Annotated in this window: 57 protein-coding genes (1 of these 57 only partly in view); 24 read left to right on the forward strand and 33 right to left on the reverse strand. The window is 62.5% G+C overall.

Annotated elements, in window-relative coordinates; all coding sequences use genetic code 11:
* Window positions 1-204 precede the first annotated feature (204 nt).
* The 4 genes from C7I87_RS05460 to C7I87_RS05475 all read right to left on the reverse strand — a co-directional run bounded on the left by C7I87_RS05460 (window position 205) and on the right by C7I87_RS05475 (window position 2,855).
* Complete coding sequence (locus C7I87_RS05460) at window positions 205-672, reverse strand: GNAT family N-acetyltransferase (RefSeq protein ID WP_149903253.1); 468 nt, start codon at window positions 670-672, stop codon at window positions 205-207.
* A 399-nt stretch (window positions 673-1,071) separates the two neighbouring features.
* Window positions 1,072-2,061, reverse strand: coding sequence for an aldo/keto reductase (locus tag C7I87_RS05465; RefSeq protein ID WP_149903254.1), 990 nt, complete (start codon window positions 2,059-2,061; stop codon window positions 1,072-1,074).
* A gap of 2 nt (window positions 2,062-2,063) precedes the next feature.
* The gene (locus C7I87_RS05470) at window positions 2,064-2,402 is read right to left on the reverse strand and encodes a carboxymuconolactone decarboxylase family protein (protein WP_149903255.1); all 339 of its coding nucleotides are present in this window, start codon (window positions 2,400-2,402) and stop codon (window positions 2,064-2,066) included.
* A 57-nt stretch (window positions 2,403-2,459) separates the two neighbouring features.
* Entirely contained in the window at window positions 2,460-2,855 is a 396-nt protein-coding gene (locus C7I87_RS05475; RefSeq protein WP_149903256.1) for a (R)-mandelonitrile lyase, read from the reverse strand.
* A gap of 128 nt (window positions 2,856-2,983) precedes the next feature.
* On the opposite strand from C7I87_RS05475, the gene C7I87_RS05480 reads away from it, so the two are divergent.
* The 3 genes from C7I87_RS05480 (at window position 2,984) to C7I87_RS05490 (ending at window position 5,569) form a co-directional block, all read left to right on the forward strand.
* On the forward strand, window positions 2,984-3,877 hold the full coding sequence (locus tag C7I87_RS05480; protein WP_149903257.1) for a LysR family transcriptional regulator: 894 nt from the start codon (window positions 2,984-2,986) through the stop codon (window positions 3,875-3,877).
* Window positions 3,878-3,943: 66 nt separating this feature from the next.
* Window positions 3,944-4,321 (forward strand): ester cyclase, encoded by a 378-nt coding sequence (locus tag C7I87_RS05485; protein ID WP_188393738.1) that lies wholly within the window; start codon window positions 3,944-3,946, stop codon window positions 4,319-4,321.
* Between the two features lie 186 nt (window positions 4,322-4,507).
* A complete protein-coding gene (locus C7I87_RS05490) occupies window positions 4,508-5,569 on the forward strand; it encodes a YeiH family protein (protein ID WP_149903259.1) in 1,062 nt (353 codons plus the stop codon).
* Window positions 5,570-5,663: 94 nt separating this feature from the next.
* On the opposite strand, the gene C7I87_RS05495 is transcribed toward C7I87_RS05490, so the two are convergent.
* Window positions 5,664-6,161: a GAF domain-containing protein gene (locus C7I87_RS05495; protein ID WP_149903260.1), complete on the reverse strand. Its 498-nt coding sequence runs from the start codon at window positions 6,159-6,161 to the stop codon at window positions 5,664-5,666.
* Between the two features lie 326 nt (window positions 6,162-6,487).
* Here C7I87_RS05495 and C7I87_RS05500 point away from each other — a divergent pair, with 326 nt between their 5' ends.
* Window positions 6,488-6,721 carry a hypothetical protein gene (locus tag C7I87_RS05500; protein ID WP_149903261.1) on the forward strand — a complete coding sequence of 78 codons (234 nt, stop codon included), beginning with the start codon at window positions 6,488-6,490 and terminating at the stop codon, window positions 6,719-6,721.
* Between the two features lie 112 nt (window positions 6,722-6,833).
* Here the strand turns inward: C7I87_RS05500 and C7I87_RS05505 are convergent, their stop codons facing one another.
* From C7I87_RS05505 to C7I87_RS05550, 10 genes are all read right to left on the reverse strand, one after another.
* A complete protein-coding gene (locus tag C7I87_RS05505) occupies window positions 6,834-7,907 on the reverse strand; it encodes a GGDEF domain-containing protein (RefSeq protein ID WP_149903262.1) in 1,074 nt (357 codons plus the stop codon).
* A gap of 158 nt (window positions 7,908-8,065) precedes the next feature.
* Window positions 8,066-9,160 (reverse strand): acyltransferase family protein, encoded by a 1,095-nt coding sequence (locus tag C7I87_RS05510; protein WP_149903263.1) that lies wholly within the window; start codon window positions 9,158-9,160, stop codon window positions 8,066-8,068.
* A gap of 338 nt (window positions 9,161-9,498) precedes the next feature.
* Window positions 9,499-9,897, reverse strand: a complete 399-nt coding sequence (locus C7I87_RS05515) for a DUF1801 domain-containing protein (RefSeq protein WP_149903264.1) — start codon at window positions 9,895-9,897, stop codon at window positions 9,499-9,501.
* Between the two features lie 34 nt (window positions 9,898-9,931).
* A complete protein-coding gene (locus C7I87_RS05520) occupies window positions 9,932-10,375 on the reverse strand; it encodes a DUF1801 domain-containing protein (protein ID WP_149903265.1) in 444 nt (147 codons plus the stop codon).
* Complete coding sequence (locus tag C7I87_RS05525; protein WP_246696192.1) at window positions 10,332-10,610, reverse strand: hypothetical protein; 279 nt, start codon at window positions 10,608-10,610, stop codon at window positions 10,332-10,334. Before C7I87_RS05525 ends, C7I87_RS05520 begins: the two co-directional genes overlap by 44 nt.
* Window positions 10,611-10,652: 42 nt before the next feature.
* On the reverse strand, window positions 10,653-11,045 hold the full coding sequence (locus C7I87_RS05530) for a VOC family protein (protein WP_149903266.1): 393 nt from the start codon (window positions 11,043-11,045) through the stop codon (window positions 10,653-10,655).
* Between the two features lie 75 nt (window positions 11,046-11,120).
* Window positions 11,121-11,552 (reverse strand): SRPBCC family protein, encoded by a 432-nt coding sequence (locus C7I87_RS05535; RefSeq protein WP_149903267.1) that lies wholly within the window; start codon window positions 11,550-11,552, stop codon window positions 11,121-11,123.
* On the reverse strand, window positions 11,549-11,872 hold the full coding sequence (locus C7I87_RS05540) for an ArsR/SmtB family transcription factor (protein ID WP_149903268.1): 324 nt from the start codon (window positions 11,870-11,872) through the stop codon (window positions 11,549-11,551). The genes C7I87_RS05535 and C7I87_RS05540 overlap by 4 nt, the downstream gene beginning before the upstream one ends.
* Window positions 11,873-11,968: 96 nt before the next feature.
* Window positions 11,969-12,688, reverse strand: a complete 720-nt coding sequence (locus C7I87_RS05545) for a gamma-glutamylcyclotransferase (RefSeq protein ID WP_149903269.1) — start codon at window positions 12,686-12,688, stop codon at window positions 11,969-11,971.
* A 193-nt stretch (window positions 12,689-12,881) separates the two neighbouring features.
* On the reverse strand, window positions 12,882-13,403 hold the full coding sequence (locus C7I87_RS05550) for an Hsp20/alpha crystallin family protein (protein WP_149903459.1): 522 nt from the start codon (window positions 13,401-13,403) through the stop codon (window positions 12,882-12,884).
* A 445-nt stretch (window positions 13,404-13,848) separates the two neighbouring features.
* Between C7I87_RS05550 and C7I87_RS05555 the strand changes: the two genes are divergently transcribed.
* On the forward strand, window positions 13,849-14,541 hold the full coding sequence (locus C7I87_RS05555; RefSeq protein ID WP_149903270.1) for a DUF2270 domain-containing protein: 693 nt from the start codon (window positions 13,849-13,851) through the stop codon (window positions 14,539-14,541).
* 237 nt (window positions 14,542-14,778) lie between these two features.
* On the forward strand, window positions 14,779-16,992 hold the full coding sequence (locus tag C7I87_RS05560) for a cation:proton antiporter domain-containing protein (RefSeq protein ID WP_149903460.1): 2,214 nt from the start codon (window positions 14,779-14,781) through the stop codon (window positions 16,990-16,992).
* A gap of 12 nt (window positions 16,993-17,004) precedes the next feature.
* Here the strand turns inward: C7I87_RS05560 and C7I87_RS35100 are convergent, their stop codons facing one another.
* The gene (locus C7I87_RS35100) at window positions 17,005-17,148 is read right to left on the reverse strand and encodes a hypothetical protein (protein WP_188393739.1); all 144 of its coding nucleotides are present in this window, start codon (window positions 17,146-17,148) and stop codon (window positions 17,005-17,007) included.
* Window positions 17,149-17,455: 307 nt separating this feature from the next.
* On the opposite strand from C7I87_RS35100, the gene C7I87_RS05565 reads away from it, so the two are divergent.
* The gene (locus C7I87_RS05565) at window positions 17,456-17,902 is read left to right on the forward strand and encodes a DOPA 4,5-dioxygenase family protein (protein ID WP_149903271.1); all 447 of its coding nucleotides are present in this window, start codon (window positions 17,456-17,458) and stop codon (window positions 17,900-17,902) included.
* A 61-nt stretch (window positions 17,903-17,963) separates the two neighbouring features.
* The gene (locus tag C7I87_RS05570; RefSeq protein ID WP_149903272.1) at window positions 17,964-18,965 is read left to right on the forward strand and encodes an ornithine cyclodeaminase family protein; all 1,002 of its coding nucleotides are present in this window, start codon (window positions 17,964-17,966) and stop codon (window positions 18,963-18,965) included.
* A 183-nt stretch (window positions 18,966-19,148) separates the two neighbouring features.
* On the opposite strand, the gene C7I87_RS05575 is transcribed toward C7I87_RS05570, so the two are convergent.
* Window positions 19,149-20,600 (reverse strand): hypothetical protein, encoded by a 1,452-nt coding sequence (locus C7I87_RS05575; RefSeq protein WP_149903273.1) that lies wholly within the window; start codon window positions 20,598-20,600, stop codon window positions 19,149-19,151.
* Window positions 20,554-23,097 carry a hypothetical protein gene (locus C7I87_RS35105; RefSeq protein ID WP_188393740.1) on the reverse strand — a complete coding sequence of 848 codons (2,544 nt, stop codon included), beginning with the start codon at window positions 23,095-23,097 and terminating at the stop codon, window positions 20,554-20,556. The genes C7I87_RS05575 and C7I87_RS35105 overlap by 47 nt, the downstream gene beginning before the upstream one ends.
* A gap of 156 nt (window positions 23,098-23,253) precedes the next feature.
* Between C7I87_RS35105 and C7I87_RS05585 the strand changes: the two genes are divergently transcribed.
* Window positions 23,254-24,060, forward strand: a complete 807-nt coding sequence (locus C7I87_RS05585) for a hypothetical protein (RefSeq protein WP_149903274.1) — start codon at window positions 23,254-23,256, stop codon at window positions 24,058-24,060.
* Between the two features lie 6 nt (window positions 24,061-24,066).
* Window positions 24,067-25,095 carry a methylamine utilization protein MauJ gene (gene mauJ / locus C7I87_RS05590; RefSeq protein WP_149903275.1) on the forward strand — a complete coding sequence of 343 codons (1,029 nt, stop codon included), beginning with the start codon at window positions 24,067-24,069 and terminating at the stop codon, window positions 25,093-25,095.
* A 166-nt stretch (window positions 25,096-25,261) separates the two neighbouring features.
* Here the strand turns inward: mauJ and C7I87_RS05595 are convergent, their stop codons facing one another.
* From C7I87_RS05595 to C7I87_RS05610, 4 genes are read right to left on the reverse strand one after another with little or no spacing between them, the layout of a single operon-like run.
* Window positions 25,262-25,507, reverse strand: coding sequence for a MoaD/ThiS family protein (locus C7I87_RS05595; protein ID WP_140509248.1), 246 nt, complete (start codon window positions 25,505-25,507; stop codon window positions 25,262-25,264).
* 19 nt (window positions 25,508-25,526) lie between these two features.
* Window positions 25,527-27,791, reverse strand: a complete 2,265-nt coding sequence (locus C7I87_RS05600) for a xanthine dehydrogenase family protein molybdopterin-binding subunit (protein WP_149903276.1) — start codon at window positions 27,789-27,791, stop codon at window positions 25,527-25,529.
* A gap of 1 nt (window position 27,792) precedes the next feature.
* Window positions 27,793-28,269: a (2Fe-2S)-binding protein gene (locus C7I87_RS05605; protein ID WP_149903277.1), complete on the reverse strand. Its 477-nt coding sequence runs from the start codon at window positions 28,267-28,269 to the stop codon at window positions 27,793-27,795.
* Window positions 28,269-29,129, reverse strand: a complete 861-nt coding sequence (locus C7I87_RS05610) for an FAD binding domain-containing protein (protein ID WP_149903278.1) — start codon at window positions 29,127-29,129, stop codon at window positions 28,269-28,271. Before C7I87_RS05610 ends, C7I87_RS05605 begins: the two co-directional genes overlap by 1 nt.
* Before the next feature lie 212 nt (window positions 29,130-29,341).
* Here C7I87_RS05610 and C7I87_RS05615 point away from each other — a divergent pair, with 212 nt between their 5' ends.
* From C7I87_RS05615 to C7I87_RS05625, 3 genes are all read left to right on the forward strand, one after another.
* Window positions 29,342-29,797: a hypothetical protein gene (locus C7I87_RS05615; protein ID WP_149903279.1), complete on the forward strand. Its 456-nt coding sequence runs from the start codon at window positions 29,342-29,344 to the stop codon at window positions 29,795-29,797.
* Window positions 29,798-29,896: 99 nt separating this feature from the next.
* A complete protein-coding gene (locus tag C7I87_RS05620) occupies window positions 29,897-31,045 on the forward strand; it encodes an amidohydrolase (protein WP_149903280.1) in 1,149 nt (382 codons plus the stop codon).
* Between the two features lie 130 nt (window positions 31,046-31,175).
* Window positions 31,176-31,802 (forward strand): FMN-binding negative transcriptional regulator, encoded by a 627-nt coding sequence (locus tag C7I87_RS05625; protein ID WP_149903281.1) that lies wholly within the window; start codon window positions 31,176-31,178, stop codon window positions 31,800-31,802.
* A gap of 75 nt (window positions 31,803-31,877) precedes the next feature.
* Here C7I87_RS05625 and C7I87_RS05630 read toward each other — a convergent pair whose 3' ends face one another.
* Together C7I87_RS05630 and C7I87_RS05635 are read right to left on the reverse strand one after the other, a co-directional pair.
* Complete coding sequence (locus tag C7I87_RS05630; RefSeq protein ID WP_149903282.1) at window positions 31,878-32,804, reverse strand: sigma-70 family RNA polymerase sigma factor; 927 nt, start codon at window positions 32,802-32,804, stop codon at window positions 31,878-31,880.
* Window positions 32,801-33,553, reverse strand: a complete 753-nt coding sequence (locus tag C7I87_RS05635) for an SDR family NAD(P)-dependent oxidoreductase (RefSeq protein WP_149903283.1) — start codon at window positions 33,551-33,553, stop codon at window positions 32,801-32,803. The genes C7I87_RS05630 and C7I87_RS05635 overlap by 4 nt, the downstream gene beginning before the upstream one ends.
* Window positions 33,554-33,757: 204 nt before the next feature.
* Between C7I87_RS05635 and C7I87_RS05640 the strand changes: the two genes are divergently transcribed.
* Window positions 33,758-36,373, forward strand: a complete 2,616-nt coding sequence (locus tag C7I87_RS05640) for a serine protease (protein WP_188393741.1) — start codon at window positions 33,758-33,760, stop codon at window positions 36,371-36,373.
* 325 nt (window positions 36,374-36,698) lie between these two features.
* Complete coding sequence (locus tag C7I87_RS05645; protein ID WP_246696193.1) at window positions 36,699-37,757, forward strand: aminopeptidase; 1,059 nt, start codon at window positions 36,699-36,701, stop codon at window positions 37,755-37,757.
* Between the two features lie 71 nt (window positions 37,758-37,828).
* On the opposite strand, the gene C7I87_RS05650 is transcribed toward C7I87_RS05645, so the two are convergent.
* The gene (locus C7I87_RS05650; protein ID WP_246696194.1) at window positions 37,829-38,443 is read right to left on the reverse strand and encodes a GNAT family N-acetyltransferase; all 615 of its coding nucleotides are present in this window, start codon (window positions 38,441-38,443) and stop codon (window positions 37,829-37,831) included.
* Window positions 38,444-38,630: 187 nt separating this feature from the next.
* On the opposite strand from C7I87_RS05650, the gene C7I87_RS05655 reads away from it, so the two are divergent.
* Window positions 38,631-38,936 carry a hypothetical protein gene (locus C7I87_RS05655; protein ID WP_149903285.1) on the forward strand — a complete coding sequence of 102 codons (306 nt, stop codon included), beginning with the start codon at window positions 38,631-38,633 and terminating at the stop codon, window positions 38,934-38,936.
* 552 nt (window positions 38,937-39,488) lie between these two features.
* Window positions 39,489-40,694, forward strand: a complete 1,206-nt coding sequence (locus tag C7I87_RS05660) for an alpha-D-ribose 1-methylphosphonate 5-triphosphate diphosphatase (protein ID WP_149903286.1) — start codon at window positions 39,489-39,491, stop codon at window positions 40,692-40,694.
* Window positions 40,695-40,980: 286 nt separating this feature from the next.
* On the opposite strand, the gene C7I87_RS05670 is transcribed toward C7I87_RS05660, so the two are convergent.
* The 3 genes from C7I87_RS05670 to C7I87_RS05680 form a co-directional block, all read right to left on the reverse strand.
* Window positions 40,981-41,211, reverse strand: a complete 231-nt coding sequence (locus tag C7I87_RS05670) for a hypothetical protein (protein ID WP_149903287.1) — start codon at window positions 41,209-41,211, stop codon at window positions 40,981-40,983.
* 90 nt (window positions 41,212-41,301) lie between these two features.
* Window positions 41,302-41,811 carry a hypothetical protein gene (locus C7I87_RS05675; protein ID WP_149903288.1) on the reverse strand — a complete coding sequence of 170 codons (510 nt, stop codon included), beginning with the start codon at window positions 41,809-41,811 and terminating at the stop codon, window positions 41,302-41,304.
* A 12-nt stretch (window positions 41,812-41,823) separates the two neighbouring features.
* Window positions 41,824-42,654 (reverse strand): class I SAM-dependent methyltransferase, encoded by an 831-nt coding sequence (locus C7I87_RS05680; protein ID WP_149903289.1) that lies wholly within the window; start codon window positions 42,652-42,654, stop codon window positions 41,824-41,826.
* 82 nt (window positions 42,655-42,736) lie between these two features.
* On the opposite strand from C7I87_RS05680, the gene C7I87_RS05685 reads away from it, so the two are divergent.
* The 3 genes from C7I87_RS05685 to C7I87_RS05695 all read left to right on the forward strand — a co-directional run bounded on the left by C7I87_RS05685 (window position 42,737) and on the right by C7I87_RS05695 (window position 46,245).
* A complete protein-coding gene (locus C7I87_RS05685; RefSeq protein ID WP_149903290.1) occupies window positions 42,737-43,663 on the forward strand; it encodes a LysR substrate-binding domain-containing protein in 927 nt (308 codons plus the stop codon).
* 88 nt (window positions 43,664-43,751) lie between these two features.
* Window positions 43,752-45,767, forward strand: coding sequence for an amidase (locus C7I87_RS05690; RefSeq protein ID WP_149903291.1), 2,016 nt, complete (start codon window positions 43,752-43,754; stop codon window positions 45,765-45,767).
* Window positions 45,768-45,825: 58 nt separating this feature from the next.
* Complete coding sequence (locus C7I87_RS05695; RefSeq protein ID WP_149903292.1) at window positions 45,826-46,245, forward strand: VOC family protein; 420 nt, start codon at window positions 45,826-45,828, stop codon at window positions 46,243-46,245.
* 103 nt (window positions 46,246-46,348) lie between these two features.
* On the opposite strand, the gene C7I87_RS05700 is transcribed toward C7I87_RS05695, so the two are convergent.
* Together C7I87_RS05700 and C7I87_RS05705 are read right to left on the reverse strand one after the other, a co-directional pair.
* Window positions 46,349-46,996 carry a ThuA domain-containing protein gene (locus C7I87_RS05700; RefSeq protein ID WP_149903293.1) on the reverse strand — a complete coding sequence of 216 codons (648 nt, stop codon included), beginning with the start codon at window positions 46,994-46,996 and terminating at the stop codon, window positions 46,349-46,351.
* Window positions 46,997-47,050: 54 nt separating this feature from the next.
* The gene (locus C7I87_RS05705) at window positions 47,051-48,073 is read right to left on the reverse strand and encodes an LLM class flavin-dependent oxidoreductase (protein WP_149903294.1); all 1,023 of its coding nucleotides are present in this window, start codon (window positions 48,071-48,073) and stop codon (window positions 47,051-47,053) included.
* A 127-nt stretch (window positions 48,074-48,200) separates the two neighbouring features.
* On the opposite strand from C7I87_RS05705, the gene C7I87_RS05710 reads away from it, so the two are divergent.
* Both C7I87_RS05710 and C7I87_RS05715 read left to right on the forward strand, forming a co-directional pair.
* A complete protein-coding gene (locus tag C7I87_RS05710) occupies window positions 48,201-49,286 on the forward strand; it encodes a CaiB/BaiF CoA transferase family protein (protein ID WP_149903295.1) in 1,086 nt (361 codons plus the stop codon).
* A gap of 80 nt (window positions 49,287-49,366) precedes the next feature.
* Window positions 49,367-49,867, forward strand: coding sequence for a peptide deformylase (locus C7I87_RS05715; protein WP_149903296.1), 501 nt, complete (start codon window positions 49,367-49,369; stop codon window positions 49,865-49,867).
* A 137-nt stretch (window positions 49,868-50,004) separates the two neighbouring features.
* On the opposite strand, the gene C7I87_RS05720 is transcribed toward C7I87_RS05715, so the two are convergent.
* Both C7I87_RS05720 and C7I87_RS05725 read right to left on the reverse strand, forming a co-directional pair.
* A complete protein-coding gene (locus C7I87_RS05720) occupies window positions 50,005-50,280 on the reverse strand; it encodes a hypothetical protein (protein ID WP_149903297.1) in 276 nt (91 codons plus the stop codon).
* A gap of 114 nt (window positions 50,281-50,394) precedes the next feature.
* Window positions 50,395-51,891, reverse strand: coding sequence for an aldehyde dehydrogenase family protein (locus C7I87_RS05725; RefSeq protein ID WP_149903298.1), 1,497 nt, complete (start codon window positions 51,889-51,891; stop codon window positions 50,395-50,397).
* A gap of 494 nt (window positions 51,892-52,385) precedes the next feature.
* On the opposite strand from C7I87_RS05725, the gene C7I87_RS05730 reads away from it, so the two are divergent.
* Both C7I87_RS05730 and galE read left to right on the forward strand, forming a co-directional pair.
* Complete coding sequence (locus C7I87_RS05730; protein WP_149903299.1) at window positions 52,386-53,360, forward strand: UDP-glucuronic acid decarboxylase family protein; 975 nt, start codon at window positions 52,386-52,388, stop codon at window positions 53,358-53,360.
* Window positions 53,357-54,331, forward strand: coding sequence for a UDP-glucose 4-epimerase GalE (gene galE, locus C7I87_RS05735; RefSeq protein WP_149903300.1), 975 nt, complete (start codon window positions 53,357-53,359; stop codon window positions 54,329-54,331). Before C7I87_RS05730 ends, galE begins: the two co-directional genes overlap by 4 nt.
* Window positions 54,332-54,369: 38 nt before the next feature.
* Here galE and C7I87_RS05740 read toward each other — a convergent pair whose 3' ends face one another.
* Window positions 54,370-55,614: the 3' portion of an ABC transporter ATP-binding protein gene (locus C7I87_RS05740; protein ID WP_149903301.1), read on the reverse strand. It continues 570 nt past the right edge of the window; 1,245 of the gene's 1,815 nt are visible here — the last part of the coding sequence; its start codon lies off the right edge, out of view; its stop codon occupies window positions 54,370-54,372.

A 55,614-nucleotide genomic window follows, 5' to 3' on the forward strand; every position in this document is an offset into this window, starting at 1 on the left:
CAGAATTGTGCAACAGGCCCACTTGGGGGGAGATTGGCCATAACCCCGGCCTTCGCCAATCTCAACGTTGCAGGAGGAGAGCCGGCGCCAAAGCTGCCAATCTCCCTCCTTGTGGGGGAGATGTCCGGCAGGACAGAGGGGGGCGCCGTAGAGCGCTACTTTGGAGCCGTTTGCGCCCTAACGAAGCAACAACGGCCGCCCGCGTCAGCCCGCGAGCCGCTTGCTCATATAGACCGTCGTTCCGTTCATGAACGGCTCCTCCCGGTCGATGATATAGCCAAGCTTGCGATAGAGCGACACATTGGCTTCGAAGGCGCCGTTGGTCAACAGGCGGAACTCCGGACGTCCTGCTTCAACCGCCTGCCGCTCGGCCCGCTCCAGCAACAGCCGGCCGACGCCCCTGCCCTGCGCCTCCGGTGCGACGCAGACATTCTCGATCCAGAGGTGATCTTCGGCCAGCATGGTCTCGATCATGCCGACAATGCGGCCGTCCTCGACGGCGAGCTCGAACGGATGCTCGGCAACGGCCTTGTCGTAATCGGCGCGCATCGGCAGCGGCTCGCGGCCGATCACCGGCACCCATCTGGCATAGGCGGCACGCACGATGTCGCGGATCGCTGCGGCGTCGGCAGGCTCGGCTGGGCGAAACTGGATGGAAGAACTGGCAATCATCAAAGGCTCCAGGCATCAAAAAACCCGCCGGCGTTTTTCGCGGGCGGGCTGTGGAAACGAAGCGGATCTATAAAGCCGATCTTCCTCGTCGCGCAATCAGCGTGCCCTTCCGCACGGTGCGGAGGCGGCGTCGCTTTGTGTCGGCGGGCGCGGGAATGGACATGGCGGCAAGCTGGAGCAGGACGTGTGGAGCTGTCAAGGCCGGGCCAACTTGTGGCGGAGACCACCAACACCGAAGTTGGCGCCGCCCCTCATCGCCCTGCCGGGCAGGCAGGTGAGGGGCAGCGCCAGCGCTCGAAAAAATGGCAAACTCGAAATCCGAAACGATTGCCCTGTTTCAGTGCTCCTGCGCCGTCGGGCCGGACGGCGAGATCGCCGAGGGCCTGACCCGGTTGTGTCTCAGCGATCGATCCTCGCCGCCTGTTGCGGGGAGTATCGCTCTCCCTGGACGGCAATCGCCGAGACCGCGTTCTCGATGTCGGCAAGATCGTCCGCCGTCAGCGTAACGCTGGCGGATCCGATGTTTTCCTCGAGGCGATGGAGCTTCGTCGTCCCCGGGATCGGAACGATCCAGGGTTTTTGCGCCAGCAGCCAGGCAAGCGCGACCTGTGCCGATGTCACCTTCTTCTGCGCCGCGATCGCAACGATCGCGTCGACCAGCGCCTGGTTTGCCTTCCGAGCCTCTTCCGCGAAACGCGGGACGGTGTTGCGGAAGTCGCTGCTGTCGAACCTCGTCTTGGCGTCGATGGTGCCGGTCAGGAAACCCTTGCCCAGCGGGCTGAAGGGCACGAAGCCGATCCCCAGTTCTTCGAGGACCGGCAGGATCGCATTCTCGGGCTCACGCCACCAGAGCGAGTATTCGCTTTGAAGCGCGGTGACCGGCTGCACGGCATGAGCGCGCCGGATGGTGCGCACGCCCGCTTCGGAGAGGCCGAAATGCTTCACCTTGCCCTGGCTGATTAGGTCCTTCACCGTGCCGGCCACCTCTTCGATCGGCACGACCGGATCGACGCGGTGCTGGTAGAGAAGATCGATGTAATCGGTCCTCAGCCGCTTGAGAGAGGCCTCGACGACGTCGCGAATATGCTTTGGCCGGCTGTCCATGCCGTCATGTCCCGCCGTGCCGGCGATGTCGATGCCGAATTTGGTGGCGATCACCACCTGCTCCCGGATTGGCTGCAGCGCCTCGCCGACGACTTCCTCGTTCGTGTACGGCCCGTAGACCTCCGCGGTGTCGAAGAAAGTGACGCCGCGCTCGAACGCCGACCGGATCAGACGGACTGCGTCCGGCGTCTCCATCGGCTGCCCATAGGAATGGCTCATGCCCATGCAGCCCAGGCCGATGGCCGAAACTTCGAGGCCGCTGTTTCCAAGTGTGCGCTTTTGCATTGTCATTGTCCCTTCTTCTCGGCACCGGCCTGTTCGAAGACCTTGCGGGCAATGCCCACGGCCGTGCTTGCCGCCGGCCACCCGACGTAGAAAGCCAGATGCGTGATGGTTTCGATGAGTTCATCTGGGGTGACGCCGTTCTCGAGCGCACGCTTGATGTGGAAGGGCATCTCATTGACCCGATATCCTGAAATCAGGCTGGCGACGGTGACGAGGCTGCGGTCGCGTGGCGAGAGGCCGGGCCGCTTCCATACGTCACCGAACAGCACCTCGTCGGTGTATTTGCCGAGCGCTGGCGCTATATCGGAGAACGGACTTTTGGGGGTCGATGTGTCGGTCATGACAGTTTTCCTTCGTTGAGAGACATTGATCCCGAAATGGTACCGGGCACCCCAGGGTCAAATGCCGTATTGCGCTTCGGTGACCTTCTCCATCCAGTCGACGACCTTGCCGTCGAGCGCTTCGGCAATGGCGATGTGGCTCATCGCCGTGGCCGGCGCCGCGCCATGCCAGTGCTTCTCGCCGGGCTCGAACCAGACGATGTCGCCGGGGCGGATCTGTTCGATCGGCGCGCCTTCGCGCTGCACCAGCCCGGCGCCCGAAAGGACGATCAGCGTCTGGCCGAGCGGGTGCGTGTGCCAGGCGGTACGCGCGCCGGGCTCGAAGGTCACCGTGGCGCCGCTGACGCGGGCGGCATCGCTGCCCTTGAAGGGCGCATCGACGCGCACCGATCCGGTGAAATAGTCGGCCGACCCCTTCGCCGAGGGTTGCGAGCCGCTTCGCTTGATATCCATGGGCTTTTCCCTTCCTTGCCGGGCAGGATCCGCGACCGGCCGCCGATTTTGATGAGGCCTATTTAGGGCCTGCGATCGGTCGCGATTAGCTGCTATATCAGGCATGTACTTATGAGAGAGGCTCATGAATGCGCCGTGACAACCTCAACGAGCTGACCGCCTTCCTTGCCGTCGCGCGCGAACAGAGCTTCACCAAAGCGGCGGCTCGGCTAGGGGTTTCGCAGTCGGCGCTGAGCCACACCATCCGCGCGCTGGAGGAACGGCTGGGCCTTCGGTTACTCACCCGCACCACCCGCAGCGTGTCGCCGACCGAGGCGGGCGAGCGCCTGCTGCGGACGGTGGGACCGAGGCTCGACGAGATCGAGACCGAGCTGACGGCGCTGGGCGAATTGCGCGAAAAACCCGCCGGCACCATCCGCATCACCGCCGGCGAGCATTCAGCCAACACGATCCTGTGGCCGGCGATCGCCAGGCTGCTGCCGGACTATCCCGATATCAGGATGGAGATCATTGTCGACTATGGCCTGACCGACATCGTCGCCGAGCGCTACGACGCCGGGGTGCGGCTTGGCGAACAGGTGGCGCGCGACATGATCGCCGTGCGCATCGGGCCCGACATGCGCATGGCGGTGGTCGCATCGCCGGCCTATTTCGCCAGGAAGCCAAAGCCGCGCACGCCGCAGGACCTGACCGACCACAACTGCATCAATCTACGCCTCCCGACCTATGGCGGGCTCTATGCCTGGGAATTCGAGAAGGCCGGACGCGAGCTGAAGGTGCGCGTTGAGGGCCAGTTGATCTTCAACATGGCAGCGCTGCGCATGAATGCGGTGCTGGCTGGCCTCGGCCTTGCCTACCTGCCCGAGGACCAGGTGACGGCGCGGTTGGCCGACGGCCAACTGGTGCGGGTGCTGGCCGACTGGTGCCCGCCCTTCCCTGGTTACCACCTCTATTATCCCAGCCGCCGGCAGGCGACGCCGGCCTTCTCGCTGCTGGTCGAGGCCTTGCGATATCGCGGGTAAGCGCTGGATTATATCCATGGCCGTTCTATCTTCCCGGTCGGCCGTTCTAGCACTGGAGCCATCGCCGTGACCGAGACCGACCTCTATCGAGGCTATATCGACTGTCTCAACAACCAGGATTGGGAACGGCTGCATCGCTTCGTCCATGACGAGGTGCATTACAATGGCGACCGGGTCGGGCTGTCGGGATACCGCGACATGCTGGAGCGGGATTTTCGCGAAATCCCGGACCTCTATTTCGATGTCCAGCTTCTGATCTCCGACCCGCCATTCATAGCCAGCCGCCTCCAGTTCAACTGCACGCCGAAGGGAAATTTCTTCGGCCTGCCCATCAACGGCAAGAAAGTCTCCTTCAGCGAGAACGTCTTCTATGAATTCCTGAACGACCGGATCAGGAACGTCTGGTCCGTGATCGACAAGGCGGCCATCGAAGCGCAGCTCTGACGCAGTCGCCGCAAGCCCAAGGCAGGCTGTCGCCCTTGCGTCCGGTAGCACCCCCTCCCAGTTCGGCGCCCGACCTCGCCGGACTAGCAATCGTTCGGAAAAATCGATCATTATAAACAAAACAATTCGTTGGAAAGATTGATTATGAAATGGCATTTCTCCGGCATACACGCCCGGAGAATTGCATTGTCTTCCTTGACCCGCATCGCGAACGATATTCCGAAAAGCACGATTTCCGCCGATCTGGCCGCAGGTCGCAAGCGTCTCGATTCCCTATGGAACGGGATCATTCCCGGCATCGTGCTGGTGGCGATGATCACAGCCGTCGCCTTCTCGGCCCACAATGTCTCCGGCTTCGCTTTGTTCAGCCCGATGATCCTGGCCGTCGTCGCCGGCATGATCTATTCCAACGTGCTCGGCACGCCCGCACACGCCAAGGCCGGCATCGCCTTCTCGCAAAAGCGCCTGCTGCGCTTCGCCATCGTACTGCTCGGCTTCCAGCTGACGCTCGGCCAGGTCGTCTCCATCGGCGCCAGCGGCGTCGGCATCGTGGCGCTGACCCTTGGCGCCACCTTCGTCTTCACCATCACGCTCGGCCGGCTGATCGGCGTCGACGCCAAGCTGGCGCAACTGATCGCCGCCGGCACCTCGATCTGCGGCGCCTCGGCGATCGTGGCCACCAACATCGTCACCGACGCGCGCGACGAGGACGTCACCTATGCCGTCGCCTCGATCACCTTGTTCGGCACCGTAGCCATGCTCGGCTTCCCGCTGCTGGCGCCGCTGCTCGGCCTCGACCAGCACGCTTTCGGCCTGTGGGCGGGCGCTTCGATCCATGAGGTGGCGCAGGTCATCGGCGCCGGCTTCCAGAACGGCACCCAGTCCGGCGAGATCGCCACGGTGGCCAAGCTGACGCGCGTCGCCATGCTGGCGCCGATGGTCATTGCGCTCGGCCTGATGGCGCGCCGCAGGAGCGGCGACCCGTCGGCGGCACGCCCGCCCATGCCGTGGTTCGTCGCCGCCTTCGTCGCCGTCGTGGCGCTGAACAGCCTGGTCGCGATACCGGCCGAAGTGAAGCAGGCAATGGCGCTCGCCACCACCCTCATGCTCACCATGGGACTGGCCGCCATGGGCCTGCAGGCCGACATCTCGCAGCTGCGCTCGCGCGGCCTGCGCCCGCTGGCGCTCGCCTTCTGCGCCTTCCTGTTCATCGGCGGCTTCAGCCTGATGCTGGTGAAGCTCGCCTAGTCACCTATCCCTGCGCGCGAAGGCGCCCGGGCAGATGAAATGCGTCAAAACAAGGGCTTAGAAGGCCTTTCCTGAATCTGTTTGTGAGCCGGCTTCAATCCACAAACGAACTCGCCGCGACATAGATCGCCGCCAGCGCCTCGATGCCGGCCTGGTCGGCACTGTCGAAACGGCCGGGCGTCGGGCTGTCGAGATCGAGCACGCCGAAGACGCCCTCTTCGTCTTCCAGCAGCACCACCAGCTCGGAGCGCGAGGCGGCGTCGCAGGCGATATGGCCGGGGAAATCATGCACGTCCTTGATCAGCATCGAGGTGCCGAGCTCGACCGCCGTTCCGAATACGCCCTTGCCGACAGCGATGCGCACGCAGGCCGGCTTGCCCTGGAAGGGCCCGAGCACCAGTTCCTCGTCCGATGCCAGGAAGTAGAAGCCGGCCCAGTTGAGGTCGGGCACCATCTGGAAGATCAGCGCCGAGGTGTTGGCGGCGTTGGCGATGGAATCGCCCTCGCCCTCCAGCAATGCCTTCAGTTGCGCGGCGAGATCGCGGTAGAACGCGGCCTTGTCCGAGGTATCGATGGCCTTGGCGGCAAACATGCTTGTCTCCGTATTGAGGATCGCGGTTCCGTTTTCCGCAAACGCCCTGCACCAAACGACCACCGGACCATCCTAGGCAATTTCAGGGAGGTGCGAAACGGATTTCGGTTCGAAACGCCGTCTGTTGGCACCTTGGCACGATCTCCCTTTCCCGGCAGCAAGGATAATCTCGCCCGGAGGAAAATATTCAAAAGTATTATTTCAGCGCCCGGCTTCCCGACGGCCGCAAGGGGTCAAACAATTCGAAAGATTGAATTTTTCCTGCCGAGCGCCTATTTATCGAACAAGTTCGTTTTCACGATTTCAGCATGAAGGAGATTTGTTCGATGGCCGATGGCAATCAGACTCTGATGGAAAAAGCCCAAGCCCGCTTTGCCGACAAGCAGAAGAAGACGGCGGACCACAACAAGGCAACCGCTGAATACATCTCCGAGGCGCGGGCCAGGGAGATCAAGACAAGACGGCTGAGAGAATTGCGGCTGGCCAAGGAAGAAGCCGACCGTGCGGCGGAGGCCCAGAACCCGGCACCGAAGAAAAAACGGGTTGCGAAGAAGGCCTAGAAAACCAGGAAAAGTTTGCGGCGGTTTTCCGCTCGCGATTGCGTCAGGTCAAATTCCACAACGGCTTCTATGACGCACCGATCCTGCGGATCAGGGCCAAGAGCGCCGAGCCTCACGCTGCGGCGCTTTGCCCTTTCACCTGCCCGTCGGCCTTGAAGATGCGGAACGTGTTGCGGCCTGCTGCCTTGGCGGCATAGAGCGCGGTGTCGGCCTGTGCGAACAGGTCGCAGGGCCGGTCCGCCCCGGCGAAGGCGATGCCGATCGAGGCGCCGAGCCTGAGCGACTGGCCACGGACGGGAAGCGGCCTGGCCATCGCCTCGATGAGGTGGCGCGCCATGCCGGAGATGGCGGCTCGATCGAGATGCGAGCCAAGCAGCACCGCGAATTCGTCGCCGCCGACGCGCGCCACCAGTTCCGCTTCGCCGCAACCGCCGGCAAGGCGTTCGGCCGCCGCCTTCAGGCACTCGTCGCCAATGACATGGCCGAACGTGTCGTTGACGGCCTTGAAGCCATCGAGGTCGATCAAAAGCAGCGCGCCGAGCGGGCGGCCATCCTCCACATGCCCGAGCCGCGCCTGGAAGTTGGCGCGGTTGGCAAGCCCGGTCATGGCGTCGAATTCGGCTAGGTAGCGCATCCGGTCCGAGAGGATTTTTTCCTCGGTAATGTCCTGCTTCATGCCGAAGATGCGCACGGGCACGTCCGCCTCGCACTCGACGGTGGCGGTGATGCGGATCCAGCGGCGATGGCCGGCCAGGCTGGTGATCTCGGCATCGAGGGTGAAGCCGCTGCGCTCGGCGATTGCACGGCCGCGCAGGCTGTCCAGCGCCTTGCGCGATTCAGCCGGATAGCACTTGATGATCTCGCCGCGGTCTACCACCGAGCCGCGCGGCAGGTCGAACAGGTCGTAGACCACATCGGTCCAGCTAAGCCGCTCGTCGGGCAGGCTGCACTCCCACACGCCGATGCGCGCGGCGGCCGACGCGCGGTCGAAGATCTTGCGGCTGTGGGCCAGCGAAACATCCTGCCTGGCGATCGGCGCGGCTTGAGCGGCGAGTTCCGCCTCGAGCCCGGCGATGGTCGCGGCCTCGCGGTGGCGGCCGTCGGCGCTGCCTTGCTCATCTCCCCTGCCGCGTGCCGAAGCGTTGGGCCGTACCGTGCCTTGAGGGGTGTAGGATGTATCGGCCATGCGGGAGCTCTGCGGGTCTTGGCTGATGATCAGCATGGCGTGCAAGCGATTAACACTTCGCTGACAGCCGGTCTGGTTTTGCCGAAAATGATTGTCGAAGTCAGCGCCGCGGCCTGCCACTTCTCCGGCCCTTATCCGGGGAGAAGTGCCAGGCGCTGTTACGTCCGGCTTGACTCGGTGGCTGCGGTCAGCGGCGTTTTCGGCGCCGTCTGGGCGGCGCTGCCGTCGACATGTGCCCAGGCCGGCCGCTCGAACAGGAACATGCCGAAACCGATGCGCTGGACGATGAAATAGAGCACGACGGGGCTTATGATCGAGACCAGCAGCACCGCCAGGCTGAGCATGCCCGTGTCGGTCAACAGGCCGCTTGCCAACGCAGCGCCGCGAAACAGCGACATCGGGATGGTGAAGGCGACATAGACGACCAGCGAATGCTCGCCCAGCCAGCGCAGCCATTCCATGGCGGGAAATTTCGACAGGAAGCCGCCAAGCACGCAAAGCGCCACCGCTCCAGCGACGGCCAGCACCAGATGCAGCGGCGGCCATGCCGCCAGACCCATCTGCATGCCGACCGGCTGCATCGCATAACCCGGCGAATAGACGAGCAGGCCGTTGATAGCAGCCCACAGCAGCAGACCGGCGACGGCCAGCGCCGGGCGGGCCTGCGTCCATTCGACGAGCCGGAACACCAGCGGGGCCATTACGAAGCCGACGTAGAAGAAGACGAAATAGGCCGCGAATTGTTCGACCGCATAGCTGTCGGGATGCGGCGCCCACATTTGCAGGCAGGCGGCGATCGGGATGACGATCCAGGCGGGCACCGCAAACTGCCGCAGCAGCTTCGCGGCAAGGCCGAACACCGCCAGCATGTAGATAAACCACAAGACGCCATAGGGCTGGACGACGGCCATCGCCAGGTCGTGCAGCATGCCGCCGGGATCCCTGCTGAAGATGCCGATCTTCAGCCCGATCGAGATGATAGCCCACAGCACGTAGAAATAGAGGTAATGGACGACGCGCCGGTCGACATAGCGCCGCCACGGCCGGTCGATTACCTGCGACAGGAACAGACCCGAGATGAGGAAGAATTCGGGCATCCGAAACGGTGTCGCGAAGCCGATGACATAGTGGAGGAAGCCGACGCCGCCCGTGTACTCGCCGGTGTTGTAGGCCGAATACATCATGACCACGAGGATGATCGAGAGGCCTTTGGCCGTGTCCACCCACGGCATGCGCATCGGGCTGCTGTTCATGGCGGCGAATCCAAACCGGGCCGGCCCGGCTGGCCAGCCATCATCCGGTGCTATCTAGCACCATCAAGCTTCCCAGATCGTAAACGCGCTGCGACGGAAATGATGATTGCAATTTCCATCGTCGGCGCTGCCCCTCACCTGCCTGCCGGCATCCTCTCCCCGTAAACGGGGCGAGGGACGCTGTCGCGGCTGCTTTCGACAATTGTCAGCGTTGCAAGAAAGGCGCCGGCGTTGCGGCCAGCCCTCTCGCCCCGTTTACGGGGAGAGATGTCCGGCAGGACAGTGAGGGGCAGCGCCGACGGCGACCGCCAAACAACAGGGACTGTGACGCAGCGGATTTAACGTCTGGCCTTCGACTTGTTCAACGCCACGGCGGCGCGCACCAGTGCCTTGAAGGCCTCCTCGTTGATCTCTTCGCCTTTCTGGAAGTCGATGGCGCGGCGCGTATTGCCTTCGAGGCTGGAGTTGAACAGGCGTGCGGGATCGGGCAGCGCCGCACCCTTGGCGAAGGTCAGCTTGACGACGGCCTTGTAGGTCTCGCCCGTGCAGATCATGCCGGCATCTTCCCACACCGGCACGCCGCGCCATTTCCACGTCTCGACCACATCGGGATCGGCTTGATGGATCAGCGCGCGCAACCGCCCCAGCATCTCGCCGCGCCAGTCGCCCAATTCCTTGATCCTGCCGTCGATCAGCTCGGAGGGAGATTTGCTGTCCTGCAGTCCGGTGGTCGTCATGCCGTTTCTCCTTCGATCTCTAGAAATAGCGCACTCACATGCGCTCGCCAGGCAAATGGCTGGCCTGCTTCACCCAGGCGCTGAACTGCGCCTCGTCGAGTTGACCGTCCTCGCGGATGTCGAGATAGCGCGTATACGCGCTCTTGGATTCGCCGGGCGGCACCGGGTCCAGCGACTGGCCGCGGAAGAAAGCGACCTTGATGTACTTGGTGAAGCAATGGATGCCGAGAAACCAGCCCTCGCCTTCGAGGCCATAGAGCGGCGAGTTCCATTTCACCGCCTTCCGCACGCCGGGCACGGCGCGCTCGATCAGCGCGTCGAGGCGTTGGCCGACCTCGCGCTTCCAGCCCGGCATGGCCGCGATATAGGCCTGCACCGGCGCATCGCCATAGCCCTTGGCGATCCGCGGGTTGCCGCCGGAAAGCAGCTTCGGTTCAGCCTTGGTGGGCTTGCTCGATTTCGGCTCGCTCTTGGCCATGCGGCTCCCTTCCTATCCGTTGGCCCCGCTGCACGCTGCGTCCCTTGGAAACATAGGGCAGCACGAACATATAGAGGCCGCTGAACAGCAAAAGAAAGAGCGGCAGGAGTGGCGAATAGACCACCCAGGCGGGCGGCTGCTCGAACGCCATGGTGACGAAGTTCGCCGCGACGGTGATCGTGAAAATGATCGACAGCCAGCGATGCGCCTGCCTGATCCATTTGCTCCAGTCCAATGCTACCTCCCGTGAAATGTGCGTGAAACAGACCAGGCGCCGCTACCAGCGCGCCAGCTCCGTGATCTGGACGAGATTGCCGCAGCCATCATTCACCTGCGCGATGGTCGAGCCGGTCACCTCGGTCGGCGCCATGGCGAAGGCACCGCCATTCGCCTTGATGCGCTCATGGTCGCCCTTGATGTCGTCGGTGAAGAGCATCAGCGCCGGCTGGCCCTGCTTGAAGATCGCCTGCTGGTAGGCCTTGGCCGCCGGGTTGTCGTTCAGCGCCAGCTGCAATTCGGTTCCGTCGGGTTCTTCGGCCGAGACGACCGTCAGCCAGCGGAACGGACCGTTGCTGAAATCGGCTTTCTTGGTGAAGCCCAGTACGCCGGTGTAGAAGGCGAGCGCCTTTTCCTGATCGTCGACATAGATGCTGGTCAGTTTGAGTTTCATCGCTGTTTCTCCATGGGTTTTCTGGCGGAGAACCGCCCTGTAAAATTGCTGTGTGGCTTGCCTGGCCGAGAGGCCTCAGTCCGTCCGCGCCAGAAGCTCTTCCAGCTTCTCCAGGAATTGCGGCCACCCCACCTTGGCGCCGCCATAGGCCCGTCTCTGGTCGGGCCGGAAACCGGCCTGCTCCATGCGCAGATGGGTTCCCGTCGGCGTCGGAGTGAGCGTGAAAGTCACCACGCTCCTGAGATCGAAGGCCGGATCCTGGTGCGCGAGGTTCCAGCTGTAGGACAGCGTCCTGTGCGGCTCGACGGCGAGCACCTCGCAGTCCAGCACGCCGCCCCAGTCGCCGCTGAGGTTGAAGCGATGGCCGACGACGGGATTGAAATCATTCTTCATCAGCCACTCCTCGATCAGATGCGGTTGCGTCAGCGCGCGCCAGAGTTTTTCAGGCGGATGGGAGATTTCCCGCTCGACCACGACAGTGCGGGTCTCCTTGGCACTATCGTTCACTGGTCCATCCTCTTGAGTAAATCCTCGAGGTCGTCGAACCGGCTCACCCAGAACCCCGCCATCTCCCGCGTCCACTCCATCAGCGGCGCCAGCGCGCCGAGCTGCGCGCTGTAATGCGTCTGGCGGCCTTCATGGCGATCACGCACCAGCCCGGCGTGCTTGAGCACGCCCAGGTGCTTCGACACCGCCGGTTGCGAGACGCCGGACTGGCTCGTCAGTGCCCCGACCGTCTGCTCTCCCTGCCGGCACAGCCGCTCGAAGATCGCCCGCCTGGTCGGGTCGGCGAGCGTCCTGAAGAGCATGTCATGAGCATCCGGCATCCGAGATCGATAACCCGTTGGCTATTGGTTGACGTATAACCGCAGGGATATATGTTTGTCAAGCGGAAGATTGGAGTGTCCTGAATCCGGTGACGGCTAGATGGTGGCGTGGCTACGCCCGATCTCCTGCGCCACCAGTTCCTGCAACTGCCACAGATTGCGGTCGCGGATGCCGCAGGCGTCGAGATGGCGGATTGTCTCGAACAGATATTCAGCGCCCGAGCCCCAATGGCCGACGGCTCTGGCCAGCGTAGCCGCGACCGCAGGCTTGTCGAGCTTGCCGGCATAGCGCGGATTGGCGGGATCGACGACGAAGCCGAGCGCCTGGCTCATCCCGCCTTCGGTGCTCACCCGCAGCCAGCGCGGCACGTTGACGGCGGGCAGGATGGTCATTTCGCGGCGCAGCAGCGCTTCCAGATTGGCGGCAACCGGTTCGGCGATTTCGAACACCATGCCCTGGCATTGGCCGCCACGGTCGAGCGCCATCATCAGCCCGGGCTGATCGAGCGTGCCGCGAAAGCGCTGCACGGTGAAGCAGAACGACCGGTGCCAGCCCCGCGCCACCGCCCGTTCGCCACCCCTCACCTCCCCTGCCGGCTTCCACAGCAGCGAGCCATAGGCGAACAGTTTCAGCGGCCCGGCTGGTGCCGAGGCCAGGATCTCGTCACGAAAACGCGCATAATCGGCGTCGCGCATATAGACCATGCCCGGCGTCGGCCCGGCATCCTCGACCGTGCGCAGCGTGCGCGTCACCAGCGCCTCGGTCAGCGCCATCGGCGCCTTGCGCGGCGGTGCGGCGGAAATGGCCTTGCTCATCCTTGCGCTCCCAGCCTTGCCGCCATCTTGCCGAAGCTGGGAGATTCTCAAGAGGGCCTCCTTGCGACCGGCGCCAAATCCGCCGGCTAGAGCATGATGCCGAAAAGTGTGAAGCGGTTTTCGGACGACATTATGCTCTATCTATCTGACTTAGAGGCGGGCGTGCGCGTCCCGCGCGCCCGGCAGCTCTGTTCTAGTGCTTGGTGCCCTTGCCGCCGATGGGGATGCGCTTGGCCTTGTTCTGCGCTTTCTCGGATTTCGGCAAGCTCACGGACAGGACGCCGTTGCGGAAATCGGCGGCGATCTTGTCCTCCACGACTTCGAAGCCGATCGGGATACGACGTTCGAAGCGGCCGTAGAACCGCTCGGAGAACTGACGGTCCTTGTCCTCGGTTTCGGCGTGTTTTTCGCCGCGCAACGTCAGGACGCCGTCATCGAGCAGCACTTCGACGTCCTTCTCCTCCATGCCAGGTATCTCGGCTGTCACGCGGAACTCCTTGTCCGTTTCGGAGATTTCCACGCTGGGCCAACCGGTGCCGGCCAAAGAGAACCTGCCCATGGAAGGAAGCCGCGAATCGAAGCCCCGGAACATGTCGTCGACCAGGCGGCTCATTTCACGATGCAGACCCATGAAGGGGTCCCGGTCGCCTTCGCGAAAGAGGGTCGCGGACTGGCTGGTGTCGCGGCTCCACGGCATGAGATCACGAATGGTCATTGCATTTCTCCTTTCTTGATCCTGTTTCTGGTACGCTTGCATACTCTGGCTGCCATGCTCCGGGGGGACAATGCGCCGTCTGACGCAGGCATCGCTGCCGACCCCGTTTGCGCTCGCTGTTTTCGCTCTGCTTTTGGTCCGATCCGCTCCACCTTTGGGACCGCCCTTGCCGGTCACGCGTCTCGCGAGGCGTCATCGCCTCCCGTGTCCGATGGTCACCAGACCATCGCCCGACGCGCCGCCATGAAGCGTGCACGCGCCTGGACCGGCCATCTGCGCCGGCATGGTCGATTTGGGCTTCATTGCGGTGGGGTCAAGACATGGTAATGCAATGTGATCGACGCCACTGTTCGAAATGGAGTGGGACTAAAAATCAAAGCTCCACGCCGCGGTCGTCATGGAACGAGATCGCTCCAGGAACGTTTCATCCAGTTGGGAGGAAGCCATGAACGATGCGCCGGCAACGCCCGTCGGCAGGACGCTTTCGCCAGGCGAACTGGTGACGGTGATGTCCCATTTCCATCGCGCCGAGATCGCACGCATGGCCGGCTGGCGCGACCGGATAGATCGAACCAGCAACTGGGCGATTACCGTTGTCGCGGCGATGCTGTCGGTGTCGTTGTCGACGGCCAGCGCCCACCACGGCGTGCTGCTTTTCGCCATGCTGCTGGTGATGCTGTTGCTGTGGATCGAGGCTCGCCGCTATCGCTTCTTCGATGTCTACCGCGCTCGCGTGCGCCAGTTCGAGCGCCACTATTTCGCACAGATCTTTTCCCCGCAGCCGGATTTTGCCTCCGACTGGCTGCTGGTCATCGGCGAAAGCCTGCGCACGCCTAAATTCCTGGTTTCGCAGCGGGTGGCGCTGGTGCGCCGTTTGCGCCGCAACTACATCCACCTGATGCTGATCCTGCTACTTGCCTGGATCCTCAAACTGTCGACTCCGAGCCTGCTTGACAAAGCCGCACCGGTCGGCTTCGTCGGTACATTGCGCGAGGCCGTCAACGCCGCAGCCTTGGGTCCCGTTCCCGGCATGGTCATCGTCGCGCTGGTCGTGCTCCTCTATGCCGGGCTGCTGGCCGCCGCTTTCCTGACACCCGGCGATGACGGCGAACTTTCCTTTGGCGACGTCCACGTCTGACATCTGGCGACGTCCACGTCTGACATTGACTTCGATTTCTTGATGACAAACGGCTGCAACGCAAACGCCAGCCGCGCGTTGTGATGGTCAGTCCGTCGCGGCGTCTTGAGGGAATCCATGAACCGGCAACCGGCAACGAGGTCACGCGCCGCTGTGGCCGCTCTTCTGCTCGCCGTCCTCGCCCTGGTTCCGGCAAGCCACGCGCTGGCCGCGCAGCCGGCCGGTCACGCCTCGGGCATGGGCGGCTCGGCGGAGGGGCTGTTCGTCGCCGAAATCGTGCTCCTGCTTCTGGTCGGGCGCGGGCTGGGCGAAATCTTCCAGCGCTACCGCCAGCCGGCGATCATGGGCCAGCTGATCGGCGGCATCCTGCTCGGACCGTCGCTGTTCGGTTGGCTCTGGCCCGACGCGCAGCACCTGATCTTTTCCACCGATCCGGCGCAGAAAAGCATGATCGATGCCGTCTCGCAGCTCGGCATCCTGCTCCTCCTCCTGCTCACCGGCATGGAGACGGACCTGCGCCTCGTTCGCCGGGTAGGTGCGGCCTGCTTCTCGATCTCGATCACTGGCGTCGTCCTGCCCTTTGCCTGCGGCTTCGCGCTGGCGCAGGTGCTGCCGGATTCCCTTCTGCCCGAGCCGACCGAGCGCATCGTCGCCGGACTGTTCCTCGGCACGGCGCTGTCGATCTCCTCGGTCAAGATCGTCGCCATGGTGGTGCGCGAAATGAACTTCATGCGCCGCAATCTCGGCCAGATCATCGTCTCCTCCGCCATCATCGAGGACACGTTCGGCTGGCTGATCATCGCCGTCACCTTCGGCATCGCCACCAATGGCAGCCTGCAGGTGCTGCCATTGGTGCTGACGGTCGCCGAAGTGGCGCTGTTCATGCTGGTCTCCTTCACCATCGGCCGCCGCCTGGTGTTCACCCTGATCCGCTGGAGCAACGATTCCTTCCGCAGCGAATACGCCGTCATATCGGTCATCCTGATCATCATGGGCGTGATGGCGCTGATCACCAACCTGATCGGCGTGCACACCGTGCTCGGCGCCTTCGTCGCCGGCATACTGGTCGGGGAATCGCCGATCTTGTCCGACCACATCGAAGGCCAGTTGCGCGGCGTCATCACGGCGCTGTTCATGCCGGTGTTCTTCGGCATGGCCGGCCTGTCCGCCGACCTCACCGTGCTTGCCGACCCGACGCTGGCGCTGCTGACGCTGGCGCTGGTGCTGATCGCCAGCATCGGCAAATTCTCGGGCGCCTTCCTCGGCGGCCGGCTGGCCGGCATGTCGCTGAAGGAGTCGATCGCCGTCGGCAGCGCCATGAACGCGCGCGGCTCGACAGAGGTCATCGTCGCCTCGATCGGCCTGTCGATGAACATCCTCTCCCACAATCTGTTCACGATGATCGTCACCATGGCCGTCATCACCACGCTGGCCATGCCGCCAATGCTGCGCTGGGCGCTCGGCCGGCTGCCGGTCGGCGATGCGGAAAAGCAGCGCGTCGACCGCGAACTGCTCGACGAGCGCGGCTTCGTCTCCAAGCTCGAGCGCCTGCTGCTGCTCGTCGACGACAGCCCGGTCGGCAAGTTCACCGCCTATCTCGCCGGTCTGGTCGGCGGCGGCAGCGGCATGCCGACCACGCTGCTCCACCTCGAAGGCGGGAAGCTGCCCGGCCCTGCCCGCGACAAAGGTTCCGAGCGGGCCTCGCAGCAGGTCAAGAAAGGGGCGGCCAGAAGCGCCAGGGCTGTCCGCAAGGCCGAGGATACGCCCGTCGACAAGGTCCACCTGACGGCCCGCACCGAGATCGAGGCCACCACGGAGACGATCGCCGCGGAAGCGCGCAAGGGCTACGGCCTGCTGCTGGTCGGGCTGGACAACGCGCTGACCGACAAGGGCACCTTCAGCGGCACGCTGAACGATATCACCAGCGGCTTCGACGGCCCGCTCTGCCTGGTGCTGAACGGTGCCAAATCCAGCGGCAAAATGCCGTTGCTGCGCACCAGTGCGACCATTCTGGTTCCCGTCAACGGCACCGAAGTCGCGCGGCGCGCGGCCGAGTTCGCGCTCGCCCTGGCGCGGCCGCACCGGGCCCGCGTGAAAGCCCTCTATGTCTCGCAGGCCCGCAAGGGCAGCCCGCCGAGCTCGGTTTCACACCGCCGCGAGGAGGCCGTGCTCAAGGATGTCGCCGATCTCGCCGATCGCTATGGCGTCGCCGTCGAGACCGCTATCAGGACGCGCGCCACGCCCGACAGGGCGATCGCCAGGGAGGTGGCCAAGGGCGCCGCCATGGTGGTGATGGGCGTCACGCAGCGGCCGGGCGAAGAGCTGTTCTTCGGCGACACGGCGACCGCGGTGCTGGCCGCCGTCGCCTGCCCGGTCGTGCTTCTGGCCAGCGACCGCGTCAGGCGAGCCGAAGCCGGCGCCGAGGAGGCGACAGCCGGGACCAGCGCCTGATGCCCCACAGTGCTACAGGCCGAAGAACTGCCGCCCGATCATGTAGCCCAGCGCCGCCGCGACCAGCGGAAACAGCGCCGGCGCGACCTTGCCGAAAAAGGAGACGCTTATGTCCTTGGGCGGCACATAGCGTCCATTGCCGAGATTCTTGGTCATTGCGTACCCCGAAAATTAGCAGATGCTTATTGACGCATGGCCGAATTAACGGATTGCAAATAAATTCGATCGAATAGCCGACCATTCCATGCGACCCACAGCCTAAAGCGCGTCGCATCGAAACGGATTCAGGCGACGCGCTTTAGGTCTTTGTTTTTATGCATGTCGTCTTCCCAAAACCGAGGTCACTTTTGGGCGACATGCATTATTTGTCGCCGATCTAGGCGCAGGCCGCACCGGCTACAGACAAGCCGCCCGGGCTTCGGCTAGAGTTTCCGCCAGACGCCACATAAGGGGGAGCATCGAGATGAGCGAAGCCAATTCAACGCCGGCCGGGCAGCCCAGCCCCGCCAATCCAAGACCGCTCGCGGAGATCGCCAGCTACCACGCCCATATCTACTATGACGGACAGGCCGAGCGGCAGCACGCCGAACGGCTGCGCCAGCGCATCGCCGAACGTTTCCGCGTGCGCCTCGGCAACTGGCACGACGGACCGGTCGGCCCGCACGGGCAGGCCATGTACCAGGTCTCCTTCGCCACCGGGATTTTCGCCACGCTGGTGCCATGGCTGATGCTGAACCACCAGGGCCTGAGCATCCTCATCCACCCCAACACCACCAACCCCAAGCGCGACCACCTGGTCGACCCGATCTGGATCGGCCGGGCGTTGGAGGTGCATGGCGAGGTGCTTGGCGAGGAGCATGAGGCGGAAGAGGCGCTGGAGGTGAATACGGAGCCGACGCTGGGGGCGTGAGTGCCCGCGCTGAGTGGCCGTTTGGCCCTCGCAGGTTTGATGAACCATGGGGAATGACAGGATGAAACCCTTGGCCGCCGAAACCTTGCCCTATCTGTCATCCGCGCTGCTCGACCGCCTGTCGATCTCGACAGTCGACATGGTCGACGAGATCGAACGCCAGATATCAGGTCAGAGGCGCGGCGAGGTCTGGTGCGCCCCGAAGGCGGTCGTGCTGCCGGGCGACGACCGCTACATCATGGCGACGCTTGGCGTTGCCTCCACGCCGCCCGTGCTGGCCACGAAGTCGCTTGTCGTCAATCCGCGCAACGCCGGGCGCGGACTGCCCACGCTCAATTCGCTGATCACGCTGCTCGACGCCGAAACGGGCCTGCCGCTTGCCCTGGTCGACGGCAATTGGGTGACCGAGAAACGCACGGCCGCCTTGAGCGCCGTCGCCGCCAGGCGCATGGCGAGCGGCGATGCATCATCCCTGGCCTTCATCGGCTGCGGCGTGCAGGCGCGCGGCCACCTCGAAGCCTTCGCCGACCTCTTCCCCTTGCGCGAAATCCGCGCCTTCGGCCGCGGCGCGGCCAATCGCGACGCGCTGTGCCAGATGGCACGCTCGCGAGGGCTGCAAGCAGTCCCATGCGACACGGCAAGGGCCGCGATCGAAGGCGCCGACATGGTGGTGACGACGGTGACCCTGGTGCCCAGGCCCGCGCCATTCCTCGATGCGAACTGGCTGAAGCCGGGAAGCTTCACCGTGATGACCGACCAGGCCCTGCCCTGGCTGCCCGAGACGATGCCCCGCTTCGACCGCATCATCGTCGACGACCTGGAGCAGGAAGCGAAAATGCCCAAGCCCATGATCGACCCCGGCCTGGTCGCCGGCGACCTGACGGGTTTGGTGTGCGGTGACTTTGTGGGGCGAGAGAGCCCGGGCGAGGCCACGGCGTTTGTTTTTCGGGGGCTGGCGGTTGGGGATCTGGCGGTGGCCGCGCTGGCGTATGAGCGGGCAAAGGTGGCTGGGGTCGTTCCCTCCTCGTGCGCAAACGCTGCTCGGGACAGCTTGTTGACATAACACCGGACGACACGACAGCAGTGGGATTCGGTTTGTTGAACACGCAGGCAGCGAGGAGAATTTTTGCCTTCTACGGAACGGCCGTAACGGAGGCTGGATGCATCATCAACCGACAGGACTTTCCAATTGATTTGGTAACCTTGCCGCACGACGACTAGCGACGAAGCCTATTCTGCAAACCTGCTACCGTGAGAACGAACTTGGCTTTGCCAAACTTCCCTGAATGAGGCAGCACACGATGTAGACGGGGCTCGTGCCGGTATCAATCGGATAAACGAACAGCCCATCCTCCACTGGAAACGGTACCTCTTTCTTCGGGCTGCAATCGAGAACACACAGCACTGCAATCCGTCGATTTGTTCCGACCGCATAGCTCACGGGCTGTGAAGCGTAGTGCTTGCAATCTTCAGGCAGCAGTTTCTTCGCCGTTTCAGATTTAAGCTCTATGCGGATGCCTCGAAAAGATAAATCCGTCCGGCCGCCCGTCGAATGGGCTTGTTCCTCTAGCGCCACGCCTATAGCCGGTTGTTGGCGAAGCCACTCGCGCACCTGTCGTTGAAACTCAGCTTCAGAAATGGCGGCGGGAAATTTGTTGTCCTGCACGGCCTGCCCCATGAGATTGGCAAGGGGAACGAGAACTGCAAGCAGGTCTTCAAGATCGTTTTCCGGAACAAGAGGTTCGAGGCGCAAAGCATCCCTCAAAGCGATGAGCTTCCTGTCGATGCCGGGATAGCCCGTAATCGGCTGCCGGCCCAGCTCGGAGCCATCCAGGCGAAGCGTTCTTTGCCCGGCAATGGAGACAGGTTTTTCCGATGGTGCCGGCTGAAATTCCGCCGAGTACATAAATTCGAATGGGCGCGCCTTGAGGTTCTGAGGTGCGTGCAAAATCATTCTGCCACGCTGCTGGAAGAAGTAGGGAGGCTCGCCAGACGGACGGGAAAATCGAAAGTTGGGAAGATCATAGCTGTCACGCGGCTCTAATGAGACCGGGCTTAATACCAAAGTGGTCGCCGTTTCTGGCCAGCGCGAGACACGCACCGCAATGTCGAGATCATGGGTCTCTCGCGGCCGAAGGGTCTGGATTCTCTCTGCGGTAGTTCCGTTGATTTTGAACTCGACGAAGGCAACCGTGAGATCAGGCTTTTGCTGCGTCGGAATCTGCTCCTGCTCGCGCGTCCAGTCGGGCCGCTCGAACGGGGGATCGGAAAAAATGGCGATTGGCAATGGAATGCCCGCAAGCTGCCGCCGCAAATGCCCAATTGCCGATATCTCGAATGCACCATTAATGGCGGATAAGACTTCGACCAAGCGCGTTACAAATGAATCAGGTTCCGACCCTTCTCGTAGTTGCTTCAACCGCAACCGTGCGGCACGCAAGAATCGGTCAGCATCAATTGCAGCGCTAAGCGATGCCTGTTCCCACTCAGTCAAAAAGCGAACGACCTCTAACGCGGTAGCAAGGGCATGCCAATGTTTTGCAGCTGGCGCGTCTCCGAACGCCTTCGCCACTCCGTTTGCGTCATGTGCGAGCGTCTCAAACGTCGTCGCATCGTCACGCGATCCCGCTGCTTGCAGGGCGAGAACCGACTTAGAGCGGACGGGAAAAACTTGATCGAGAATTGCGTTTTTGGACATCCGCCTGGAATTCCTTATATCGTTGAGCGTTTTCCTCCCATTGCCGCGCAAGGGCCTCTAAATCGCCCGTCCTACCCTCTGCGACGGCTTCTTCGAAGGCCGCAATAATTTCCACGGACTTCATCATTATTCGATGCCATTGATTGTGCACCGTCGCGTCGGGGCGGTTAACACCGGCCTCTGCGATCCTGCGCGCTTCTGCTAGGGCGCCCGCCCGGCCGAGTGCCTCAATAATGTGAAGCGCCAGCCAAGGCCGGTCCAACCCAATATCCATACCCAGCTTTGCAAGCTCGGCTTTGCGCGACAGGATAACTTCGTTCGGCAATTCTGCCAGCAAATCGAGTTCATCGCTTCGATGATCGCGGTCGTCGCTATCGGGAATGAGCTTGATTAAAAGATCAATGAACCCCTCAGTTCCGTAAAGAATCCTCCCCAGCGAGCTCAAGTGGTTTGTTAGGTAAAGCTGCTCAACACCCAGCAGCACCTTGATGAGGTACTGCCCGACCTCGCCAGCGGTGTTGCCAACCCCCCTGAGTTCATAAGCCAGGCGCTCCACGCAATCGACAAGGAAATCATCCTCGCCAGATTTTTGCGAATAGTGGCGAATCAAGTTGAGTAAAGCTTGAGCCGCCCGGTTTCGTAGGCTCTCCGGTAACTGGAAATAGCCGAGCGCACGGACTGCAGCCTTGTGGACCGCTACATATTGGTCCCACAACAACACCGAGAAAGCCTCGTAGACAAGCGGCGGGATATTCTCCTGCGGCGCTTTGCCGAGTGCCGCTGCGGCGTAGGCCCTTACCGCGACGGAATTTCCTACAAGTCCTGAATAGAGGTGAGGCAGAACCAAGTTCAGTCCTTCGACCGTGTCCCCAATATGCGCGATACAGGCAAGCATCATGCCTTTGAGATGGTCCCGGCCGTCCGGAATTTGATCGAAGAGGCCGATAACCTTTTTGACGAGCACGGGATCATCCTTGGCCGCGATGCTTGCCCATTCGACCAGTGACGTAATGAGATACGTGATGCTGCTGCGCCGATTGTTCCGCTCCATCAATTTCAGAACATTCTGCTCTTTAGGCGCGGGCGTTTCATCGTGGCGGCGCAGCCGGTCATCAAGCAGCAGGATTGCCCCTAACAATCCATCCAACTCTGCACGCGCAATATCGATCATTTCATACGGTCGCCCCCGGAAAACCTCCCGTGCGCATTGCAAGATTTCTTCGCTCTCCTCTGTTGTCGAGGCCCAAAGAAGCCGTTGAAAACATATCCGGTGAACACGCGAATCCGGGGAAATCGGCGGCTCATCATGACGATGCCCGCGCAACGGAGCTTCATAGATTTTGTAAGCTCGATCCTTGGTGTTTCGATCCGATGTGGTGATGAACTCCTGCACCAGCGTGTCGACCTCATCCGGAAAGTCAGCAAAAGCTACTGCCAAGGCATCACGCAGATGCCGAAAAGCCTTGTGGTGTTCGTCGAAATCATCGAGCAGCAACTCGGCGCGAGAGAACTTCGATATCATCGTGCGCAAAAAGCCGTGCATCGCGCGCGGGTCACTTTGCTGCAATACCAGCAAACCGCGCGCGGCCAGCTCGACCTGGTAGGTGTGCCGGGAGGAAAGCAGTCGATCCAATCCGGCCCTCACAGCCGCCTGGTGTGTTGTCCAAAGGGCGAGCAAAAGTTCGGGTTCTGGCTCCGGCATCGCTCGGCCAAAGCCATACTCGTTATAAGGCTTGGCGCGTTCGATGATGTTGGGCAGGGCCTCGGTGACAAGTGCTGCATCTGCCATTGAAAGCCTGCTCAGGAGCACGCGGCCTATCGTTTCTGTCGGCCGTGTTTGGGCCAAAGACGTAAGGGCGATCCTCACAATCCGCGCCGGATCAGCCTTCAGATGGTCAAGAACAGTGAGACCGGCTTCAGCAAACCACGTCTCCCGTTCGGCCAGGTCAAAAATGTAATCAACAATCGGTTGAGTGAAATGCTCTGGTGCGAGCCGCGCGCTTTCGCAAAGCCGGTCGCGGTGTTCCTGGTCGCGGTGTTCATCGTATTCGTCAATATGATCGACAATCGCACTGGACACAGAACCCAAGCCTACCCGCAATTGCGAGCGGGCCAGCTTTCTAGAATTCTGTATCTCCAATCGCCGCGCTTCCGCCGCGGTTGCCTCTTTTGCCTCTTCCGCGCGCCGCTCGTCCCGCTCTTTGACCAGGCTCAAAAGGTTGGGAATGCTGACTGGTTTCCGATGTTTGCAGTCGATGCAATTCCGGTCGTAGAAATCAAGCGCCGCGTCCTGCAAGTCCCACGTGAACATGCCGCCAGCGGTGGCGTAGTCGCATTTCAAACCATGGTGGCCAATTGGAAGGCCGGTGGCTTGCTCAACCAGGCCGGTGCCGCCATGTTTTTCGACTTTCGCGTGCGCGCACCAATTGCGCACAAGCTCCATCGCCGCGCGGTTTCGTTCGCCTGCCTCGATAGCCTTTTGAATTTCCTTGTCCACGGGGCGAAATCCTGACGCGAAATTCAGCGTCGACTTGAGATGGAGAAAATGGGAACATACATAGAACGAATAGTAGAATCCATAGTATCGCGTGCCAAGGACGAATGGCGATGCGTTCGATACCTTGTCCGCAGGATTTTGGAAAAAAAGTACATCATGGGCAGTAATTTCCAAATCATTCAGCTTGGTATCGAGCCAGAAGCTTTGAAGAAATTCCCGAATCGCCAGCGCAACCAGCTTGTGGGCTGCATGCACGCCCACAACGAGCTCGCCGTATTGAACCGCCTTCTGATGTTTTCACTCAACGACGTGGGAGATGGGGAGCTTCACGACGATGCTCATGGCGTTCAAATGTGGACAATTATGCAGTTACTCAGCGGCAAGCTGTTCGAGACGTGGAATATGCTGGCGGAACGTCTTCTGGCGGCAAAACCGGAAGATCCAGCCATCACGGGCCTGAGTGACCAGCACAAAATCAGCCTTGCCTGGCTTAAGGATTATTTTGGCGAACCGAGCCTCAAAGAAACAGCGCTTCGCACAATCCGCGACAAGACAGCCTTTCACTACGACAGGCTGAATTTGGATCAGGCCGTCGCCAGCCTCACCGAGCAAGAAAGCAAGGTGTATCTGGCTGAGTATCCTGCCAATAGTTGCTATTATGTCGGGGCAGCATTGGTGTTCCGCGCCGCTTTTACGCTGGTAGCAGATAAAGCAATTGATACCGCAACAATGAGCGACGGCGAGCGCATGGAGGCTGGCGCCAAGATCGCACTTGACGCCTTGAATGAGGCCAACCTTCACATTCACAATGTTCTCTATGGGCTCATCGACGGATTGTTGCAGGTGGCAATCGGAATGCCGCTTGAGCACGTTGAACAGCTTCGCATTCCGGTGGTGGACTCACCCGCGCCAACGGTCATAGGTCTGCCGATGTTTGTGGACATTGGGAACGGAGAAAGGTGAAGGAGAATGCCTGACAGGTTCATTGCTGACTTTCTTGTCGAGTCCAATATTGTCCTCACAAACGAGAGCAAAAAGCTGTCCTATCCGGCTCCAAACGGTGAGTACGAGGTTCACATATCTGATGCCAAGGCGAGCGATGATCCCGACGCCAGTTTGAATATGCAGGTCATTTTACATGCGGAAGACATTGATGAGGCCGAAGAGCAGGCCCGACCAATACTCAGGAAATTTCTACATCTTTTAAGCTTTGTCACCAATAGCCAGTTTCGGATTCATCGGCTGGTGCGGCTCGTTAATTGGACGCCTGGCGTGGAGCGCCGAGAGGCCTATTTCTATTCCTCGGCGTATAGCGAGCCACCCATTCAAGCCCTGACCAGTGGTCTTCTGAGAACCGTTGAGAACCTTCAGAAGGAAGGTCCCAATCCGCTGGCTGAGGCTGCGTTGATGTGGTTCGCCAATGGGGTCGGTGCCTCGACTATGGAGGATCAGTTCCAATATTTTTGGTTTGTGGTGGAGACGGTTGCAGTTGGCACAAAATCCGCGATGAAAGTAACTGACAAATGCCAGAAATGCGGGGGCGGTCTGGTTTGTAGTTCATGTGGCAAGGCTTCCGAACACAGGCCGTTTGGAAAACAGGTCATCCGAACATTGTTTGAACGGCTGGGTTTTGCAGAAGAGGTGATCGAGTTCTTTTTCTACATACGGAACGCGCTCATGCACGGAGAGGCCAGGGAGGTAATCGAGGAGAAACTGACAGCGAGGCAGCCGAAATTTTCTTTCGAAAAGGCCGTGGATTTCATAGGCAAAGCGGCATTCGGTGCAGCTCAAATGGCTTTTACCCACGGCCAAAGGTCCGTGAAGCCTGGACAAATGCTCTTTCCCAGCACGTACGTGTCCCGGAAAATGACCGGCAAGTTTCGGATGATTATAGGCGTCGAAGGCGACGTCAATGATCCGAAGATTGAAGACGTAATGATGCCGGAAATCTCGCTCGTTCCGATTGGTAGCGTAGGATCCAACCCGGGGAGTAATTGAATTTCGACGTTTGGCAATGCGCGGGATTCGAACCCATTCGCTGAAAGTAGTCTGTTAGCGCTCGAAAATCTCCCGGGCAAAGACCGCTTTTGGTGGTTGCCCACCGCAGTTCTAGCGACCTACATGAGGCGCCAAGCTCCCACTATATTCAACTCGTCCCTCCCCCTCACCCCCCCGCCAGCCGCGGCAGCAAAAAAATCTCCGCCCCCGGCGGCAGTTCCTTCGACCAGGTATCCCGATAGATCGTGCCGTCGATCGCGACAGCAATCCCGCGATCGATCCATGGCTCCAGGCCGGGATACTGTTCAGCCAGTTTCCTGAACAGCTCCCTTATGTCCTTGGCTTCGACCTCGACCTTGCTCTTGCCTCCGGCGGTCGTGGCGAGTGCACCCCAGAGCGTGACTTCGACCATTGCGCCGCTTGCCCCTGCCCTAGCCTTCCCGTTCCGCCTCGATCGCCGCCAGGATGCGCGGCGGCGACATCGGGATGTGGGTCATGCGCACGCCGGCGGCGTTCGACACCGCGTTGGCGATCGCCGCCAGCGGCGGCACGATCGAGGTTTCGCCGACGCCGCGCACGCCATAGGGGTGGTTGGGGTTGGGGATTTCCAGGATCTGCGTGTCGATCATCGGCAGGTCGGAGCAGACCGGGATGCGGTAGTCGAGGAAGCCGGCGTTCTGCAGCCGGCCGTCCTTGCCGTAAATATACTCCTCGTTGAGCGCCCAGCCGATGCCTTGCGCGGCACCGCCCTGGTACTGGCCCTCGACATAGGTCGGGTGCACCGCCTTGCCGGCATCCTGCACCACCGTGTAGCGGATCACCCTGGTCGAACCCGTCTCGGGGTCGACCTCGACGTCGCATATATGGGTGGCGAAGGAGACGCCGGCGCCGTCGGCGACGAGTTCGCTGTGGCCGGCGATCGGCCCGCCGGTGGTGCCGGATTTGGCCGCGATTTCCTTCAGCGACAGCTTGCCGAGATTGCCGTGCTTCTCGCCCTTGGCGACCGCGTGGCCCTGTTCCCAGACCACGTCGTCGACGGAAATATCCCACATCTGCGCGGCGCGCTCGCGCAGGATCTTGATCGCGTTGCGGGCGGCCGAGATTGTCGCCATGGACGACGAGAAGGTACCCCGGCTGCCGTCGGTCATGTCGTTATAGCCGAGGCTCGACGTGTCGGCGACGATGGCCTTCAGCTGGCTGTAGTCGATGCCGAGCTCCTCCGCCGCCACCAGCGACAGCGAGGCGCGGGAGCCGCCGACATCGACCGTGCCGACGGCGAGCGAGACCGAGCCGTCCATGCCGATGTTCAGGTCGACGCAGGTCTGGCCGCCGAAATTGAACCAGAAGCCGCAGGCCATGCCGCGTCCCTGGTTCTTCTTGAGCGGCGCCTTCATGTGCGGATGGACTTTCACCGCTTCCAGCGTCGGGCCGATGCCGATCGGGCCGTAGACCGGGCCGTAGGACGAGCGCGTGCCTTCCTGGGCGGCGTTCCTGATGCGGAACTCGACCGGATCCATGCCGAGTTCCTTGGCGAGCTCGTCGACGGTGCTTTCCACCGCGAAGGCCGCCATCGGCGCCGACGGCGCGCGGTAGGCGGCGGTCTTGGGCCGGTTGACCAGCACTTCGAAGCCCACGGTCTTGACGTTGTCTAGACGATAGCAGGCAAACGCCGTCATGGCGCCGATCTCGGCCCATGAACCGGCATAGGGACCGGCGGAATAGCGCAGCGTCGCTTCGGCCGCCGTGATGGTGCCGTCCTTGCGGGCGCCGATCTTGACGTCGATCGAGGTGGCGCTGGTCGGGCCCGAGGCGCGGAACACCTCGTCGCGGGTCATCACCAGCTTCACCGGGCGTCCGGCCTTGCGCGACAGAGCAAGCGCCACCGGCTCGGCCCAGACATGGGTCTTGCCGCCGAAACCGCCGCCGATTTCCGAGGAGGTGACGCGCAGCTTCGAGGCTTCCATGCCGAGCAGCTGCGCGCAGTGCTGGCGGTAGACGAAATGCCCCTGAGTGCAGACCCACAGGTCGGCGGTGCCGTCGGTGCTGACATTGGCCACGCAGGCATGCGGCTCGATATAGCCCTGGTGCGTCTGCTCGGTCTTGAACGAGCGCTCGACGATGAAATCGGAGTGGCCGAAACCCTGATGAACGTCGCCATGGCCGAACTGCGAGCGCTTGGTGACGTTGGACGGCTTGACCGGCTTTTCCTCCAGCCCCTCGGTGAAGACCGTGTCGTTGATCAGCGGCGCGTGGTGCTGCATCGCCTCGTCGACATCGGTGACATGCGGCAGCACTTCGTAGTCGACCTCGATCAGCTTCAGCGCTTGCCTGGCCGTGCGGGCATCGATCGCCGCGACAGCGGCCACCGCGTGGCCGTCATAGAGCGCCTTGGTGCGCGCCATGCAATTGTCGAGGATGTCGTACATGGCGGCATCGCCATCGGTCAGATCAGGCAGGTCGGCGGCGGTGATCACCGCCTTGACGCCGGCGAGCGCTTCCGCCTTCGAGGTGTCGATCTTGCGGATCTTGGCATGCGCGTGCGGGCTGCGCAGCACCCGGCCGACCAGCTGGCCGGCCATGTTGAAGTCGGCGCCGTAGCGGGCGCGGCCGGTCACCTTGTCGACGCCGTCGGGACGGATCGGGCGCGTGCCGACGGAAGCGAATTTACGCCCTGAAAAACGCGGATCGAAATTCATCTCAGGCTCCCTTCATCACGGTGGCGGCATCCTGGACGGCGCGCACGATCTTGTCGTAGCCGGTGCAGCGGCAGAGGTTGCCGGCCAGCCCGAAGCGGATTTCCTCCTCGGTCGGGTCGGGGTTTTTCGCCAGCAGGTCCTTGGCCGCGATGAGGAAGCCCGGCGTGCAGATGCCGCATTGGAGCGCCGCGTGCTCCAAAAACTTCTGCTGCAGCGGGTGCAGCTTGTCGCCATGCGCCATGCCCTCGACGGTCTCGATGCGCCGGCCTTCCGCTTCCGCGCCCAGCACCAAGCACGAACACACCAGCCGGTCGTCGATGATCACGCTGCAGGCGCCGCAGTCGCCCGTGCCGCAGCCTTCCTTGGCGCCGGTCAGTCCGAGCCGATCGCGCAGCACGTCGAGCAGTGTCTCGTCGGGCTGGCAGAGATACTCGATCGTGTCGCCGTTGATTGTCGTTGAAACCGCTACGCCAGCCATCATTTGCCTCCTGCACGTGCATAGGCGGTCTGTGCGGCCCGCCTGGCCAGCACGCCCGCAACCTTGCGCCTGAATTCGATTGTGCCTCTTTTGTCGTCGATCGGCCGGCAGGCCCCGGCGCAGACCTTGGCCAGCCGCTCGAGCGCTGCTTCGTCGAGCTTGCGGCCGATCAGGGCCTCGGCCCCTTCTTCCACCAAAAGCACGGTCGGCGCGGCGGCGCCGATCGCCACGCGGGCCGCCGTCACGACGCCAGCCTCGTCGAGCGTCAGGTTGACGCCGGCGCTGACCACGGCGATGTCCATCTCGGTGCGCGGAATGAACCTGAGATACGCATCGGCCGAACGCGGCGCGCGCTTGCCGAGCAGGATCGCCTCGATGATCTCGCCCTTGGCGAGCGATGTCCTGCCCGGCGCGGTCGGCACGGTCTCGACGGCGATCGTGCGCTTGCCCGAGGGGCCGACGACCGCCGCCCTGGCGCCCGCCGCCACCAGCGCCGGCACGCTGTCGGCCGCCGGCGAGGCGTTGCACAAATTGCCAACGATGGTGCAGCGTCCCTGCACCTGCTTGGAGCCGATCAGCTTCGCCGCTTCGACGACGCCGGGCCACGCCTTCTTCAGCGCGGCGTTCTCGCCCAGCACGGCGCAAGGCACGGCGGCACCTATGCTGAAGCCGTCGGCGGTTTCGCTGATGTCGCGCAAGCCGGCGATCGACTTGATGTCGATGATCAGTTCGGGTTCGACAAAGCCGCCCTTCATCCTCACCAGCAGGTCACTGCCCCCGGCAAGGATGGCGGCCAGGCCGGCTGAGCCGGCCAGTTGACCGACGGCGTCTTCGATTGAAAGCGGACGTATGTAGCGCATCGTCTCCCCTTGGTATCGCGATTTCAGCGACCGTTATAAACAATCGTCTCATAATGACCATCCGTTTCCCGGGCCGAGGCGATTGGGCCAGGTGCGGCAAAATGCGGTCCACCTGACCTGAAGCCCGCCCAGGAAAGCGTAGATGCTGGGCCGCATTAAGGCTTGACCGGATGATGCCGCGCGTCAATCCTTCCCCCCAGGGAGGAGTTTCCATGCGACGTCTCTTGGCTGTGCTTTGCGCCGTGATGCTGGCCTCGCCGGCGGGCGCCGCGACGCTCTATTACGGCTCCAGGGTCGGAATGGAGCTTACCATCGTCAAAAAATCGGGCATCGGCTCCACCCACGCCAGCATCCTGGCCAGACACGACAGGCGGAAGGCCCGCGTCTACTGCCGCGAATATGGCCACGATTTCACCGAGGCGTGTGTCGACGCGGAGATGACGGTGCCCCTGCACTTCGAAATCACCGCCAACTGCAAGACCGGCGAGTTCACCACCTTCTATGGCGCCAAGATGCTGTTCCAGGGCCGCAACACGGGCACCGACGTGTCGACCGATTACCGGATCACCGCCGTCGACGAGAACGTGGTGCTCGATGGCTCCGGCGCTTCCGGCTACGACTACACGCTCGATCAGTTCAAGGCGCTCTGCCCCAATCGCGTGAAATAGCGAGCGCAAACGTTCCTGGCCCGCCGAAGCCCGGAACTTGGACCGTGGCGGGCACGGCCGTTTATCGCTAGCACAGGAATGCAGTGGAGGCGAAAAAGCATGACCCTGACCAATCGCGACATTGTCGAGCTGACCGAGTGGCGGCGCAAGCTGCATCGGCAGCCGGAAATCTCGAACGAGGAGGAGAAGACGGCGAAAGAAGTCGTCTCCTTCCTCGCCGACACCGGGCCGGACAAGGTGCTGACCGGTCTTGGCGGGCATGGCGTGGCAGCCATCTACGACAGCGGCAAAAACGGACCGACCGTCCTGTTTCGTTCGGAACTCGATGCGCTGCCGATCGAGGAACTTTCCGGCGTGCCGCATGCATCGCAAGTGCCGGGCAAGTCGCATATGTGCGGCCATGACGGACACACCGCCATCCTGGCCTCGCTTGGCCGCCAGTTCGGCCGCGAGCGGCCGGCCAGCGGCCGCGTCGTGCTGATGTTCCAGCCGGCGGAGGAAACCGGCAATGGCGCGGCCGGCGTCGTCGCCGATCCGCGCTTCGGCGAGATCGCGCCCGATTTCGCCTTCTCGCTGCACAATCTGCCCGGCGTGCCGTTCGGCGAGGTCAGGCTCAAGCCCGGCGTGGTCAACTGCGCCTCGCGCGGCATGCGCATCGTACTCGAAGGCAAGACCGCGCATTCCTCCATGCCCGAGACCGGAACCTCGCCCATGCCGGCGATCTCAGAGCTGATGCCGGCTCTGCCCGCGCTCGGCCGCGCGACCTTCGCCGATGACGACTTCTCGATGGTCACCGTCACCCATGCGCGGATGGGCGAAGCCGTGTTCGGCATCGCGCCCGCCCACGCCGAGGTCTGGGCGACGCTGCGCACCCGCCGCGACGAGCGCATGGCCGACCTCTGCGCCGCGGCCGAAGCCCTGGTTAAGGAGATCGCCGGCCGGCATCGACTGTCCGCCAATTGGGATTATCACGAGATCTTCGTCGCCAGCGTCAACGCGCCGGATGCGGTCGAGCACCTGCGGCGCGCCCTCGATGAAGAGAGCGTCGCGCACGGACAGGAAGCCCTGCCGATGCGCGCCTCGGAGGATTTCGGCCTGTTCGGCCACAGCGCCTCGTCGGCGATGTTCTTCCTCGGTGCCGGCGAACGCCACCCGGCGCTGCACAATCCCGACTATGACTTTCCCGACGACCTGATCCCGATCGGCTCGAAAATCTTCATGCGCACGGCGCGCAACCTTCTCGGCTGATTTCAGCGGAACCCGGCCAACGCGGCGGCTGCGTCCCCGATCAACTGGCCACCTGGACTCTTCGAAATTGTGATATTTCCAAGGAACCAGATTGTGTGGCATCTGTTGGGGCAACGCGAGGAGTTCGAAAATGTACACGCCGCCCGCCTTCCGCGACGACGACAAGGACAGCCTCATGGCGACGATCCGCGCCGCGCGGCTGGCCAACTTCGTCACCGCCACGGCGGACGGACCGCTCGCCACTCCCCTGCCCCTCTTTCTCGACGAGACCGAGGGCGAGCACGGCGTGATCCATGGCCATCTGGCCAGGGCCAACCCGCAGTGGCGTGTTCCGGCGATTGGCGACGGGCTCGCCATCTTCATGGGGCCGGACGCCTATGTGACGCCGGTCTGGTATGCCACCAAGCAGGAAACCGGCAAGGTCGTGCCGACCTGGAACTACGCCGCCGTCCACGCCTATGGACCGGTCGAGTTCTTCGACGATGCAGACAGGCTGCTGGACGTCGTCACCCGGCTGACCAACCTGCATGAGGGCGCACGCGATGCGCCGCGCTGGGCAGTATCAGACGCGCCGCCCGACTTCATCCAGTCGCAGCTTCGCGCCATTGTCGGCCTGCGCATGCCGGTCATGAGGCTCGAAGGCAAGCGCAAGATGAGCCAGAACCGCAACGCCGCCGACCGCGCCGGCGTGGTCGCCGGGCTGGCGGCCAGCGAGCGCCCGTCCGACCGCGAGGTCTCCGCCCTCATCCCATCGTAAAGGCACGGCGCCTCGCCTTGATACGGCGGCTTGCGCAGGCGTTGATCCGGCCCGCGACCTGTGCCGGCCTGTTGCCTATCGGCGTTCACCACTGGAAGAGCCGGCTTGCCTTGCCAGCACCAGTTCCGCGTCGTCGAGAACGTACCTGGTATAACGGTAGTCGCGAATGAAGCTGATCCGGCCTTCACGCCATTCCAGCCACATGAAATGAGCTGGCTTCGGGGCGGCCCTGTCCTCGAACACCGCGATCACCTCGCGGCCCTCGACCCATGCCGGCTTGAGCCACAAGCCGTCGCTCTTGGCGTAGATCGTGAAGAACATGCCGACGTCGGCGGCTCCCGCGCGCGGCGGGTGCATGGACTGATGGAGCTTCACATCGTCGGCGAGCAGCGCGCGCAGGCCGTCCCAGTCGCGTTGGTTGAACAGATTGACGTAGCGCACGGTTGCCGCCGATGCGATGCGCGCATCCGGAAGCGGATTGGCCTCGGCATTGATCCGCCGAAGCCGGGCGCGGCCGCGCGCCAGATGCGCCTTCACCGCATCGATCGTGATGCCAAGCAGAGCGGCGATGTCGGCCAGCGGCTCGTCGAGCACATCCCTTAGGATGATCGCGCTGCGTTGCGGCACCGGAAGCTCCGCGAAGCGCGACACGGCGGTTTGCACGGCTTGCCTCCGCATCAGCATCTCCACCGGATCGGCCGCGTCGGCAATGTCAAGCGCCGCCTCGATCGGCTCCGCCGCGCGGATCGCGCGGCTGCGCAAAAGGTCCAGCGCGCGATTATGAGCAATCCGGAACAGCCAGGGCCTGAGCTGCGGCACTTCGCGCAACTCGTCGAGCGCAATGAAGGCGCGCGCGAACGTGTCCTGCACGACATCCTCGCCGTCGATCACCGAGCCCATGAGCCGCGAACAGTAGCGGTGCAGTTCCGGCCGCAAGCCGGCGGCAAGGGCAAGCAGCCCTTCCTGCCGGTCGCGCTCCACGGCTGGCTTTCCGTCGCTCAAGGGCCCTCCATGATCGTCACGCCCGCGTCGCCGCTGAGGCCGAAGACGACACCATCCGCATATTGCGGGTCTTCCAGCACGGAAACCACCATGTCGCCGAACGCCCGGGGCGGCATCGGCGCGCCGAAGCGGGTGACGAATTGTTCCGGCGTGATGCCCATCGAGCCGGCATAGGCGCCGGCCGCCGCGTCGCCGATCCCGGTGCCAAGGATCATCTGCCGGGGCACGATCGCCTGGAAGCGGATGCCGAGGCCCTTCTCCTGCGCCACGCCATTGGCGTATTTGGCCATGAACCAGAGCATCCGCTTGGCGCCGCCATAGCCGCCCGACATCTGCGACCCGGTGACGGCGGCCCCGCTCGACCCGACCAGAACCCGGCTGCCCGGCCTGAGCGGCAGGTTCAGCGCCGCCTGCAGCCAGTAGAGCCCGGCCTTGACGTCGGTCTCCCAGGCGACGGAGAAATCCTCCCACTTCAACTGGTCCAGCCGCCCCATCCGGGGCGTTGCACCGGCGTTCAGCACCACTATGTCGGGGCGGACCTCGCCAAGAATACGATAGGCCGCATCCTCGTCCGTGACATCGGCCGCGATGGTGGCGACCCCAAGCCGCGCACCGACCGCCTCCAGCGCCTCGGCGCCCCGCGCGACCACGGTCACGCTGGCCCCCTGCTCGACCAGCGCTTCGACCAATCCGAGGCCAAGCCCCCGGCTGCCGCCGGTGACCACGATTTTCCTATCCCTGAGGCTCATTTGACCCTGCTCCAGTGTTTCACCGTAGCTAAGACGTTTGAGGGTCGGGAAAAGAGTCAGGGGTGAGCGAGATTGGCGATGGTGTCTGGACATGACGCCGACGCGCAAAGCGATCGTTGAGCAGCAAGCGATTGCCAAAATGACCGCAACGGCAAAGGATACGTCGGGGCAGTTTTACGAATGCGTGTGGGTTCGGGTGAGATCATGTTCAGGCAAACAATCTTCGCCGTGGCGGCTGGCCTCTCGGTCCTGATGCTTCTTTACACGCTTCCGAGCCATGCGGAGACGCTCCGTCTGAACGGATCCATGCATTGGGTGATCCTCGCGGCTACCCCGGACCCGGACATCGCAATAGGCGTCGCCAGGAGCTACGGCGGGCTCACACAAGGGGCGCAGGTTTTTCAGGCGCGAAATGGCTCCTACACGGTGGTTACTGGTCCGATCAGTGCGCGAACCATTTCGGACGCCAAGGCACAGATTACGAAATGGGATCCATTGCCCGATGATGCCTATCTTTCGTCCGGATCCGAGTTCGAGCGAAAGATTTGGAGCTTTTCGTCGCCAGTTCTGGCAAGCGGTAACTACAAGGCCGGCGCGGCCACGAGCATCCGGTACCAGGACATTCGGGTTGATCTCAGTGTCGCGCCCCATGGCGACATGTCGGTGCCGGTGGTCAACGTCTGGGAGGGCGACAAGGCGGCCTTCAGCTTCGTCGGGTCAGACGAATATGCGATGCCTTCGGCTGTTCTCAGTGCCAATATTGTCTGGCTCGATAAAACGTCGAGCAAGCCACAGATTGTAATCACGACATTCACTGGCGGTGCCCATTGCTGCGTCAAAACGATTCTTATCGGAAAGCCCCCCTCCAATACGTGGCAATTGGCCAAGGGAGAAGATCTCGACGGAGGCGGATACGGGCTTGAGGACGTCGACGGTGATGGCAATGCCGAACTGATCAATTCCGACAATCATTTCCTCTATGCTTTCAGCTCGTATGCGGACTCTTTTTCTCCGATCCGGATCAGCAAGTTTGTTGACGGCGGATTGATCGACGTCACGGATCGGCCGGCGATGCAGCATCGCTTAGTTCAGCACGCGAACCAACTTGAGTATGCCGCCAGGCGACAACCAGATCTCTGGCATTCAAATGGCTTCCTGGCTGGATGGGTGGCTTCGAAGATTCTCGTGGAGCAGGGCGACCAGGCGTGGTCCCGCATGACGATGAGTTATACCGCTATCTCGGATCTTGGCCCTGAGACGTGCGCGAACGGTGGCGCGGTAGAAGGATGTCCGCCTGATCTGGTGCGGAAAATCCCTTTCCCCACGGCTCTGCTAAAACTTCTCAAGGAGTTGCGCTACACGCCACTCCCCAACGTCACGGATAGGCCTGGCAGCGCAGCGTCGACGCCGGCGGACTACAATGCAGCGCGGACGGCATTTGAAAGCATGCCGCTTGAAACACGCTACCAGTTCCAGATGCTGCTAGGCGTGGCCGGATACTGGCCTGCCGTGAGCAATGACAATTTTGGCAGACGCCTCTTCGAGGCGATCCAGAGCTTTCAAACGGACAATCACCTGCCTGTCACGGGTTCGCCGACGCAGGAAACGCAAGGCATTCTGGCACAGGCCGCTTCGCCATTGCTGCAGCAATGGGGGCTGAAGGAGATCTCACACCCCGCGGCTGCCTCACGGCTTTGGGTTCCGGCCGGCATTGGACTGAGTCAGATTCCGACCAAATCGGGGTACAGCTTCGCTTCCAGCTCAGGGATCGCGATCTCCTTTGACTATTACCCCGGGAGCAACCTTACAGCGAGCTATGACTCTCTCTTGAGGTATGCCGGACAGTATCAAATTGTCTACAAGGTGAAAAAATCCCGGTTCTTCGCCTTGAACTTCCTCGACAACAATCGGAACACCTATGCCAGATACGAGGCTGCGTTAGGGGGCCTCATCGGCTTCACGATCAGTTGGCAAGCCGATTCACCGCTTCACGGCGAGCGCCTTTCAACCGTGATGTCCGATCTGTTTCGAGCGAATGTCGAGCTGTTGCAAGAGCGCGTTCCGCCAAGCGCCTTGGTGGGAGCCACCACCAGCGCCTCCGCCAACCCTCCGCCAGCGCCCTCGGTTGAACCGCCTCCCGCACCACAGCAAGCTGTCTCTCCAGCTCCGCCCGAAGGAAACGACCCAGCCGAAAGCCTCACTGGCGATACCGGATCCGGCTTCTTTGTGACGCCCTCGGGCCAGTTGGTGACGAACGAGCATGTGGTTCATGAATGCAAGACCATAGCAGTGCAGTTTCACAATGTGACGTTGCCAGCAAACCTGATAGCTCGTGACCCTGCAAACGATCTGGCCGTTCTCGACACGCACAATCCAGGCATGACCGCTGTTTCGATGCGTGAAAGCGCCCGGCTGGGTGAAGGGATCGCGGTGTTTGGGTTTCCGCTCAATGGCATCCTGTCCAGTGGCGGAAATTTCACCTTGGGAAATGTGACAGCGACGTCAGGCTTGGGCGATGACAGCAGGCATTTGCAGATTTCGGCGCCGGTCCAGCCCGGCAACAGTGGCGGGCCGCTTTTGGATCTGTCCGGCAATGTTGTCGGCATTGTTCAGGCCAAATTCAACGCGATCAGGATGGCTTCAGTAACCAATGACATCGCTGAAAATATAAATTTTGCGATAAAGTCTGAGATCATAACAAGCTTTCTGAAATCGAATGGCATTTCATATTCTGTCGGCGATCAATCGAATTTGCTGAAGCCTGAAGATCTCGCAGATCGCGCCAAAGGTTTTACGGCTCTAGTTGTTTGCTTGAAGTAGATTAATAGTTATTGAGGCTGCCTGGCTAGTATTCCTAGCGTCGGCGTCAGTGACTACCTCCTCCATATCGATCCCGACGATATCTCCTTCAGGACCAGGTGAAGCCGATATCTGCGGTCGAGACTGCGCAACCGAGAGGCACAACATTGCAAACGGCGATGTCTGCTTCTAGGTGCAGGCAGAGGCTGGTTGTAGGGCCGACATCAGAGCAAAGCGGCCATATGGCTTGGGGGCCGGCGCCAGACCGGCAGCTTCAAGGGCATGCCCAGTGGACGGTCCGCGGGACATGTGCTCCATGGTGGGGTGACGAAGTGGCGGGGAAGAAGTGAAGCGCGTTTTTCGATTGTTTGCCGCGGTGGTTATGGCGTCCGCAGTGAGCGGTTGCACCAGCATTTCCTACTACGCGCAATCATTGGAGGGTCATGTCCGGATCATGGCCGCGCGCGAAGACGTCGGAAAATTGATCAAGGCCCCGTCGACCCCTGAGGCACTGCGCGCCAGGTTGACGTCGGCGAGCGCCATAAGGCGGTTCGCGACAGACGAGCTGGCATTGCCTGAAAACAGCAGCTACCACAGCTATGTCGACATCCACCGGGACGCTGTGACCTGGGCAGTCTTTGCCGCGCCGCAATTCTCGCTCACCCCAAAAACATGGTGCTTTCCGGTTTTCGGCTGCGTTCCCTACCGGGGTTACTTCGATCGGAAATCCGCGACGGAAAGCGCCGCCGAGCTTCATGGACAGGGGTTCGACGTCTACGTCACGGGCGTCACCGCCTATTCCACGCTGGGCTGGTCCAGTGACCCGCTGCTCAGCACCATGCTGCGTCAGGACGACACCTATCTCGCAAGCCTTATCTTTCATGAACTGGCGCATCAGCGCCTCTATGTGAACGGCGATTCCGCATTCAACGAGGCCTTCGCGGTTTCCGTCGAAGTCACCGGCACAAGAAAATGGCTGCGCGCGGCCGGCGATCGTGCCGGATTGCGCCGCTACGAAGCCTCCCGCAAGCGCAGCGCCGATTTTCTCGGACTGGCGTCGAAGACCCGCGACGAGTTGAGGCAGGTTTATGAAAGCTCCCGCGCCCCGGATGAGATGGCGGCTGCCAAGGCAGCCGCGCTCGACAGGCTGCGGATGCGCTACCGGCAAATGCGCGACAGAAGCTGGGCCGGATACCGGGGATACGACGCCTGGTTCGATGCCCCGATCAACAACGCAAAGCTCGCCGCGACTGCCGTCTACGGCGAACAGGTTCCCGCGTTTATTCGTTTGTTCGACCTGTGCTCCGGCGATTATCCGAGGTTCTACGCTTCCGTTCGACGGATCGCGAATTTGCACGAACCTGCCCGTGCCGAAGCGCTCAAGGCCGCGACCACCTGTGATTGACTTGAACAGAAGGACCCGGTCCCTGGAATGCTCCGATGTCGGATTGGTGCCGCGAGCGGATGCCTCAACGTTTAGCAGTCTGGCATCGCATTGCTCGCCAACGATCCGACGTCCGCGTCGAGTGCAAAACGCTCGCAGTGCTCGCCGTCGGCCTCATCGATGAAGCTCTCGATATGTTTGAAGCCGAGCTTCGCCAATATCCGCAGCGACGCGGAATTGCGCGCCACCGCCTCGGCCGTGACCTGTTCAAGCGCCAGGGTTTCGAAGGCGTAGCGAACCACTTCCCGCGCGGCCTCGCTGCCCAGTCCCTGTCCCCAATGCGCACGCGCCAGCACAAATCCCAAGGCCGCTGCCTTGGCGTCGGTTGCGAAGGACAGGGTTATCGTCCCGATCGCGTCCGAGACGCCTGCCTGGTCTAGGGACCACTGGATCGCCTTGCCGTCGGCGAACCGCTGACGCGAACGGGCTAACCATCGCTCGCCCGCACTGATGTCGTCGGGAACGGGATCGCCGGCAAGGGAGGCCGATTCGACATCGCTCGCCCGCGCAAACCATGCCGCGATATCCCGCTCGCTCGGCGCCCGAAGCACGAGCCTTGGGGTCGTGAGCCTGGGGAATCGGACTGCTTTCATCGGAGGCATTTTGATCCGGGGCGGCGCCAATGCAACGGCGGCGACAGGGCGCATGCGACTGTGGCCAAGAGGTTTGACGGCTGCGAAAAGAGCCAGGTTGCCGTGAGGCTCGGCACAGCGCGGTAACGCGGAATCTGCCGGCTCTTTATCAATACTTCACCATAGGAACAACGGTGACGGAACCTTCCTGACCGCGGCAGACTTCTGGTGGCACTCTGAATTCGAATGAAGAGGTCTCCGGATGAAAGTCACCGCAGCAGGTATCGACCGCATCAAGATCGGCAATGCGGACGCGAGCGGCCAAGGCGCGCATTTCGTCGTCTGGCTTTATCTTCAGGTTGACGAAGGCGGCACACAGACAGGTCAGGAACTTGTAGTGTCGGTGCCCTACGACGCGCAGATGACGTTCGACGATCTCGCCACCCAGGCTTTCGAGAAGGCGCACGCCATGCTTCTGGCCTGCTGCGAGATAGATGAGGCCATGTGGTGGAAGCAGTTCAACCGCAGCCTGGCGCCGCTGCCCGAATGGACGCCCGGCGCCCAGTAGCTGGCAAAACCCGAACCAATCTGGCGGGCGGGTGATAGTCCGGCCCAAGATTCGCGCCAGGTCGAACACCGACATTCATCCAGGCGGAGGGGTCAACAGGCAGGCCCGCTTTGAGGAGCCCGTTCGTGATCCAGATCCTGCGGATTCTTGAACGGCATCTGGCCGATCTTCCACGAACGATTACGCCAGCGAAATTCCCCATTCGGACGCTGATGTCGGTGCGCAGCCTTATGTAGTCCGTGCCGCCATATTCGACGAGGATGACGCTGACGCTGTGGTCCTTGCTCTCAGGACCGGCAACGTGCGTCTCGTAACCGTCACATCCACGTTCTACCCCCGGTGGCAGCATGACGGGCCGACCTGCCTACACAACTCTGTCACGAAGCCAGCTTATCCGATCATCAGGAATGAAACATCCGCATGACACGCCTTGAAACCGCCTCGCCGGAGGGCGATCCGGAAATGCGAAATGTTGTTTTCGGAGACGACCATGCTTGAACGGACGACAGCGCCGCGCCCAACAGGGATCACCCGAAGAAACAGGATCTATGGCTGAGCGAATTCGAAATTGTCCTGCGTGATCGTGTCATTCCGAACGGCGCCGTCAGGATCGAAGACGGCCGGATCGCCGAGATCCGCGACAAGCCTGTCGAGAATGCCGACTTGTCAGGCGGCGGCCGCCTGCTGCTGCCGAGCTTCATCGACATGCATGGCGACATGGTGGAGAAGGAAGTCGAGCCGCGCATCGGCGTGCACGTGCCGATGCGGATCGGCATCGCCGAGCTGGACAAGAAGCTCGCCTCGTGCGGCGTCACCACAGCCTATGCGGCGCTCTCCTTCATCGGCGCCAGCGTTACCAGCGGCGTGCTGCGCTCGGAAGACCATACCTCGGCGATCATCGACACCATTGCCGGGATGAAGGACGACCTTTTGGTCGATCATCGCATCCATGCCCGCTTCGAAGTAACCTTCGCGCCGGCCATCGCCATGCTGCAAAAACTGATGGACGCCGGCAGGCTGCACCTGATCTCGCTGATGGATCACACGCCTGGGCAGGGGCAGTACCGCGACGTCGAACTCTACATCGCCCGCATCGCCAAGGAACGCGGCATGTCTGTCGCCGCGGCGTCCGAGGTCGTCGGCAAGCGCATGGCCGGTCGCGAAGGCCAGGGCGATGTGCTCAACGCGCTGCAGGATATTTCGGCCCGCGCCAAGGCTCGCGGCATCGTGCTCGCCTCGCATGATGACGACACGCTGGAAAAGGTCGAACTCGTCCACGGCCTGGGCGCGACACTCAGCGAATTCCCGGTAACCCTGGAGGCGGCCCGGGAAGCCCGCAGGCTCGGCATGCACACCGCCATGGGCGCGCCAAACGCGCTGCGCGGAGAGTCCTATTCAGGCAACCTTTCCGCCCGGCAGGCTTATGAGGCCGGACTGCTCGACATGCTGGCCAGCGATTACCACCCGGCCTCGATCCTGCCGGCCATTCTCGGCCTGTCGGAACTGAGCGACGGCGGCCTTGTGGCGGCAACCGCGCTGACCAGCGCCAATCCGGCAACGGCGCTCGGGCTTGCCGATCGCGGCGCCATCGAGCCCGGGCTCCTGGCCGACCTCGTTGTCGCCGACCGCCAGCCGGTGCCTCGTGTGCGCGCCACCTTCCGCGCCGGCCGGATGATCTACGGCGATGGCACGCTTGAGCTGGCGCGGAAAGCGGAACGCGTTGGTCTCGCCACGGCCGAGCGGCTACCAGCCGCCTAGGATTGCGCTAAACGTCGAGCGCCACCGTCATTCCGCGCACCTCTGCCATTTCCAGCAGCAGGTCCTGCAAGCTTTCGATGGTCAGCGCCGCGCCGGCTGTCACCGGCAGTTCCGCATGCTCTCCTTCATCGAAATCACGGCGACCCCGGTTTTTTCCGAAAGCAGCCGTGCGATGGCTGCGCGCACAAGCGCATTCTGGTCAGGCATAATTCCCCCTTCATGCTGTGATAACGGCACCATTTTCTTTCATGCTCTATGCCTTGTCACAACTTATGCGAGCGTTCATTCACGCTTGCAAGTCGTCTCGTTGATATTCGTATGATTGACAGCCGCTCAACAGCGGGAGTGATGGCATCCCGCTGTCGGGCTCCATGGCGGCGGCGAGCAGGGCCAGCGGCACCTCGTGTCGATGGAGCCCGATCAAAGTCCTGCCTTCCACCGTAACCGGCAATTCGGTATATCTGTCGAAAATGGAATACGTGCCTGTCGGCTCGTACAGGATCTCGAAACGGTCCAAATCGCAAAACCTCCTCCCGGGGAGGCTGTAACGCACGCGTCCATCAGAGGTTGCATTAAAAATCGATTCTTTCCGGCCGCGTGCGGTTGATCAGGGGTGGGAGCCCTGAACCGCTTCGGACTGGCGCCGCATCAGCAGATAGAACGCGGCGACGTGCGTGATCATCAGCAGCGGCACATAGAGGATCGGGATCGCGTAGGCGGCGCCCAACTCTCCCGCCAGATCGGGAAGGCCGAGCTGGACCCCATGATAATAGTCGACGACGATATCGACGGTTCCCACGAGGTTGAAGGCGACCACGAGCGGCCAGAAGACCGAAGGAGCCCTTGCCGTCAGAAGCGCCAGCATGGCCAGCAGGCCGGTCGCGAAGTCCGCGTAGGCAGCGAAGACCGTGAAAGCAGCGGGCAGATTGGGCCCAACGACACCCGGAAGCATGAAGACAAGCCCGAAGAAGCGGAAGCTGTGCAGCGTGGCGATCGCGCGTTGCGCTTCGAAGCGGTTCATCGACTTGAGCCTCGGCCAGACATAGGCGCCGAAGCACAGCAACCATGGCACGTAGCCCAAAGCGAGATGGATATTGAAGATCATTGCCGGCGACATTCCCGCCTCCTCTCAGGCCTTGCCCGGAATGGCTTCGAAGACGGCGGTCAGGATGCCCAACCGGCCTTCCCCGAGATTGCGTCCAAGGTTGGCGGCAAGTTCCGCGAAGTCCGGCCCCATGACGACGCCAAGATTGAGCAAAGGGGGTGGTCCGGACGCCCGCAATTGTGAAAACCACGCCTTGCCTGCCTCGGTGTCGTCTTGCCACACCAACGTTTCAAAGCCTGCCTGCTCGATCCGCTCCCGCGTTTCAGCTGCGGTGAGCAAGAAACTGTCCGCCGGGCTTCGTGCCCAGGGAACGGGATAATGCGGATCGCCGCTATTCAACACGACGTCGTAGGTGGCAAACCGGCCGCCCGGCTTCAGTACCCGCCTGATCTCGCCATAGAGCCGCGCCCGCTCGGTGATGTTCATCGCCACATGCTGCAGCAACACGACGTCGAAATGGCTGTCGTCGAAGGGAAGCGCCAGCGCGCTGGCGCTCTCGAACGTCACCAGTTCGCTCAGCCCCATTCGTTCGGCCAGATAGTGCGCGGCCTCGACGAACGGCTCGCTGAGGTCTACGCCCGTCACCCGGCAGCCATGGGTAGCCGCCAGGAAACGGGCCGGCCCACCGAGTCCCGATCCGACATCCAAAACCGTCGTGTCCGGGCCAACCCCGGCCAACCCGGCAAGCTCGGCGGTCGCCGCGAGCCCGCGGGTGTGGAACTGGTCGAGCCCGGCCAACTGCTCCGGCATGAGCCGTTGGTCCTCTGGTCCTAGGGCGGCCAGCGCCACCTTGAGACGCTCGGTCAGGCCGCTGGCGCGATAGTGAGCGCGCACGCCGTCGAGATTATCGGTCATTGCAGGTTCCTCTGGTTGTGTCGTTACTGGAGACATAGGACCGCTTTCGAGCCGCGACTATCCGCGATAATGTCGATGCGTCATGAAGCAGAACTTCACAGTCAGGCAAGGAGCGCTCGACGGTGTCGAGGCTTTCCTGAGCGTCGCCCGGCACCGCAACTTCCGCAAGGCCGCGGCCGAGCTGAAGGTGACGCCATCGGCCATGAGCCAGGCGATCCGCACGCTCGAGGCGCGCATCGGCGCCGCGCTGTTCATTCGCACGACGCGCAGCGTCGGCCTGACCGAGGCCGGCGAGCGCTTTCTCGCGCGTGCCGGGCCCGCATTCGACGAACTGGTCGCCGCGAGCGAGGTTGCGCGCGATCTCGGCCAGCGACCGACCGGACTGCTGCGCCTCTCGGTGCCGCCGTCGGTGGTGCCGATCCTGCTGGAGCCGGTCATCGCATCTTTCTGTCAAGCCTATCCGGAAATCGAGCTGGAGATCGTGGCCAGTGGCGAACTCGTCGATCTTGCCGCCGAGGGCTTCGATGCAGGCATCCGGCCCGGCGAATTTGTCGCCGCCGACATGATCGCGGTGCGCTTGACGCCGCCGCTGCCATTCGTGGTCGTCGGCAGTCCCGATTATCTGCGCCAGCGAAACGTGCCGCAACGCATCGAGGATCTGCGCAGCCATGCCTGCCTGCGCATGCGCCGCTCGAACGGATCGATCGCGCCCTGGCCCTTTGTCGACGGCAACAAGTCGGTCGAGGCCATCGTCTCCGGGCCGCTGATCGCGCATGATTATCCGACGCTTCTGGGCGCGGCGATGCAAGGTGCCGGGCTTGCCCAGGTACCCCAACCACTCGCCAGAGTGCCGGTCGCTGACGGCCGGTTGCAGGAAGTGTTGAAACCGTTTGCCGTGACCTTGCCTGGCGTTTTCCTGTACTACCCGGCGAAACGTCAGGTCCTGCCCAAGCTGCGCGCGTTCATCGACCATGTCAGGCATCGAGGCGAGGCCGAGGCACGCGCCTGAGACCGCAACGAATCGCGATTGGCTCTTGCCGAAGCCGGCGCCCGCCTTCATCCATGGCGCTTAATCCAGTGACCGTCCGGGGCCAATGATGACCGATGCCAGCCTTCATCTCGTCGAAGCAACGATCGCCCAACTGCGCCGCGCGCTCGATGACGGCCTCGTCACCAGCGTCGAGCTGGTAGCGGCGTATGTCAGGCGCATCGCGCATTTTGACCGGCACGGTATAAGCCTCAACGCCGTGCCTGTGCTCAACCCTGATATGTCTTGGGAAGCCGCCGCTTCCGACCAGCGGCGCCGGCAAGGCAAGACGCTCGGGCCGCTCGACGGCATCCCCTACACCGCCAAGGACAGCTACAAGGTCAAGGGCCTGACGGTGGCCGCCGGCTCGCCGGCCTTCGAGCACCTCGTCGCCAATGAGGACGCCTTCACCATCGGCAGGTTGCGTGCCGGCGGCGCGGTGCTGATCGGCCTCACCAACATGCCGCCCATGGCCAATGGCGGCATGCAGCGTGGCGTCTATGGCCGCGCCGAAAGCCCGTACAATGCCGACTACCTGACCGCCGCCTTCGCGTCGGGCTCCTCCAATGGCTCGGGCACCGCGACGGCGGCCAGCTTCTGCGCCTTCGGTCTTGGCGAGGAAACCTGGTCGTCCGGCCGCGCGCCCGCCACCAACAATGCGCTGGTCGCCTACACGCCGTCGCGTGGCGTGATCTCGGTGCGCGGGAACTGGCCCTTGGTGCCGACCATGGACGTGGTGGTGCCGCATACGCGCAGCGTGCCCGACATGCTCGAACTGCTCGACGTCATCGTCGCCGACGATCCGGAAACGCGGGGCGATTTCTGGCGCGCGCAGCCCTGGGTCGCGCTGCCCAGGAGTTCCGAGACGCGCCCTCCCCGCTATACGGATCTGGCGCTGGAAGGGTCACTCAAGGGCAAGCGGCTCGGCGTGCCCAGCATGTATATCGGCCGAGATACAGAAAACGACCGCCCGATCGAAACCCGCGCCTCGGTGCTTGCTTTGTGGGAGCAGGCAGCGGCGGATTTGCGACGGCTCGGCGCCGAGGTGGTCGAGGTCGATTTCCCCGTCGTCTCGAACTATGAGCACGACCGGCCCGGCACGCAAACGATGGCCGAGCGCGGGCTGGTGCCGCCGGACTTCGCCGACCGCGAACTCTGGGATCTCTGCATCTGGGGCTGGGACGATTTCCTGCGCGCCAATGCCGACCCTGCCTTGCCCGATCTCGTCTCCGTCGACGGCCCGAAAATCTTTCCGCGGCCGCCGGGCACCCTGCCCGACCGCTATGAGGGCGGCTTCGATCTGGCGAAGTATGTCGAGCGGGCAAAGCTCGGCGTCGCGCCCTTGGCCGACATCCCCACGATCGCGGATGGCGTCAAGGGACTTGAGGCAACAAGGCGCATCGACTTCGAGGACTGGCTCGATGCCAACCGCCTCGACGCCGTGGTGCTGCCGGCCGCCGCCGATGTCGGCCCGGCCGATGCCGACATCAATGAGGCGTCCGCCGCGCTCGCCTGGCGCAACGGCACCTGGGTCGCCAACGGCAATCTGGTCTGGCGCCATTTCGGCATCCCGACGGTTACCGTGCCGATGGGCACCATGGCCGACATCGGCATGCCGGTCGGCCTCACCTTGGCCGGCAAGGCCTATGACGATGAAAGGCTGCTGCGCATGGCCGGCGATTACGAACGGTCGACCCAGCGCCGCACCAGCCCGCCGCGCACGCCTGAGCTGCCCGATGACGTGTTTTCGCGCCGATCCACCCAAGCTGGCAATGGCAAGGCGCCCGCGCTCAAGCTTGCGGCCGACACGATCAATTCCGGTGATCAGGATGAAATCACCATCACGATCGAAATGGTTGGCGAGGCAACTGAAGCGGCCAGCATCGTGGTGCATGTCAACGGAGAGCCCGTCGCGATGCAGCGAAGCGGCGCGCGCTTCACCGGGCGGGCGCTTGTCCCTGCCGCCGAGCATCGTCGGTTCCACAGTGTCTGGCGCGGCTCGTATGGTTCTATCGTGACAGCGACGGTGCGGCTGCAGGATGGACGCACCGCCGGCGCCTATGCGGTTGCCGGCGGAATCGAGTGATGATGCGCTTTGCGGGCCGCCTCACCATGCGCAACCGGCCAGACCACGGAACCCAGCCATGATCAAAGTGAAGCAACTCGCCCATGTCTGCATCTTCGCCAATGATCTCGAAGAGACGCGGCGCTTCTACAGCGATGTCCTGGGCATGGACATCCAGTTCAATTTCCTGCGCGACGGCGCGATTTTCGGGTTCTACCTCAATTGCGGCGGCCGCAGCCATGTCGAAGTGTTCCAGAAGGATGGGGCGCGATTTAGCGAGATGGACCAGATCAACCATTTCTGCCTGGAAGTCGAAAACATCGACGCCGCGATCGCCCACATCGCCTCCATGGGCATCGATGTCACCGCCAGGAAACTCGCCTGCGACGACACCTACCAGGCCTGGCTGCGCGACCCCAATGGCGTAAAGATCGAACTGTTCGAATACACCGGCAAAAGCGCGCAATTCACCGGCGGCGACCGGGTCGCCGACTGGTAGGCTACAGCAATTCCAGGAAAAGTGTGTACCGGTTTTCCGTCCGGAATTGCGTAAAAACAAAGAGTTAGAGCGGGTCGGCGATTCAATTAAACGCTGAACCGCTCTACTCGCGCGCGGCCCACAGCAAACCGCGTTCGACCATCAGCGCCATTTCCGGCACCGCGAACTCATCCGCGGTGTGGCCGAGGGAACTGTAGAAAACCTTGCCGGCGCCATAGCGGCGCTTCCAGACGACCGGCATGACGACGCCGCCAATGCCCGGGAAATGCGCGTCGGTGAAGGTGGTTGTCGCCAGCACCTCGTTGCTGGGATCGACATGCATGTAATATTGCTCCGACCGGTAGGCGAAATCGCTGACGCCTTTTGTGATCGGATCGTCCGGCCGGGTGATGACGACACGATAGTCGATGATGTCGCCGGGATGCGCGACCCATTGGCCGCCGGTCATGAACTGGTAGTCCGGCTCATTGCGGAAACTGTCGCCCGTCGTGCCGTGAAAGCCGCCGAGCCCGCTCCCTTGGCGAACCGCCTGCGTCAGGTTCTTCAGTTCGGCTTTTTCGATCGTCGACATGGTGATGACAGGCACGATGAGATCGAATGAAGCAAGCTCCGGATCGGCGAACATCGCCGTGCCGTGGCCGAGCGTGACCGCGAACCCGTTACGCCGGAGCATGTCGCGCACGACATTGGCGCTGCGCTCGGGTATGTGGCCTTCCCAGCCGCCCCAGGCGATCAAAGCCTTCTTCGGCATGCCGTGAACCTCCCTGGACCTGTCGCCGTGGCCGATGGTTACACGGCGCGGCCCTCAGCGCCACCCCAGCGCCGGCGCGACATGGGTCAGGATCGCCTCGATGACGTGGGCGTTGTAATCGACGCCGAGCTGGTTGGGCACCGTGAGCAGCAGCGTATCGGCCTCGGCGATCGCCTCGTCCTGCGCCAGCTCATTGATCAGCACGTCCGGTTCGGCGGCGTAGCTGCGGCCGAAGATCGCGCGCGTATTCTCCTCGATAAAGCCGATCTGGTCGCGGCTCTCGTTGCCGCGCCCGAAATAGGCACGGTCGCGGTCGTCGACCAGCGCGAAGATGCTGCGGCTGACCGAGACGCGCGGTTCGCGCTCATGCCCGGCCGCTTTCCAGGCTTCACGGTAGATCCGAATCTGCTCGGCCTGCTGGATATGGAAAGGCTTGCCGGTCTCGTCGAATTTGAGTGTCGAGCTCTGCAGGTTCATGCCGAGCTTGGCCGCCCATTCCGAGGTGGCGTTGGTGGCCGCGCCCCACCAGATGCGCTCGCGCAGGCCTTCCGAATGCGGCTCGAGCCTGAGCAGGCCGGGCGGATTGGGGAACATCGGTCGTGGATTGGGCTGCGCGAACCCCTCGCCGCGCAGCGTGTCGAGAAAAACCTCGGCGTGATGGCGCGCCATGTCGGCGTCGCTTTTACCTTCCTGCGGCACGTAGCCGAAGTAACGCCAGCCATCGATGACCTGTTCGGGCGAGCCGCGGCTGATGCCGAGCTGCAGCCGGCCGCCTGCGATGATGTCGGCCGCACCCGCGTCCTCGGCCATGTAGAGCGGATTCTCGTAGCGCATGTCGATGACGGCCGTACCGATCTCGATGCGGCTGGTCTTGGCGCCGACGGCCGCCAGCAGCGGGAATGGCGAGGCGAGCTGGCGGGCGAAGTGATGCACCCGGAAATAGGCGCCGTCCGCGCCGAGCTGCTCGGCCGCGACGGCCAGATCGATGGATTGCAGCAGCGCGTCGGATGCCGAACGCACCTGCGATTGCGACGAGGGCGTCCAGTGCCCGAATGACAGGAAACCGATTTTCTTCATCGCCGTGAAGTATATGCGGGCGGCACGTGCTTCAATGGCAAAAGAGCGGGGTTACACACCGTCGCCCCCTCGATACCAAAAGTTCGCAATTCCAAAGCACCGTAGGGCGAACGCCGTGGAGGATGGGATGCTCAGGGGAATCCGCATCGTCGAGATCGAGGCGCTGGGACCGGCGCCCTTCGCCGGAATGCTGCTCGCCGATCTCGGCGCCGATGTCATCGTCGTCCATCGCAGGCAAGCGTCCGTGCCGGGCGCGCCTGAGCGCTCGCTGCTCGATCGCGGCAAGCGCTCCATCGCGCTCGATCTTAAGGACGCACAGGATGTGGCCGTGCTGATGCGCCTCATCGCCACCGCCGACGGGCTGATCGAAGGATTCCGGCCCGGCGTCATGGAGCGTCTCGGGCTCGGCCCGGAGGCCTGCCTCGCCGTCAACCCTAGCCTCGTCTATGGCCGCATGACGGGCTGGGGCCAGGACGGACCGCTCGCCGGCACCGCCGGGCATGACATGAACTATATCGGCCTGTCGGGTGCGCTCTGGTACGCCTCCTTGCCAAGCGAGCCGCCCATGGCGCCGCCGACGCTTGTCGGCGACATTGGCGGCGGCGCGCTCTATCTGGTGATCGGCATGCTGGCCGGCATCATGAATGCCCGCGCCTGCAGCCAGGGCACCGTCGTCGATGCCGCGATCGTCGATGGCTCCGCGCATATGATGAACCTGCTGATGTCGCTCGGCCAGTCCGGCGCGCTTGCCGCCGGGCGCGGTCAAAGCCTGCTCGACGGGCCACATTGGTGCCGCGTCTACCGGACATCGGATGGCGGCTTCATCAGCGTCCAGTGCGTCGAGCCGAAATTCTACGCGCTCTTCCTCGACAGGGTTGGCCTCGCCGCCGATCCGCAATTCGCCAGCCAGTTCGATCGCGATCTCTGGCTGGAACTCAGCGACCGGCTGGCGGCGATCTTTGCCGCGAAATCCCGTGACGAATGGATCAGCCTGTTCGAGGGCTCCGACGCCTGTGTCGGCCCGGTGCTTGGCCCGCATGAAGCGGCATTGCATCCGCACATGGCCGCGCGCGGCACATGGCAGACGGTGGACGGCGCGCTGCAGGCGGCTGCGGCACCGCGCTTTTCCGGATGGGAACAAAAGACGCCGGCCAAAAGCCCGGCGCGCGGCGAACACGATGCCGAAATCCGTGCCGGCCTGACGGAACGATGATGACGCCGTGCCAGGCTATGCGAGTATTCCCGGTCACCTGCGGCTTACCAACGAGATGATTGGCAGTTAGGACGAGGTCCATGGCGGTTCGACCGATCGTGAGGTTCCCAAATCCCCTCCTCCGCGCCGTGGCGGAGGCTGTAGAACTGTTCGACAGCGACCTGCACGATTTGGCCGCCGACCTCATCGACACCATGCACGCGGCGCCCGGGATCGGCATCACCGGCCCGCATATCGGCATCTTGAAACGCCTGGTCGTCATCCAGCTTCCTTCCGCCCCGGAACCGGGAGTTTATGCAAATCCATCTGTCGTCCAGGCCTCGACCGAGATGATCCGTCATGCGGAAGGCAGCGTTTCGATGCCTGGCGTTACCGAGGATATCGAGCGGCACGCCCGCATACGCGTTCGCTATCAGGATCTGCATGGCAACGAGCGGTTCGAGGACGCCGAAGGCCTGCTGGCGGTTTGCCACCAGCATGAGATCGATCAGCTCGACGGGCTCTTCTGGACGCACGGGCTGACGCGCCTCAAGCGCGACCGGCTGATCAAGCGCTACGGCAAACTGATACGGGCCTTGTAGCCGCTATACCGCATCGCCGGAGAAGCGCGATCGCGGCCCGAGCTGAGGAGATAATGTCTGGTCGTTTTCGACGTCACGCCGGCAGAGCGGACCAACTCGGCAACGTGCCGGCCTGCCGGCCGGCGAGGGTCAGCCGATCATTTCCCGCAGTGGTGATCGTTGATCTTGTTTATCGCAAACCCGTCCGGTCCAGTTCGGTCGTAGGAACAGGCCCCGGCAGCCGTCGTGAACAATTGCTGATCGTAATAACGCGGGCCGCCGAACAGGAAATCGATGAGATCGTCGTTGGCCGGAACGTAGCGTTCCTGTTCGTCCTGATGGTGCCGGTGCTTGGCCCCGGCGAATACCGAGGAGGACATGCCGCAGCCCATTGCGAGGACAAGAGCGCAGATCGCTAACCGTTTGGTCGTCATCGGCAACACCCTTCTGTTTGGGTTCGATCTTATATCCAAATCGTCAGATGACGAAAAGTTCCTGAGCAGTCGCCAGCTATTTGCGGCCGGCCTCACCTGAATATCGCCGCCCCCTCAGTCCGTCTGGATCCAGATGGACTTGGTCTCCAGATATTCGTGCAGATGCTCGACCCCGCCCTCACGGCCATAGCCGGACATCTTCAAGCCGCCGAACGGCACGGCCGGGTCGATGGCATGGTACATGTTGACCCAGACCGAACCGGCCTTGATGCGGCGCGCCAGCTTGTGCGCGGTGCCGAGATGGCTGGTGAAGATGCCGGCCGCCAGCCCGTAGGGCGAGGCATTGGCACGCGCCACGGCTTCGTCCAGTGTGTCGAAAGGCATCGCCGAAATCACCGGCCCGAAGATCTCTTCGCGCGCGATGGTCATTGTGTCCGACACCGCGCCGAAGACGGTCGGCGCGATGAAGTTGCCGCCATCATAGAGCGCGCCCGTCAGCCGCGAGCCGCCGGCGACCAGTTGGGCGCCTTCGTCGCTGCCGGCCTTGATGTAGCCTTCCACCTTGCCGGCTTGCCTGGCATTGATGAGCGGCCCGATTTCCGTCTCCGCCTCGATGCCGTGCCCGATACGCAGCCCGCCGGCGAACTCGGCCAACCGTCGCACGAACTCGTCATGGATTTCGCGCGCCACGAACAGCCGCGAGCCGGCAATGCAGATCTGGCCCGAATGCACGAACACCGCCATCGCCGCGATGGGAACGGCCTTGTCGATATCGGCGTCGCGGCAGACGATGATCGGCGATTTGCCGCCAAGCTCCAGCGAAACGCGCTTGAGATTGGTCACGCCCGCCCGCGCGATCGCCTGGCCGGTCAGCGTCGAGCCGGTGAACACGATCTTGTTGACGTCGGGATGTTCGGCGAGCCGCGCGCCCGCTTCGGCGCCGGTTCCGGTGACGATGTTGACGACGCCGTCGGGCACGCCGGCTTCCTGCATCAGCCGGGCGATCAGCAGCGGCGTCAGCGATGCATCCTCGGAAGGTTTGAGCACGACAGTGCAGCCCGTGGCGAGCGCCGGCGCGATCTTCCAGATCGAGGCCGCGGTCGGCGCATTCCAGGGAATGATCGCGCCGACGACGCCCACCGGCTCGCGCCTTGTGAAGGTGACGATCTCGCCGGGAATGGAATTGTCGATCGCCTCGCCATGCAGCGCGGTCGCCATGCCGGCATAGAAGCGCAGCATGCCGATGACGCGGCGCCGGTTGGCCAGCGTGCGCGTGATCGGCAGCCCCATGTCGAGCGTGTCGGAAACGCTGAGCTCTTCCCAATGGGTCTCGAACAGGTCGGCGATCCTGAGCAGCACGCATTGCCGCTCATAGGGCGAAAATTTCGACCAGGGCCCTTCAAAAGCCGCGCGCGCCGCCACCACCGCTGCATCCACATCGGCGGCTCCGGCGCGCGGCACGGTCGCCAGCACTTCGCCGGTCGCCGGGTTCAGCGCCTGCATCACCTGGCCGGACTGCGCCGCAACCCACTTGCCCCCGATGAACATGGGCCGGAATTCGCCGTGGTAGAGCGTCGTGGCCTTCGCCCTCGGGTCGAAGCTCAGCGTCATCTCTTCCTCCTCACGAATTCCGTGACGACTATTACTCCCGGCGCGGTCGACCTCAAACAAGGAAAGCTGAAAGGGCGTTTCGGCGGCCCCGACCGGGGGGCACGCATCGCGTCCGTTTAGGCGACGGCTGGGCCGCTCTGTTCGGCGTGCCGAGCTTCATACAGGTCCTGACGAGGCCAGGCGCATGTCCTAAGTCAAGACTTATGGCAGGTCCGAATGGTGTAATCTTTCCGAACAAATTCAATAGTTTACCGGATAGTTATCCAATCCGCATCCTTCGTATGATCTCGTGTGGTCTGGCGAACCTGATAAGAGCTCCGAAATGAGCAGGAGACGCCGAACGACGCCAACAGCTCGTGTTTGCCGGAAGACACCGCAGGGGCGCATTAGGAGACATGTCTTGTCGGTAATGTAAATTGAAAGCAGTAGGCTGGAAAATCGCCACTGCCAGGCTAGTTTATCAACGAGTGCTAAAATGACCTGGAGATCCCAAAATGCAGCGTGCGAAACAAATTCTGGTGACTGGGGGCGCGGGTTTTCTGGGATCGTTCTTGTGCGAGCGACTGCTCGATGAAGGTCACGCAGTTGCATGTGTCGACAATTTTTTCACGGGAAATCGAAGAAACGTCTCGCAATTGCTAGACAACAGGTCCTTCGAGATCATCCGCCACGATGTCACGTTTCCACTCTACGTAGAGGTTGACGAGATATACAACCTTGCCTGCCCCGCGAGCCCGGTTCACTACCAGTTCGATCCGGTCCAGACGACCAAGACCAGCGTCCACGGGGCAATCAACATGCTAGGACTGGCCAAGCGCGTTCGCGCAAAAATTCTTCAGGCGTCCACGTCGGAAGTTTACGGCGACCCCGAAATTCACCCGCAGACCGAGGACTATTGGGGCAAGGTAAACCCGATAGGACCCCGTTCCTGTTACGACGAAGGCAAAAGATGCGCCGAAACTCTGTTTTTCGACTACTGGCGACAGCACAGGGTGCGGATCAAAGTCGCGCGCATCTTCAACACATACGGCCCGAGGATGCGTCCGGATGACGGCCGCGTCATTTCCAACTTCATCGTGCAAGCACTGCAGAACGAGCCGATAACAGTGTACGGCACGGGCCAGCAGACACGTTCATTTTGCTATGTCGACGATCTCATCGAAGGTCTGGTTCGCATGATGCAGACGGCTGACGATGTTACCGGTCCGATCAATCTTGGCAATCCGGTCGAATTTACGATGCTTGAACTCGCCAATCTTGTGATCGAGCTCACCGGAAGTCGGTCGACGATTAGATTTATGCCGCTGCCGATTGACGATCCAAAACAGCGACAGCCCGATATCGGGACAGCCGTGCGTGAGTTGAATTGGAAGCCGAAGACCGCGTTGCGCGATGGTCTCGCCAAGACCATTACCTATTTCGAAGGCTTGGCTTCGTCGGGCCATTTACGGGCCGTCGCCGCCGAATGAAGACAGTCCTGGTCACCGGCGGAGCCGGCTATATCGGATCGCATTGTTGCAAGGCGTTCGCCGAAGCCGGTTGGTCTGTCATTGCATATGACAATCTCTCGCGCGGTTGGCGCGATGCGGTCAAATGGGGTCCGATTGTCGAGGGCGACATTTCCGACGCCGCAGCCGTGTCGGCGGCGCTGCGACTATACAGGCCTGATGTGGTGGCGCATTTCGCCGCCTACGCCTATGTGGGCGAGTCTGTCGAGCACCCGGAACTCTATTACCGAAACAACAGTTTCGGGTCGCTGGTTTTGTTCGAGGAAATGCTGAAGGCTGGCGCCGACAAGCTGATCTTTTCCAGCACCTGCGCATCCTATGGCGTTCCGGTTCGCTCGCCGATTGACGAAACGCATCCGCAGTCGCCCATCAATCCCTATGGATGGTCGAAATTCATCATAGAGCGGATGGTGGACAATCTGTCGTATGCCCACGGTCTGAACGCGGTCGTACTCCGGTATTTCAACGCGGCCGGATGCGATCCCGATGGCGAGATCGGTGAACGGCATGAACCGGAAACACACGTCATACCGCTCGCCATCGAGGCGGCGGTCAGGCCGGGCCGGACTTTTACCGTCAACGGCACCGACTTCGACACCCGTGATGGGACGGCGGTACGGGACTATGTCCATGTCACCGATCTCGCGCGTGCTCACGTCCTTGCAGGGGAGAAGCTTCTCCGCGACAAGGGTGTCGACGTTTACAATCTCGGAACCGGAACCGGAACGACGGTGAAGGAATTGGTCGATGCGGTGAACCGCGCTTCGGGATCGAGCGTTCCGGTGGTCTACGGTCCGCGCAGGGCTGGTGACCCGCCAGCGCTCGTGGCCGCGGCAGGCAAGGCGCGCCGGGAACTCGGCTGGGTGCCCGAGCAATCTGGAATCGACAGGATCGTCGAGACGGCACTGGCTTGGTATCGCAGCCGATTGTGATAGCTACGCAAGACAGCCGGCTGGCCCGTAAGGAGGGATCACTTACCCTCAGCCTCGGAGGCACATACGATTTCGTGCTGGCGACGTTGATATTGAGGAACGACGAGAGAGGCGGGCCCTTGGCTGTTGACTCTGCCGTCCTCTATCCAAATCACATTTGCCGCGTCACGCGCCGTTTCAATGCGGTGCGTGATCAACAAGATGGTCCTGTTGCCAAGCTTTCTATCAATCGCACGCCGCACTTGGTCCTCGAGCGCGGTATCGAGTGCGTTCATCGCCTCATCCAGGATCAGGAAGTCCGGATCGCGCAATACAGCTCGCGCGAGGCCAATGCGCTGCCGCTGGCCACCGGAAAATCGCAGTCCTTCCTGTCCGATCCAGGTGTCGTAACCGTCGGGAAGGTCCTCGACGAATGCCGCGACACCTGCACTGCGGGCGGCGGCAAGGATCTCTTCTTCGGTCGCATCGGCTTTGGCCATTCGGATGTTCTCCGTCACCGTGCCCTCGACGAGGTCGACGTCCTGCCCCGTCACGGCGATCTTGGAAAGCCAATCGTCCCGCCTGATATCCTGGAGCCGGGTACCGTCAATCTTGATGTCGCCGGAGGTCGGTTCGTATAGCCGCAGGAGGAGATTCACGATCGTGGTCTTGCCAGCGCCACTTGCGCCGATCAGCGCAGTGGTTACTCCGGCTGGAATCTCGAGCGACAGGTCCGTGAGCACCGGTGCCTTTGGATCATATCCAAAGGTTACGCGCTCGAAGACGATACTCCCCTTCAAATTCGTGAGCGCAATTGTTCCCTGCGATGGATATTCCTTGTCTTCGGACTGGATCATCTCCAGGACCGAGCGCAGTTGCGGCTGCATCTGCGCCAGAAACAGCAGGTTGCTTTCGAACTCCTGGGTATGCGGTTGCAATCGATACAGCAGCGCGACCGCGGCCAGCGTCACCTCGAAGCTGATGTGCCACCACCCCGAGACCAGAACGATGGAGCCCAACATTCCCAGATAGCCGATCTCGGTGGTTGGCCCGATCCATGACGAAAGGCGGATCATGGACAACGAAGCGTCGCGCGCGGCCGCCGACGATTGCACGAAGCGGCGCTGATGAAGCGCCTCCTGTCCGTAGGCGCGGATGGTGCGCAACGCCTGGAGCGTCATGAGCATGTGCTCGCCGAGCGATTGATGGATCTTCTTCACCTGATGCCCAAGGTCACGCGCAGGCCGCGAAAAGATGCGCAAGATCGCGGAGATCGCAATTGAGCCGAAGGCTGCGATCAGCAG

This window comes from Mesorhizobium sp. SARCC-RB16n, from assembly GCF_008520305.1.
Lineage (GTDB): Bacteria > Pseudomonadota > Alphaproteobacteria > Rhizobiales > Rhizobiaceae > Mesorhizobium.

Bases quoted from the DNA above. Each gene is read 5' to 3' on its own strand.
- C7I87_RS05460 (WP_149903253.1), bottom strand. From the start codon at position 672: ATGATTGCCAGTTCTTCCATCCAGTTTCGCCCAGCCGAGCCTGCCGAC.
- C7I87_RS05465 (WP_149903254.1), bottom strand. From the start codon at position 2,061: ATGCAAAAGCGCACACTTGGAAACAGCGGCCTCGAAGTTTCGGCCATC.
- C7I87_RS05470 (WP_149903255.1), bottom strand. From the start codon at position 2,402: ATGACCGACACATCGACCCCCAAAAGTCCGTTCTCCGATATAGCGCCA.
- C7I87_RS05475 (WP_149903256.1), bottom strand. From the start codon at position 2,855: ATGGATATCAAGCGAAGCGGCTCGCAACCCTCGGCGAAGGGGTCGGCC.
- C7I87_RS05480 (WP_149903257.1), top strand. From the start codon at position 2,984: ATGCGCCGTGACAACCTCAACGAGCTGACCGCCTTCCTTGCCGTCGCG.
- C7I87_RS05495 (WP_149903260.1), bottom strand. From the start codon at position 6,161: ATGTTTGCCGCCAAGGCCATCGATACCTCGGACAAGGCCGCGTTCTAC.
- C7I87_RS05500 (WP_149903261.1), top strand. From the start codon at position 6,488: ATGGCCGATGGCAATCAGACTCTGATGGAAAAAGCCCAAGCCCGCTTT.
- C7I87_RS05505 (WP_149903262.1), bottom strand. From the start codon at position 7,907: ATGGCCGATACATCCTACACCCCTCAAGGCACGGTACGGCCCAACGCT.
- C7I87_RS05510 (WP_149903263.1), bottom strand. From the start codon at position 9,160: ATGAACAGCAGCCCGATGCGCATGCCGTGGGTGGACACGGCCAAAGGC.
- C7I87_RS05515 (WP_149903264.1), bottom strand. From the start codon at position 9,897: ATGACGACCACCGGACTGCAGGACAGCAAATCTCCCTCCGAGCTGATC.
- C7I87_RS05520 (WP_149903265.1), bottom strand. From the start codon at position 10,375: ATGGCCAAGAGCGAGCCGAAATCGAGCAAGCCCACCAAGGCTGAACCG.
- C7I87_RS05530 (WP_149903266.1), bottom strand. From the start codon at position 11,045: ATGAAACTCAAACTGACCAGCATCTATGTCGACGATCAGGAAAAGGCG.
- C7I87_RS05540 (WP_149903268.1), bottom strand. From the start codon at position 11,872: ATGCCGGATGCTCATGACATGCTCTTCAGGACGCTCGCCGACCCGACC.
- C7I87_RS05545 (WP_149903269.1), bottom strand. From the start codon at position 12,688: ATGAGCAAGGCCATTTCCGCCGCACCGCCGCGCAAGGCGCCGATGGCG.
- C7I87_RS05550 (WP_149903459.1), bottom strand. From the start codon at position 13,403: ATGACCATTCGTGATCTCATGCCGTGGAGCCGCGACACCAGCCAGTCC.
- C7I87_RS05555 (WP_149903270.1), top strand. From the start codon at position 13,849: ATGAACGATGCGCCGGCAACGCCCGTCGGCAGGACGCTTTCGCCAGGC.
- C7I87_RS05560 (WP_149903460.1), top strand. From the start codon at position 14,779: ATGGGCGGCTCGGCGGAGGGGCTGTTCGTCGCCGAAATCGTGCTCCTG.
- C7I87_RS35100 (WP_188393739.1), bottom strand. From the start codon at position 17,148: ATGACCAAGAATCTCGGCAATGGACGCTATGTGCCGCCCAAGGACATA.
- C7I87_RS05565 (WP_149903271.1), top strand. From the start codon at position 17,456: ATGAGCGAAGCCAATTCAACGCCGGCCGGGCAGCCCAGCCCCGCCAAT.
- C7I87_RS05570 (WP_149903272.1), top strand. From the start codon at position 17,964: ATGAAACCCTTGGCCGCCGAAACCTTGCCCTATCTGTCATCCGCGCTG.
- C7I87_RS05575 (WP_149903273.1), bottom strand. From the start codon at position 20,600: ATGTCCAAAAACGCAATTCTCGATCAAGTTTTTCCCGTCCGCTCTAAG.
- C7I87_RS05585 (WP_149903274.1), top strand. From the start codon at position 23,254: ATGGGCAGTAATTTCCAAATCATTCAGCTTGGTATCGAGCCAGAAGCT.
- mauJ (WP_149903275.1), top strand. From the start codon at position 24,067: ATGCCTGACAGGTTCATTGCTGACTTTCTTGTCGAGTCCAATATTGTC.
- C7I87_RS05595 (WP_140509248.1), bottom strand. From the start codon at position 25,507: ATGGTCGAAGTCACGCTCTGGGGTGCACTCGCCACGACCGCCGGAGGC.
- C7I87_RS05600 (WP_149903276.1), bottom strand. From the start codon at position 27,791: ATGAATTTCGATCCGCGTTTTTCAGGGCGTAAATTCGCTTCCGTCGGC.
- C7I87_RS05605 (WP_149903277.1), bottom strand. From the start codon at position 28,269: ATGGCTGGCGTAGCGGTTTCAACGACAATCAACGGCGACACGATCGAG.
- C7I87_RS05610 (WP_149903278.1), bottom strand. From the start codon at position 29,129: ATGCGCTACATACGTCCGCTTTCAATCGAAGACGCCGTCGGTCAACTG.
- C7I87_RS05615 (WP_149903279.1), top strand. From the start codon at position 29,342: ATGCGACGTCTCTTGGCTGTGCTTTGCGCCGTGATGCTGGCCTCGCCG.
- C7I87_RS05620 (WP_149903280.1), top strand. From the start codon at position 29,897: ATGACCCTGACCAATCGCGACATTGTCGAGCTGACCGAGTGGCGGCGC.
- C7I87_RS05625 (WP_149903281.1), top strand. From the start codon at position 31,176: ATGTACACGCCGCCCGCCTTCCGCGACGACGACAAGGACAGCCTCATG.
- C7I87_RS05635 (WP_149903283.1), bottom strand. From the start codon at position 33,553: ATGAGCCTCAGGGATAGGAAAATCGTGGTCACCGGCGGCAGCCGGGGG.
- C7I87_RS05640 (WP_188393741.1), top strand. From the start codon at position 33,758: ATGTTCAGGCAAACAATCTTCGCCGTGGCGGCTGGCCTCTCGGTCCTG.
- C7I87_RS05650 (WP_246696194.1), bottom strand. From the start codon at position 38,443: ATGCGCCCTGTCGCCGCCGTTGCATTGGCGCCGCCCCGGATCAAAATG.
- C7I87_RS05655 (WP_149903285.1), top strand. From the start codon at position 38,631: ATGAAAGTCACCGCAGCAGGTATCGACCGCATCAAGATCGGCAATGCG.
- C7I87_RS05675 (WP_149903288.1), bottom strand. From the start codon at position 41,811: ATGTCGCCGGCAATGATCTTCAATATCCATCTCGCTTTGGGCTACGTG.
- C7I87_RS05680 (WP_149903289.1), bottom strand. From the start codon at position 42,654: ATGACCGATAATCTCGACGGCGTGCGCGCTCACTATCGCGCCAGCGGC.
- C7I87_RS05685 (WP_149903290.1), top strand. From the start codon at position 42,737: ATGAAGCAGAACTTCACAGTCAGGCAAGGAGCGCTCGACGGTGTCGAG.
- C7I87_RS05690 (WP_149903291.1), top strand. From the start codon at position 43,752: ATGACCGATGCCAGCCTTCATCTCGTCGAAGCAACGATCGCCCAACTG.
- C7I87_RS05695 (WP_149903292.1), top strand. From the start codon at position 45,826: ATGATCAAAGTGAAGCAACTCGCCCATGTCTGCATCTTCGCCAATGAT.
- C7I87_RS05700 (WP_149903293.1), bottom strand. From the start codon at position 46,996: ATGCCGAAGAAGGCTTTGATCGCCTGGGGCGGCTGGGAAGGCCACATA.
- C7I87_RS05705 (WP_149903294.1), bottom strand. From the start codon at position 48,073: ATGAAGAAAATCGGTTTCCTGTCATTCGGGCACTGGACGCCCTCGTCG.
- C7I87_RS05710 (WP_149903295.1), top strand. From the start codon at position 48,201: ATGCTCAGGGGAATCCGCATCGTCGAGATCGAGGCGCTGGGACCGGCG.
- C7I87_RS05715 (WP_149903296.1), top strand. From the start codon at position 49,367: ATGGCGGTTCGACCGATCGTGAGGTTCCCAAATCCCCTCCTCCGCGCC.
- C7I87_RS05720 (WP_149903297.1), bottom strand. From the start codon at position 50,280: ATGACGACCAAACGGTTAGCGATCTGCGCTCTTGTCCTCGCAATGGGC.
- C7I87_RS05725 (WP_149903298.1), bottom strand. From the start codon at position 51,891: ATGACGCTGAGCTTCGACCCGAGGGCGAAGGCCACGACGCTCTACCAC.
- C7I87_RS05730 (WP_149903299.1), top strand. From the start codon at position 52,386: ATGCAGCGTGCGAAACAAATTCTGGTGACTGGGGGCGCGGGTTTTCTG.
- galE (WP_149903300.1), top strand. From the start codon at position 53,357: ATGAAGACAGTCCTGGTCACCGGCGGAGCCGGCTATATCGGATCGCAT.